We start from the raw sequence: 57,671 nt of genomic DNA, 5'->3' as shown, positions 1-57,671 counted from the left end.
GCCAGACGGCCATATGCGCCACGGGTGCCGGAGTTGTAGGCACCTCCCGTGGACGCGGCGCCGAAGAGGACCCGCCATGCCTGGTCCGGCGGGCAGGCCGCGACCGAGAAGGCGGTCTTCTTCCCCGCACCCTTCAGGCACTCCAGCCCCAGTCCCAGCAACATGCCCGGTACCGACTCGGCCTCCAGCGGAGCTGCCAGATCGAATACTCGTGCCTCGATCCGGCCGTTCGACTCCTCGGCCCAGTTCGCCACAGCAGCACCGATGCCCTTGGCAGCGGCTTCGGTCGTCGTCTCCTCGACCGACGGCACGTGCGCCCCGGCATCGCCCCGAACCTTTCGGCTAGCCGACGGACCGTACGGCATCGAGTGGCTACCGCCGCGAGCGCTGTAGCTCGGCAGATCCGGCTGCCCTTCCACATCGGACAGTGCCAACGGCAGCCATCCCAGCGGATGGTGCCTCCAGTGCGGCGACATCGCCCACCCTGCGATCCCCGGGGTCTTCGTAACGTCGGCCCCCCTGAGCACCAGTTCATGGACCAGGCACGCACGCAGTTCCTCAGTGGCCTTCCCGGTGAACGCCACCGCCATTTCCTCTGCCGGTTGGCTGGAGGCCAGCAGGGAGGCCGTGTAACGGTCCAGCTTCCTGTCAGCAGCCTCCGCCGAGGAGACCATCCGCAGCGCCTGGGCGACGTTCCCGGGACCGGACGTGGTGGTCAGCAGCCGGAGCAGATGGTCGAAGACGCTCCTGTATTGCCAGATCCGCCCGGCGTCGGAGCCGTAAGCCCCGGCGAGCGCGATGCCGAGGTCCGCGAGGAACGCAGCATCCCCCGCGCGAGACTGCGGTCTGCCACCTTCCATACGTCGGTGACGCTCTTCAGGCCCGGCAGCTTCGTCACGATCTTCCGTATGCGGTCAGCCACGGTATGGAGCGTACGCGTTCGACAATCCGAAACCGAACACGTTTTCCCAGGTCACCGCGGCGCTTTCAGTAGTCGCACTGCTTCACCATCATTGCCTTGTCCGCTGTCGTCACCGGCATCTCGTACTTGACGGCGACCTGGGCGAACCGGACGACGTAGGCGCACCGGATCTGCTTGTTGGGTGGCAGCCATGACGCGGGTCCGGAATCGCCCTTGGACGAATTGGCCCGCCCTTCGACCGGGATCAGATTCAGCACGTCGTTGGCGAGTTGCTTGCGCTTGCTCTCCGGCCAGCGCGACGAGCCCATCTGCCAGCTGTAGGACAACGGCACCACGTGATCTATCTGTACCTCCGAGGCCTGCTGCTTGCGCCACTCGATGGTCGTCCCGGTATACGGGTCGTGCAGTGTCATGGCGATGACCACGCAGTCGGAGCCCGCTCGGAAGCGAAGGTCCTGACCGTCACGACGAATGAGATCATTTCGAGTGTCGCACCCATTCCTCGCGAGCGGCACTCCGTCGGCCGTGTCCATCCAGGCATAGCCGAACTTGTCACGGTCGTAGCCCGTCTTCGGCCCACGCCCCTTCGTGGACAACTCCTCGATGATCTTGCGGGCCGCGCCTCTGTCCGCATCCTCCGTCAGGGGCGCAAGCCCTGGCTTCGTCCCGTCTGGATTCTTGAGCGGGCTGACCGCCTGCCCAGCCGGTGCCGCCGGCCCGGATCCCGTGGGGGCGTCGTCTTCGCCGAGCCCCTCGCATCCCGAGACGAGGAACACGGCAGCGGCCACCGCCGTCGCCGCGCGGGAGAAGCGTGCGTTCCCTACTCCCTTGTGACTCACGTGCCTCTCAGTACGCATAGCCCGCCGCCCCCGGTATGAACTGCAGGAATCGGGCAGTCGCATCGCGCACCATAGAGATAACGCGGGTGCCACAGCTGTTCGAGTCCGTGTCGGCCCAGGGGCTGCCGAACTCGCCGCGATCGTAATTGGTCTTGGGTGCCCGCCCCTTGACGGTCAGCGCCTCCACGGCGGCGAACACGGCGGCGCCACCCCCGCCGGGGCTCTCCCGCGGTCCGGCCGAGCCCTCCGTGTTGTCGAATTCGCAGCCGGTCGCGGCGACCAGCACCAGAGCCACGACGGCGACCCCACCCTTCAGACGCACCACGCGACACCCCTTTCCTCTGTTCTGTGCACGCACGCGGTCCTGCGTGGGGTTGTCAACTGCTGCGGAATTCATCAGTGAATCTCATCTTTCATCGTCTCTTTTCTTGCGTGGCGGGTGCTTGGTGCGCCATTCGTCGAGCTTGTCGGCGGGCCATAGGAGGGTGCGGCCGATGTGGCGGGGGCGGGGGAAGTCGGGGGTGTTGCGGTGGTGGTTGTAGAGGGTGCGCCAGGCGATGCCGAGCCGCGCGCATGCCTGATCGCTGGTGATCCAGTTGTCGAGATCGTTCACGTGCTAAAGTTTAGTCACTCACTGACCATTATGGGAGGTGTCGGGAGTGAAGAAGCTCCAGCCGCAGCCCGGGTTCGTGGTGCAGGCGTTCCGGTACGCGCTCGATCCGAACGCCGCCCAGGAGCGGGCGTTGCGTTCGCACTGCGGTGCGGCCCGCGCGGCGTACAACTGGGCTGTCGGCTGGGTGACCGCCTCCTGGTGGCAGCGCAAGGCCGAGGAGACCTACGGCGTTGCGGAGTCGGAGCTGACACAGTGGCGGCGGTGGTCGTTGCCGTCGCTGCGGAAGGCGTTCAACGAGGCCAAGCGCACCGATCCGCGTTTGTCCACCTGGTGGGAGGAGAACTCCAAGGAGGCGTACTCCACCGGGCTGGCGAACGCGTCGGCCGCGTTCGACAACTACGCGAAGTCGAAGAACGGCAAGCGGCGCGGCAAGCGGATGGGCGCGCCCCGGTTCAAGTCGAAGCGGAAGGCGCGTCTGTCCTGCCGGTTCACCACCGGCACGATCCGCGTCGACGCTGACGGGCGGCACGTCACGCTGCCCCGGCTCGGCACACTCCGCGCTCACGAGCCCACCGGCGGCCTCCTCGCCCGCGTCCGGGCCGGGACGGCCCGCATCCTGTCGGCGACCGTCCGGCACGAACGCGGACGCTGGTTCGTCTCGTTCCCGGTCGAGGTGAAGCGGGAGATCGCCCGCGTTGCCCGGCCGGACGCGGCGGTCGGTATCGACCTGGGCGTGAAGACTCTCGCGGTGATGGCCGACAGCACGGGCGAGATCCGCACCGTCGCCAACCCCGGGCACTACGACCGGGCACGCAAGCAACTGCGCCGCGCCTCCCGCGTCGTCTCCCGACGCCAGGGCCCCGACCGGCGCACCGGACAGAAGCCGTCGAAGCGGTGGGAGAAGGCCAACGCCCAGCGGAACAAGGTCCACCACCGCGTGGCGAACCTCCGCGAAGACGCCCTGCACAAGCTCACCACAAGCGTGGCCGCCGAGTACGGCACCGTCGTCGTCGAAGACCTCAACGTCGCCGGGATGCTCCGCAACCGGCGCCTGGCCCGCCGCATCGCGGACGCCGGATTCGGCGAGATCCGCCGCCAGCTCGCCTACAAGACCCGCCGGCGCCACGCCACCCGCACCATCGTGGCCGACCGCTGGTACCCCTCCTCCAAGACCTGTTCCGGGTGCGGCGCGGTGAAAGCCAAACTGCCGCTGCACATCCGGACCTATGCATGCGACACCTGCGGCCTGGTCATCGACCGGGACGACAACGCCGCACTCAACCTCGCCGCCCTCGCGGCAGCCTGCACGACTGGTACCGGAGTGGCCGGAGACCAGGACACCACCCCGGCGGTGTCGAAGCCTCGTGGAGCCGACCAGAAGACCCGCACCACCCGCCCCCGCCGCAAGACGGGTGCGGGGCGGGCAGGTGGCGCAACCCTGCCGCACCAGCGACAGACAGAAACGAGAGACCGTACTCAAATCGAAGCCTTCACGCTCTGGTGACGAGACGGACCTTCCAGGTTGAAATGCCTGGAATGCTGAGAGTCACTGAGGCTCTCTGAGTAACGGTTCCCCGTCCTGCCTGCTCAACAACACCGTAGCCCCCAGGTGCGGGAGAAGGTCGGTCAGCGTACGCGGGAGACCTGACGGCGATCATGATCGCCCGGGACCGGGAGGAATCGCCCGCACGACCACGGAGTTGCCGGTCCCCCGGCGTGACGGCCGACTCGCGGATCGCCGGCCGGCACCCGCTCGCCCCCAGGGGATGCCGGACGCGAGGCCGAAACGCGAAGCCGGGGAGCCGAAACTTCGAACAGAAATCGACTCGACCAAACATCCCGCGAGCCGGACCTCCGTGAGCATTCGACCCGTCGCACAGCCTCAGGTCAACCTACTTGCCGGTTCAGGGCAGGATAATTCAGGACTTTGCGGCGCTCGGATGACATCTGCGCGATTCAACACGTTCACACTCTTGACACGCATCTGTCGCAAGCATTCTCATGCTGCACGTTGGTTTCAGCCAGCTTTTGGTTGTTCTCGTGCTGTCCTGTCGTGAATGGAACCCCCGATGCGTCGTGTCTGGCTCTTCCTGCTTGCCGTGCTGATAGGTCTCCTCCCGCAAACCCTTCTGATGGGCACCGCGCACGCGGCCACCGTCACCATCCCCAACGCCACCCAGTTCACGGACACCACAGGTGCCGTCGTGCACGCGCACGGCGGGGGCGTCATCAAGGTCGGCTCGTACTACTACTGGTTCGGAGAGAACCGCAACGAGGACAACTCATTCCGGTATGTGTCCGCGTACCGCTCGACCGATCTGAAGACCTGGGAGTTCCGACGCCACGTCCTGACCCAGGCCAGTGCCCCGGAGCTCGCCTCGGCCAACATCGAGCGCCCCAAGGTCATGTACAACGCGTCCACCGGCAAGTTCGTCATGTGGATGCACAAGGAGCTGGCAACCGACTACACCCAGGCCCGCGCCGCCGTCGCCGTCTCCGACACCGTCGACGGCGACTACACCTGGCAGGGCAGCTTCCGCCCGCTGGGCCACATGTCCCGCGACATCACCGTCTACACGGACGACGACGGCACCGGCTACATGATCTCGGCCGCGCGCGAGAACCGCGACCTGCACATCTACCGCCTCAGCCCCGACTACCTCACCGTCGAAACCCGTGTGCAGCTGCTCTGGCCCGGCCAACTGCGCGAGGCTCCCGCCCTGTTCAAGCGCAACGGCGTCTACTTCCTGCTCACCTCCGGCGCCACCGGCTGGCGGCCCAACCAGCAGATGTACGCGACCGCCTCCAGCATCACCGGCACCTGGGGCGATCTGCAGAACGTCGGCGACTCCACCGCGTACGGCTCCCAGACCACGTTCGTCCTGCCCGTGCAGGGCAGCTCGGGCACCGAGTACCTCTACATGGGTGACCGTTGGGGCAACTCCTTCAACCAGAACGTCAACGCCTCGAAGTACGTCTGGCTGCCGCTGGAGTTCCCCACCGACACCACGATGACCATGGACTGGTTCGCGCAGATCAACGTCGACACCGCGGCCGGGAAGGTCGACGGCGTCGGCGGACCCTGGGAGACGATCACCGCCCGCCACAGCAACAAGTGCCTCGACGTCCCCAGCCGGTCCCAGGACGACGGCACCCAGATCACCCAGTACACCTGCAACGGCGGCATGAACCAGGCATGGTGGTTCAAGGACATGGGCAGCGGATACGTCCAGGTCGTCGCCCGGCACAGCGGCAAGTGCCTCGATGTGGCCAACAACTCCACCGCCGACGGCAACCCGATCATCCAGTGGACCTGCGGCACCGGCAGCAACCAGCAGTGGCAGCTCCAGGACGCCGGTGACGGCTGGCTCCGCCTCGTCTCACGGCGCAGCGGCAAGTGCCTCGACGTGTTGGACAAGTCCACCGCCGACGGCGCCAAGCTCATCCAGTGGGGCTGTGGCAACGGCACCAACCAGCAGTTCAAGCGCGGCGCCTGATCACGCGCGTGGCCCTGACGTTCGGCCCGCGGCCCCGACCGGACTTCTCCGGCCGGGGCCGCGGTACGGATGCCGGGTCGTTCCGCAAGCGATCGACAGCCATCGACAGCGACGGAGGGCGGTCGACGGCGATGGACGGCCGGCGCCGGCGACCGGCGAACGTCCCCTACGCCCTCACGAGCCCAGAATCGAAGCCAGGAACTCCCCGGTCCACCCCAGCAGATCCCGGCCGACCAGCGGCTTCCCGCCCACCTTCGCCGTCTTCGGGCGGGGCACCAGCACCTGGTGGGCGGCCGGCTTGATGACCGTCCCCGGGTACAGGCGCTTGAGGCGAAGCTCCTGGGACTCCCGCAGCTCCACCGGGGCGAAGCGGATGTTGGTGCCCTGGAGGACGATGTCACCGACGCCGCAGGCCCGGGCGAGCATGCGCAGGCCGGCGACGAGCAGCAGGTTCTCCACCGGCTCGGGCAACTTGCCGTAGCGGTCGACGAGTTCCTCGCGCACCGCGGCGATGTCTGCCTCGGTGTTGATGGAGGCGATCGCCCGGTACGCCTGCAACCGCAGCCGCTCGCCCGGCGCGTAGTCGTGCGGGACGTGCGCGTCGACCGGCAGCTCGATCCTGACGTCGAGCGGCGGCTCCTCCTCGATCTCCCCGGTCTCCAGCTGACGCCGGTAGTCCGCGACGGCCTCGCCGACCATGCGGACGTACAGGTCGAAGCCGACGCCCGCGATGTGACCGGACTGTTCACCGCCCAGCAGATTGCCCGCGCCCCGGATCTCCAGGTCCTTCATCGCCACGTACATGCCCGCGCCCATCTCCGTGTGCTGGGCGATGGTCGCCAGACGCTCGTGGGCGGTCTCCGTCAGGGGCTTCTCGGGCGGGTACAGGAAGTACGAGTAACCCCGTTCCCGGCCTCGGCCGACCCGGCCCCTCAGCTGGTGCAGCTGCGACAGGCCGAAGGTGTCTCCCCGCTCCACGATCAGCGTGTTCGCGTTCGAGATGTCGATGCCCGACTCCACGATCGTCGTGGAGACGAGGACGTCGAACTTGTTCTCCCAGAAGTCGACGACGACCTGTTCCAGGGCCTGCTCCGACATCTGGCCGTGGGCCGTCGCGATCCGCGCCTCGGGGACGATCTCGCGCAGCCGGGAAGCGGCTCGGTCGATGGACTCCACCCGGTTGTGGATGTAGAAGACCTGGCCCTCGCGGAGCAGTTCGCGGCGGATGGCCGCGCCGATCTGCTTCTCCTCGTACGGGCCGACGAAGGTCAGGACCGGGTGGCGCTCCTCCGGGGGCGTCGTGATCGTCGACATCTCGCGGATGCCGGTCACCGCCATCTCCAGCGTCCTCGGGATCGGTGTCGCGGACATCGTCAGCACGTCCACGTTCGCGCGGAGCTTCTTCAGCTGCTCCTTGTGCTCGACGCCGAAGCGCTGCTCCTCGTCGACGATGACGAGGCCGAGGTCCTTGAACTTGGTCTCGGAGGAGAAGAGGCGGTGGGTGCCGATGACGATGTCGACCGCGCCCTCGCGCAGGCCCTCCAGCGTGCCCTTGGCCTCGGTGTCCGTCTGGAAGCGGGACAGGGCCCGGACGTTCACCGGGAACTGCGAGTACCGCTCGCTGAACGTCCCGAAGTGCTGCTGGACCAGGAGGGTGGTCGGGACCAGCACGGCCACCTGCTTGCCGTCCTGGACGGCCTTGAAGGCGGCCCGGACCGCGATCTCCGTCTTGCCGTAGCCGACGTCGCCGCAGATCAGACGGTCCATGGGGACCGTCTTCTCCATGTCCTCCTTGACCTCGGCGATCGTCGTGAGCTGGTCGGGCGTCTCCGCGTAGGGGAAGGCGTCCTCCAGCTCACGCTGCCAGGGCGTGTCCGCGCCGAACGCGTGACCGGGCGCGGCCATCCGCGCGCTGTAGAGCCTGATGAGGTCGGCGGCGATCTCCTTGACCGCCTTCTTCGCGCGCGCCTTCGTCTTCGTCCAGTCGGCGCCGCCCAGGCGGTGCAGGGTCGGGGCCTCGCCACCGACGTACTTCGTGATCTGTTCGAGCTGGTCCGTCGGGATGTAGAGGCGGTCGCCGGGCTGGCCGCGCTTGGCGGGGGCGTACTCCACGACCAGGTACTCACGGGTCGCGCTCTGCACGGTCCGCTGGACCATCTCGATGTAGCGGCCGACGCCGTGCTGCTCGTGGACGATGTAGTCGCCCGGTTCGAGGGTGAGCGGGTCGATGGTCTTGCGGCGGCGGGCCGGCATCCGGGCGCCGTCCTTGCCGGCCGCCTTCTGGCCGGTGAGGTCGGTCTCGGTGAGGACCGCGAGCTTCAGGGTCGGGTCGATGAAGCCGTAGTCGATCGAGCCGCACGCCACGTGCACGACCGACGGGGAGATCTGCCCCAGCTCGGCCTCCAGACGGGCCGCGATGCCCTCGCCGCCGAGTACCTCGACCGTGCGGGCGGCCGGCCCGTGGGCCTCGGTCACGAACACCGTGCGCCAGCCGTCGGCGAGCCAGCCCTTGGTGTCGGCGAGCGCCTTCGCGGTGTCGCCGCGGTAGGTCTCGGGGGCGTGCATGCCGAGCTTGAGGGTGTCCGCGTCGCCGGCCGCGCCGGCGGATGTGAACGTCTCGTCGGCCGCGAACGGCGACACCGACCACCACAACATGTCCAGCTCACGGGCCCGGTCGCGGACGTCCGCGAGGGACCGCAGGGAGGCCGCGCCGACGTCGATGGGCGCCTCGCCGCCACCGGCGGTCGCCGCCCAGGACGCCTCCAGGAACTCCTGCGAGGTGGCCACCAGGTCCGCCGCCCGCGTCCGCACCCGCTCCGGGTCGCACACGATCGCCATGGCGCCCTTCGGCATGACGTCGATCAGCAGTTCCATGTCGTCGACGAGGACCGGAGCGAGGGATTCCATCCCCTCGACGGCGATGCCCTCGGCGATCTTGTTGAGGAGTTCGCCGAGCTCCGGGTGGCGCTCGGCGAGGGCGCGCGCGCGGGCGCGTACGTCGTCGGTGAGGAGCAGTTCGCGGCAGGGCGGCGCCCACAGACCGTGCTCGGCGACCTCCAGGGAGCGCTGGTCGGCGACCTTGAAGTACCGGATCTCCTCGACGTCGTCGCCCCAGAACTCCACCCGGAGGGGGTGCTCCTCGGTCGGCGGGAAGACGTCCAGGATGCCGCCGCGTACGGCGAACTCGCCGCGCCTCTCGACGAGTTCGACACGGGAGTACGCGGCTGCCGCCAGGGCCTCGACCGTACGGTTCAGGTCGGCCGTGCCGCCCGAGCGCAGGGCGACCGGCTCCAGGTCTCCGAGGCCCTTGACCTGCGGCTGGAGGACGGAGCGGACGGGGGCGACGACGACCGAGACCGGGCCGGTCTCCGGGTCGTCCGGGCGCGGGTGGGTGAGGCGGCGCAGTACGGCGAGGCGGCGGCCGACGGTGTCGCTGCGCGGGCTGAGCCGCTCGTGCGGGAGCGTCTCCCAGGCCGGGTACTCCACGACGCCGTCCGGGGGGAGCAGCGAGCGCAGGGCCGCCGCCAGGTCCTCGGCCTCGCGGCCCGTCGCCGTCACGGCGAGTACGGGGCGGCCGGCGTCCCGGGTGAGGGCGGCCACCGCGAAGGGGCGGGCCGCCGGGGGGCCCACCAGGTCGATGTGGGTGCGGTGGCCGTCGGATGCCGCCCTGATCGCTTCCGCGAGGGGGGCGTCCTTGACTACGGCGTCTAGCAGACCGTGGAGGCTCATTCGGGGCGTTTCCCGTCCGGGTGGGCAAGGTGTGGGGCTACTGGCTTGAGCTGGCTGTCGGGCTGCCGGGGCAACACGAACGCCCGGACTCGTGTGACGGGCCGGGGGTGTCCAGGGTACGACGAGCGGTGCGGGGGGGTGTGGACGACTCTTGTCTCGCCCCCACCGCCCCTACCCGTCCCATCACCAGGGGCGCTGCCCCTTCGACCCCGCTCCCCTGTCCGTTTTTGCGTGCGGGAGCGTCGTGGTTGATCGCGCAGTTCCCCGCGCCCCCGAAAAGCAGTTCCCCGCGCCCCTGAAAACAAGGGGCTTCGCCCCTCCCCTCACCCGCCGCCTAATCTCTTAAGGCACCCCTTGCCCCCTGCCCCCAGCCGAACGTGAGCATCCATGGCACCGACCGCCCCGTCCACGAACCCGTCGACGCCGGCGCTCATACCAGGGCCGGTCATGGCCTCTCTCCCGGCCCGTGACCGGCGCTTTCCGCCCGAGCGGGGCGAGCCGTACGTGCTGGCCGTCGTGCTGTTCGTCGCGTATGCCGCGGTGTCGGTCGGGCGGTACCGGCGGATGGGGACCCGTTCGTACGACCTGGGGATCTTCGAGCAGACAGTGCGGGCGTACGCGCACTTCCAGGCACCGATCGTCGAGCTGAAGGGGCCGGGGTACAGCGTTCTCGGGGATCACTTCAGCCCTGTCACCGTGCTGCTCGCGCCGCTCTACCGCATGTTTCCCTCGTCCGTGACCCTGCTGGTCGCGCAGGCGGCGCTGTTCGCGCTGTCGGCGGTGCCGGTGACCCGGGCGGCGACGCGGATGCTGGGGCGGGCGCGGGGACTCACGCTGGGGGTGGCGTACGGGCTGTCGTGGGGGCTGCAGAACGCCGTGGACTTCGACTTCCACGAGATCTGTTTCGCGGTTCCGCTGATCGCGTTCTCCCTGGAGGCGCTGCTCCGGCGGCGGTGGCGTGCGGCGCTGCTCTGGGGACTGCCTCTGGTGCTGGTCAAGGAGGACCAGGGGCTGACGCTGGCGGTCATCGCGGTCGTCGTCGCGCTACGGGCCCGGCGGCACGGCTCGTCCCGGGTGGTGCCGTACGCCCTCGCGGTCGCGGGGTTCGGCGCGCTCGCCACACTGCTCGCCTTCACCGTGATCATCCCGTCCTTCAACACCGTCGGCGCCTCCGACTACCTGTCGAAGGTCGGCGGCTCGGGCCCCCTCGACGGCGTGGACGTCAAGATCCGCACCGTCCTCTGGCTGCTGATCCCGACCAGCGGACTGCTCGCCCTGCGCTCCCCGATCGTCCTCGCCGTCCTGCCCACCCTGGGCTGGCGGTTCGTCTCCTCCGACCACCACTACTGGGGCACGGCCTGGCACTACAGCGCCGTGCTGATGCCGATCCTCACGCTCGCGCTCGTCGACACGCTCCCGGCCGCCCGCCACAGCTCCCGTCCGTGGCTGCGCGCGTACACGTTCCATCTGCCCGCCGCCGTCCTCGCGGCCTCCCTCGCGCTGACGACCGCGCTGCCGCTGGGCACCCTGACCGAGGCCGACGCCTATCGTGTCCCGGCCGGTGTCAGGGCTGTGGAGAAGCTGCTGGACACCATCCCCGACGGGTCCACCGTCGAGTCCAACATCGGGCCCATCACCCGGCTGACCTCCCGCTGCCGCGTCTTCTGGATCGGCCGGACCAAGGGCCTCGCCCCCGACTACATCGCCTTCGACAACTCCTCGCGCTGGGTGAAGGACGTCCCCGCGTTCGCCCGTCAGCTGCATCCGCGCGACACGTACGTGCTGCGGGGCGTCATCCAGGGCTACGTCCTGCTGAAACGAACGTCCCCGAACACATCCCCGAGTACGTCCCCGAGCACATCCCCGAGCGCATCCTCCTGAGACGGGTGGAGCCCGGCGCCCGGAAGCCTCCGCTTCCCGACGCCGGGCTCTCCCCCGGTTTCCCCCGTGTTCCCCCGTGTCCCCGTTCCCCCGTGCTCAGTGGCCTGTGGCCGGCCGGTGGCTACTCGGTGGCGATCGCGTTCAGGACGTTCATGCGGCCCGCCCGGAACGCCGGCACCAGCGCGGCGAACAGACCCACGAAGGCCGAGCCGATGAAGACGCCGATGATCGTCGGCCAGGGGATGTCGAGGACCTTCAGACCCTCCAGGGCCAGGAGCTGCTGGGCGGTGGCGCCCCAGCCCATGCCCAGCCCCAGGCCGAGGAGCGCGCCGAAGAGGGCGATGACGACCGACTCCAGACGGATCATCCGGCGCAGTTGCCTCCGCGACAGGCCGATCGCGCGCATCAGACCGATCTCGCGCGTCCGCTCGACCACCGACAGGGCCAGTGTGTTCACGACTCCCAGGATCGCGACGATGATCGCCAGGGCGAGCAGGCCGTAGATCATGTTGAGGAGCTGGTCGATCTGGCCCTTCAGGGCCTCCTTGTAGTCGGTCTGGTCGCGGACCTCGTACTGCGGGTAGTCGTGCAGCGCGTCCTTGAGGGACTTGTACGCGGCAGCGTCCTGCCCCTCCTTCGCCGAGGCGAAGAGCATCTGGTCGAGGGGCATCCTGTCGGCGGGGACGTACTTGGCCATCGTGTCGATGGAGGTGTACATGGCCCCGGCGTCGATGACGACGTCGCTGCTGGTGATCGCGCGGACGGTCAGGTCGGCCGTGGAGCCGTCCTTGAAGTCGACGGCGATCTTGGAGCCGAGCTTGATGTCGTGGTCCTTGGCGAACTTGTCGTGGACGGACATCGAGTCGGGCTTGTAGGCGTCCGTCAGCTTCCCCGCGACGACCTCGGTGGCGAGGTCGGTGGCGTAGCTCGGATCGGCGGCGGTGATCGCCGTCTCCTTGAGCGTCTTGCCGTCGGGGGTGGTGAAGTCGGCCTGGGTGTACTTGTACTCGGTGAGGCTCTTGATGCCCTCGGCGGAGCGCGCGGCCTCGACGGCCTGCGGGGTGATCAGCTGGCCGGTGTCGGACTGGATGATGAAGTCCGTGCCGACCGTCTTGTCGAGCTGATCCGTGGCCGAGGCGACCATGGAGGAGCCGACGACGGACAGGCAGGCGACCAGGGCGAGGCCGATCATCAGGGCGGCGCCGGTGGCCCCCGTACGGCGGGGGTTGCGCAGCGCGTTGCGCTCGGCCATCCGGCCGACCGGTCCGAAGGCCCGCAGGACGACCGCGCCCAGCACCCGCACCACCGCGCCGGCGAGCAGCGGGCCGATGACGACGAAGCCGATGAGGGACAGGACGACCCCGCTGCCCAGCCACATCGAGCCCTCGCTCGCCTTGTCGGCGGCGGACGCCAGGTACAGGCAGTAGCCGCCCACGCCGGTCAGGAGGAGGCCGATCACGGCCCGTACGATTCCGGCCTTGGCGTCCAGCGGGGCGCCGGCGTCGCGCAGGGCGGCCATCGGGGAGACCTTGCCGGCACGCCGGGCGGGCACGTACGCGGCGAGGACGGTGACCACGATGCCGAGGAGCAGACCGACCGCCGGGGTGGTCCAGGCGATGGTGAGGTCGTCGGTGGACAGGTTCATGCCGGTGGCGCTCATCAGCTTCATCAGGCCGATGGCGAGGCCGACTCCGCCGGCGACGCCGAGGAGCGAGCCGAAGACGCCCAGGAGCAGCGCCTCGACGAGGACCGACCGGTTGACCTGGCCGCGGCTGGAGCCGATGGCCCGCATCAGGCCGATCTCGCGGGTCCGCTGGGCGACCAGCATCGAGAAGGTGTTGATGATCAGGAAGATGCCGACGAGGAAGGCGATTCCGGCGAAGCCGAGCATCGCGTACTTCATCACGCCCATGAACTCGCCGACGTCCTTGGCGTTGGCGTCCGCGATCTCCTTGGCGGTCTGCACCTTGTAGGTGCCGCCCAGTTCGGCGGAGACGTTCTTCTTCACCTGCGCGTCGGTGAACCCGGCGGCGGCGGTGATGTTGACGTTGGTGTACACGTCGGTCTCGCCGACGAGGGCCTTCTGGGCGGTGGCGGTGTCGAGGTAGAAGATCGCGGCGCCCGGGTTGGTGACCTGGAAATCGGCGATGCCGGAGACCTTCGCCTCGTGCGTGCCGACGGCGCTGATCACGCCGATCTCGTCGCCGAGCTTCAGGTCGTGCTTGTCGGCGGTGTCCGCGTCGACCATGATCTGGTCGGGGCCGCGCGGTGCGTTGCCGGACGAGATCTTCATGGTGCGGGAGTCGTTGGCGTTCCAGTTGCCGACGATGGTCGGGGCGCCGCTGGTGGGCGAGAGGCTGTCCTTGTCGGCGTCGACGACCGTGACCGAGGTCGAGAACACGGTCCCCTCGGCCGACTTCACGCCGTCCGCGCCGCCCACCTTGTCGACGACGGACGCGGGCATGACCGGCGGCCTGCCGTTGTCGGACTGCGTCTCACCGCTGTCCGAGGCGCCCTTGGCGCTGACCGTGACGTCGGAGGAGGTGGCCGCGAACAGCTTGTCGAACGTCGTACCCATCGTGTCGGTGAACACCAGGGTCCCCGTCACGAACGCCACCGACAGCATGACCGCGATGGCCGAGAGCGCCATCCGTCCCTTGTGCGCGAAGAAGTTGCGCAGGGAGGTCTTCATGACGCTCATGACGTACGCCCCCGCGCGTCGAAGTCCTTCATCCGGTCCAGCACGGCGTCGGCGGTCGGCTTCAGCATCTCGTCGACGATGCGGCCGTCGGCCAGGTACAGCACCCGGTCCGCGTACGAGGCTGCCACCGGGTCGTGGGTGACCATCACCATGGTCTGACCCAGCTCGTCGACCGACCTGCGCAGGAAGCCCAGGACCTCGGCGCCGGCCCGCGAGTCCAGGTTGCCGGTCGGCTCGTCACCGAAGATGATCTCCGGCCGGGCGGCCAGCGCCCGGGCCACGGCGACGCGCTGCTGCTGGCCGCCGGAGAGCTGGGTGGGCCGGTGCTTGAGCCGGTCGCTCAGGCCGACGGTGTCGACGACCCGCCCCAGCCACTCCTTGTTCGGCTTCCGCCCGGCGATGTCCATGGGCAGGGTGATGTTCTCTATCGCGTTCAGCGTGGGCAGCAGGTTGTACGCCTGGAAGATGAACCCGATCCGGTCCCGGCGCAACCGCGTGAGCTTCTTGTCCTTGAGACCGGTGATCTCGGTGTCGTCGAGGTAGATCTGACCCGACGTCACGTTGTCGAGTCCGGCGAGGCAGTGCATGAGGGTGGACTTGCCGGACCCCGAGGGGCCCATGATCGCGGTGAACTGTCCCCGCGCGATGTCCACATCCACATGGTCGAGGGCGACGACACGGGTCTCACCGGACCCGTACGCCTTCACGACCTGCCGCGCCCGCGCGGCAACGGCCGTAGTCCCTCCAGTACCCCCGTGCCTGGTGATGGTCACAGCCGATGTCACGGTATGTCTCCTATGTTGCGCAGCGGATGGTTCCACTGCTCAGTGGATGAGCCGTACGAAGCGAGATGCCGTACGGACCGAGTGCTGTACGGACCCGAGTGCCGCACGAAGCGAGGTGCCGAGTCGTACGAGCTGGTGTGCTGATGAGTCTGGTCCCCGAAGGGGGTGCGGCGCCCTGGTGCCCAGCGCAGTCTTCTGCTGGGGAAAACCCCACCCCCACTGCTCCGGTGCACCGCCCCCCAGCGGCGTAAAGCCAGGTTAAGGACGGAAGGCGTCCCGTCTCGTCCTCCGCCGGTACGACCCCTCCCCGAGCCGTAGTGCGGACATCCCCCTAGGGGATATCGCTCTCCGGGAGGAGACTGCCTCGGGGTTCCCGTCCTCCTTGCGGTGCGAGCAGGCTGCACCCTGCCGTGGCGTGAGGGTCAATGGCATGGTGGTCGGCGGCAGATAGGTGCAAGGGGAAGGCATTCCGTGGACGACAATCCGGTGGGCGACAATCCGGTGGGCGACATACGGCCCGCCGTACGCGACTCGCCACAGCACACCGGATCAGGCAGACGAGGGGCCGTCACCGCCGCGCTGATGCTGGCCATGGGGCTGGCCGCGCTGGACTCCACGATCGTCTCGACCGCCGTACCGCAGATCGTCGCCGACCTCGGCGGCTTCTCCGTCTTCTCCTGGCTCTTCTCCGGCTATCTGCTCGCCGTCACTGTCACCCTGCCCGTCTACGGCAAGCTCTCCGACACCTTCGGCCGCAAACCGGTCCTCGTCGTGGGCGCGGTGCTGTTCCTGCTGGGTTCCCTGCTCTGCGCGCTGGCCTGGAACATGGGCTCCCTGATCGCCTTCCGTGTCATCCAGGGCCTGGGCGGCGGGGCGCTGCAGGGCACGGTCCAGACCCTCGCCGCCGACCTCTATCCCCTGGAGGAGCGCCCCAAGATCCAGTCCAAGCTGTCCACGGTGTGGGCGGTGTCGGCGGTGGCCGGCCCCGGGGTGGGCGGCGTCCTCGCCACGTACGCGGACTGGCGCTGGATCTTCCTCATCAACCTGCCGCTCGGCGCGGCCGCGTTGTGGCTGCTGGTCCGTCATCTGCACGAGCCCCGGCGGACGATGACGGAGAGACCGCGTGTCGACTGGGCGGGCGCCCTGACCGTCTTCGCCGCCGGCGGGGCCCTGCTGCTGGCGCTGGTGCAGGGCGGGGTGGCCTGGGACTGGCTCTCCCTGCCCTCGATCACCCTGCTGGGCACGGGAGTCGCCCTGATCGCGCTGCTGGTGCTGATCGAACGCCGGGCGGCCGAACCGATCATTCCCGGCTGGGTGTGGCGCCGCCGCACGATCGCGGCGGTCAACCTGGCGCTCGGCGCGCTGGGCCTGCTGATGATCGCGCCGACGGTCTTCCTCGCGACCTACGCCCAGTCGGTGCTGGGCCTGGCGCCGGTGGCCGCCGGTTTCGTGGTCTCCGTCTGGACGCTGAGCTGGCCGGTGTCGGCGGCCCTCAGCCAGCACGTCTACCGCCGCATCGGCTTCCGGAACACGGCGATGGTAGGCATCGCCGCGGCGGCGGCCCTCCTCTTCGCCTTCCCGTTCCTCCCCTACCCGGGCGAGGCCTGGCAGCCGATGCTGCTGATGCTCCTCCTGGGCGCCGCGCTGGGCCTCTTCCAGCTCCCCCTGATCATCGGCGTCCAGTCGTCGGTGACGTGGGAGGAGCGCGGCACCGCCACGGCCTCGATCCTCTTCTGCCGCCAGACCGGCCAGACCCTGGGCGCGGCGGTCTTCGGCGCGGTCGCGAACGGCGTACTGGCCTCCCGCCTCGGCGGCGCGGGCGACCTCGACGCCGTCACCCACTCCCTCGACGCCGGCACGGCCGCTGAACCAATCCGCCGCGCGGTCGCGGACGCGGTCGACGCCGTCTACCTGGGCGCGGCGTGCGCGGCGACGGTGGCGTTCGTGGTGCTGCTGGTGGTGGCGCCTCGGAGGTTTCCGGTGCTGAAGGGCTGAGGGCCCGCGGGGAAACCCGGCGGGCCCTCCACCCTGTCAGACCGAACGCCCCGCTTCGAGGAACTGCCGGTGGACGAGGTCCAGTAGTGCCGCGTACGCGGTTTGCGAACGGGCGACGGCCTGGTCGCCGTCCGAGACATCGTCACCGAGTCGGTCGATGCGCCCCATCACCGCCAGTTCGCTGCGCTCCAGGATCAGGTCCTTGCTCGACCCGATGACCGACGCTTTCCCGCCACCGTTCCCGTGGACTGAGCGGGAGTGGGTCCGTTCAGCCCGCGCCCTCGTCTACGGCCTCTTCTGGCGCCGCTACACCCGCACGGGCCTCATGTGCACCCTCCTCAGCAGAAGAACAACGCAAGCAGTACGAGGCGGTGGAGGGCTGGATCCTGGCGGGCGCGACGAGGAGGGGCGACTGACAGGGAGGGGTGACGGAAGGGGTAAGGGGTGACGGGAAGGGGCGACTGGTGACGGCCGGGGCGGCTCGGATCTTTTGGGGGCGCGGGGAACTGCGCGACAAGCCCCCACTCACCCGCACCCGAAATCGCGCCCCGACCCGCCCCTGACCGCCCCGACCCGCGCACCGCACCGCACCTAATCCGTAAGCGCAGACAGACTGTCCCGGATGCAGTCCATCTGCGCCCGAACCCCGTCCCACCTCTCCCCATGCTCCCGCAGCACCCTCTCGGTCTCCCGGACCACCCACTCCTCCTGCCGCCGAGCCTCCGCGAGCGCCTCGGCGGCCCGCTCCTCCGCCTCGTCCTGCATCCGCGCCGCGTCGGCCTCCGCGTCCGCGAACCCCTGCTCGGCCTCGGCGAGGGCGGTCTCCGCCCGAGCCGCCCGCTCGGCCTGTCCCGCGTCGAACGCGGCCTCCCGTTCGGCCACGTCCCGCTCGATGCCGGCCACCCGCTCGTCGTACTCCTTGCGGAGTTCGGTGAGCATCGCCTCGGTCCGCTCCCGCATCTCCCGCAGCGCGGCCAGCGACTCGCCCCGCCCCTCCTTCACCACGCGCCGGGCCTCGATCCGCAGATCGTCGGCCTCGGCCCTGGCCGCCAGCAACAGCTGCCGGGCCCGCTCGTCGGCCTCGCCGCGCACCTCGTCGGCGTACGCCTGCGCGTCGTCCCTCAGCCGCTGTCCCGCCTCCTCCGCCTCGTCGACCATCCGCCGGGCCTCGTGGCGCCCGCGCTCCCCGACGGCCGCGGCCTCCTCTTCGCCGAGTGCGAACAGCTGCCGGGCGCCCTCGCCGAGTGCCTCGTACTTCTGTGGGGTCAGCCCGGCGACGGTCTCGCGCAGCAGGGCGAGTTCCGCGTCCATGTCCCGGGCCAGCACGGTCAACCGGGCGGCCCGCTCCCACGCGGCGTCCCGGTCCCGCGAGAGGGCCTCCGTGTCGGCGTCGACCTGGTCGATGCGGTAGCCACGCCGTACGACGTCGAACTCGAAGCCATGGGGTGCCGCCGGTGCGCTGCTCATGCTGGGCCCTCTCCGCCGGACGCACACGAAATGATGATTTCGCGCATATCTTGATGTATCGGGCAGAAGTGTTCATAACGCGACACTCCGTGCGAGGGTCACGGGTGAGACTGCGCACACGGTCGGCGGGCACGGTCGGCGGGCACACGGAAGGGCCCGGCCCGGTCGTGGAAGACCGGGCCGGGCCCTTGCGGCATGCGTGTGGCGCGGCGGGCGTCAGCCGCGACGGATCACAGCAACCCGTCCCACATCTGCTCCAGCAGCACCGACCACCAGCTCTCCGGCGAGGCGAGCGCCGCCGGGTCGAGGGCGGCGAGCTGGGCCTGGAAGTCGAGGGTCCAGCGGCCCGCCTGCTCCTGGTTGAGACCGAACCGCAGTCGCCACATACGGCCGAGGAGGGCCAGGCAGCGCGCGAACTCCGGCAGACCGGTGTTCACGAACTGCGGCGGTACGGGCGCCCCGCCCGGCCCCGCCTCCACCGGCACGGCCACGATGTTCGCCGTGCCGTACTGCACACACAGCGCCTTGCCGAAGTCGCTGCCCATCACCAGGTACGAGCCCGCGTCGGCCGCCGGCTGCACACCCCGCTCCTGCGCCAGCTCCGCGAGCGTCGGCACCGGACGGCCCGGCTGGGCCTGTGCCCAGAAGAACGGGCCCATGTCGGCGGGCAGTCCGGCCACGACCAGCGTGTGCGCCACGATGGGCGGAACACCCTGCCGCGACACCGCCTGCTGGTCGAACCGGAACACTCCCGGCCCGAACGCCGCCGCCAGCTCCTGCCCGATCGCCTCCGGCGGGATCGGCGGCGCCGGCTGCACCGGCTGCAACGGCGCCCGCACCGGCGCGAGCCGTGCCGGACCGTCCGCTACCTGGTGCAACTCGCCCTGATGCGCGATGAGTTGAGCCATGCCCTGCTGCCGGCTCGCATGGTCCTTGCCGTACGGGGCGATGGACGTGATGCGCGCGTTCGGCCACTGCTCACGGATCATCCGCGCGCAGTACGCCCCCGGCAGCTCGCACGACTCCAGCTCCGTGTGCAGCTCCAGCACGGCCTCCGGCGGGATGTTCAGGCCGCGCAGCTCGTGGAAGATCTGCCACTCCGGGTGCGGGGTACCCGGCGCCGAACGCCGGATCACCTGCTGCTCGGAGCCGTCCGGCGCCCGGAACCGCAGCACGGCCTGGTAGCCGGGGCCGACGGTCGGCTGCCCGGTGGGCTGCTGCGGATAGCCGTACGCCGGCGGGGCACCCATCGGCGGACCGACCGGCCCCGGCTGTCCGGGCATCCCGTGGGAAACACCCGGCGGCATCCCGGGCGCACCGGGACCGCCGACCGGCGGCCCGGCCAGCATCGTCTCGGCGTGGTGTACGGGACCGCGCGCACCCGGCTGACCGGGAGCACCGGGGAAACCGGGCTGACCGGGAGCACCGGGCACGCCGGGGGCGCCAGGACCGCCCAGCTGACCCGGAGCGCCGGGAGGACCCGGCGGCTGCGGCGCACCCGGGCCGCCCACCGCGGGCCCGGCCAGCATCGTCGCCGCGTGGTGCATGCCACCCGGAGGGGTGCCCCCGGGCGGATTCGGCACGCCGGGAGCGCCGGGAGCACCGGGCCCACCGGGCTGTCCCGGAGCACCGGGGAGACTCTCCGGCCCGTTCGGGCCGAGGGAGGAGACCAGCTGGGTCGGCACGTACCCGCCCGCCGGGGTGCCCGGGGCGCCGGGACCGGACGGCGGCGGAGGCGTGCCGCCCGGACGGGCGCCCGGTGTCCCCGGGGTGCCGGGCGGGGCCGGAGGCGGCGGCGCACCCGGCCCTCCGCCCCGGCGCGGAGGCGGTGCCGCCTTGCTCGTGGCGGCGTCGGCGATGTCCCCGGCGTGGGGCGCCAGCGGACGGCCCGGCGGCGTACCAGGACCACCGGGACCCTGCGGACCTCCAGCACCCTGCGGACCGCCGGGCCCCTGCGGATAGCCGTACGACGACGCACCGGGCGGCGGAGTCCCCGGACCGTGCGGACCGCCGGGTCCCTGCGGATAGCCGTAGGAGGGCGCACCGGGCGGCGGAGTGCCCGGACCCGACGGCGGTTGCTGTTGCGGAGTGCCCGCGCCGGGGCCGCCCATGGCCGGCGACACGGTCGTCCGGGGAAGTCGGCTGCCGCCGGAGATCAGCGCGGTCTTGGCGTCCGGCAGCGCGTTGGGCGCCGGAGCGTCGTCCTCGTCGCTCACCTCGGACAACTGCCGTGCGAACACCGTCTCCGGCAGGGGGACCGAACGGTCGTCCCCGGCATCGGCGTTGGTGTCCGTGCCGGCCCACGGGGTCGCCCCGGCGGGCACCCCCGGCGCCGCGTCCTGCGGCTCGGTGTTCCTCGGCGGCGGCACCGCGTCCCGTACCTCGTCGTCCGCCGAAGCGGCGGCCGGCCAGGGCGTGGCGTCGGCCGGCGTGGCGGGCACCCCTCGGCCGGTTGAGGGCGACTGCCCCACCGGCCCCGGCAGCGTCTCGGACATCGAACCAGCGCCCCCGGACACCCCGTTGGCGCCCACGGAGCCGGAACCGCCCGTACCGGCGGCGGCAGCAGCCGGACGGGACCCGGCGCCGTCGGACGCACCCGCACCAGAGCCCGCACCCGCGCTCGAACCCGCGCGGTGGTCCGGAATCCCCAGCTTGTCCGCCGCGTCCTGCAACCACTCCGGCGGAGTCAGCAGGAACGACGTCTGGTTCAGATCCACCCGGGCCGGAGGCGCCGGCGCGGCGGCCGGAGCCGCGTCCGTACGGCCGTACTCCTCCTCGAACCGGCGGATCACCTCGCCCACCGCCAGCGACGGCCACAGCGTGGCCTCCCCGCTGTCACGGGCGATGACCAGCCGCTGCGCGCCACCGTCGGAACGCGGGCCGTCCGCCCTGTCCTCGGCCCACACCACAAACCCGAGCTCGAACTCCCGCACCCGCACCTCACGGTGCTGGTAGGCCGGCAGATCGCCGTTGATCCACTCCTCGGCGCGCTCCTGCGCCTGAGCGAAGGTCACCATCGAAAACTCACTCCCCCACCGAGGACGCGGCGGCGCCCGCGGCGACCGGCACGGAACGTGCGAAGCCACCGTCCACCATCAGGTTGGCCACCGTCTCCAATTCCGGCGGATTGCCCGCCAGCCGGGCCAGGAACGCGTCGAAGTCCGCACCGGCGGGGAGCAGCAACCGCTCCACCCGCTCGGCCGGCGGCCACGACGGATCGACGTCACGGGCGTCGTCGTACGCGCAGAACCAGACCGACCCGATCCGGTCGCCCTTGACCTTCACCGCGAGAATCCCGCCCTGCGCGAACGCGACCGCCAGGTAGTCCTTGGTGAGATGGTCCCGCAGGCACTTGTTGACGTACACCAGGTCGTTGACGGCCGCCTCGTCCCGCACCGTGAAGAACGGCTGGTCGATCAGCAGCCCCAGCTCCGCGTCCAGCGCCGCCCCGACGGGGGCGCAGCCGCCCGCCGCCTTCAGGAACGACCGGTACGCGCCCGGCAGCCGGTACCCGAGGTCCTCCTCGACCCCCTGCACCTGCATCTCGGTCACCGCCACCGCCGACGACTTCGGCAGCCCGAAGTGCGCGGGCCGGGTCTCCTGCAACGGCCGCGTGCCCCGCTTGTGCTGGTCCACGCGCGCCGTCGCGATGCCACCGTGATGCCGCAGCAGCGCCTTCACCTCGACCGGCACCAGCTCCAGCCGCCGGCCGCCCGGCGCGTGATGCCACGTCCAGCCGTGCGGCGTCGCCACCGGCGGGATCGTGTCCCACAGCTCGTGCCCCGTCGCGGCCAGCGCCGCGTTCGCGGAGACGTAGTCCGTCAACCGCAGCTCGTCCACCCCGAACCCCTCCGGGGGATCGGCGATCTCCGCCGCGGCGCGCGCATAGGGCGAGAAGTCCGGATAGCCGTGTTCGTCAACACGGACACCTCCCGGATGACGCGCGGCCCGGACCGGGTCCGGAAACTGCACGAGCTGCCCGGCGTAGGCCGCGTTCGGCGGCGCGGCTTGCTGCCCGAGCCGACCTGTCGTCATGGCGGTAGCCCCCTGCGGCGTTCTGGTGTGACCTGTTCTGGCTGCGTTGTCGCTGTCCTACCGCTCTCCGACAGCAGAGAAGACCCCGATATGGCCTGTTCTGCCCGTACTCGATCGCGAGACCGAACGGATCGCGGTTGTCGACAGCCTATGCGGTACGGCGACACCGGTCACCGGGCCTCTGGTTCCGTGACCAGCCGTCACGCCACCCTCACGGAACGCCGAAGCCCGGGCGTGTCGTACCGCCCCAGCTTCCGCACGGGCCACGCCGTTTGGCACTCTGTGTCCGCTGGCGGGGGATGCAACGGGAGGGGATCACGACCATGAGCGCGACGCAGGCGGGGCCTTCGGGCGACCCTCGCATCGGCTGGAGCACCGCGGAACAGCGGCATGCCCCGGCCCTCCTCCACCGCCGTGACGGCATCCTGCCGACCGTGGCCGCCGCCCTCTCGGTGCGCGGCGAGACCCTCACCGGCACCGCCGCACGCGGCGACCATGCCCCGCCCCTGCACGCCCTGGTCCAGGAGTTCCTCGACTCCCTCGCCACCGCGCAGCGCGACCGCTTCACCGGCCGCTGCGCCGAGGCCATCCTCATCTCCCGGCACATCACCGGTGCCGACGCGGCCCGCAGCAGGCGCGCCGCCCGCAGACCCATGTCCAACGGCGAGGCCCGCAAGGTCCTCAAGCAGGCCAAGCTCACCACCCGCCACATCCGCGAGGACGGCGACCCCCTCCACGGCGCCTTCGCCACCCCGTGCCGCTCCTGCACGGCGCTCAGCTCCCACTTCGGCGTCCGCATCGTGGACCCGGCACAGGAGAACTGAGCCGGGACCCGGGCGGCCGTCCCGGCCCAGGAACCCGTCTCCCGGAGATCGCGTCAGAGATTCCAGGGCTCCAGGACTCCGGAACGAGGAGTCCGCCCCGGGATCGCAGGGCCACTGACAAGCCGATGTCCCGGCCCCGTCCCCGACCCGAGTTCAAACCGCCGACGAACCCCCGACGAACAAAGGGCAGATGCACACCGACCGCACCTCCTCCACGCGCTTCTCCGTCCCCGTCGACGCCGCCCTGCGCGCCGCCGGCTGGCAGCCGGGCCGCTGGGACATAAAGCGGGCCGAGATCTGGGCCGACGCCCTCCGCGAGCACGTCTCCCCCGCCGGCCACCGCCACGCGGTCTTCCCGGCGGCGGTCGAGGCCTGGGCCGAGTTCGGCGGGCTCCACCTCACCGCCCAGGGCCCCGGCCGCCGGCTCGCCCCCGCCGACCTGCACCTCGACCCGCTGCACGGCCTCCACATGGCCCGCACCCTCGGCGACCTCGGCCGCGCCCTCGACACCGAGGTCTGCCCCCTCGGCCACGAGACCGGCACCCGCTCCCTCATCGCCATCGACGCCGAGGGCCGCGCCTACGCCCTCGACCACACCGGCGACTGGTACCTCGGCCCCAACATCGACACAGCCCTCACGACCCTGCTCACAGGCACCGACCCAACCCGCCTGACAGCCACCTGAACAGACCTACGCCCGGCGAGCCGCCTTCGACACCCTCACGGCCCTCGGTGTCCTCGGTGTCCTCGATGTTCGCGGTGTTCGCGCGGTCGTCGCCGTCCCCGCGGCACTCGGCATCCTCGGAGTTCTCGAAGTTCTCGCCGCCGTCGCCGTCCCCGCGGCACGCGCCGTCCACGAAGTTCTCGCCGCCGTCGCCGCCCTCATGACCCTCGGCGTCCTCGGTGCTCTCGCCGTCGCCGCCGTCCCCGCGGTCCACGCCGTCCCCCGCCACCCCCGGCGTCCACGTCGGCGCCGCCCCAAACCGGCCTCGCTGCGGGCAGTCGTGCCGCTGGGGCGATGGGGGCACCTCCCGCGCGAGCGCAGCCAAGCGTGGGGGAGGGTGGGCGCAACGGCACCCGGCGAGCGCCGGTGAGTGGAACCCGCCCGCGCCCGGCGGAAGTCGCCGGGTGACCGGGCAACAGGTCGCACCCCGCCCCTACGCCGCCGGAATCACCGCGGACACCCGAAACCCCCCGGCATCGGTGGGCCCGGACACGAAGACGCCCCCCAGCTCGGCCACCCGCTCCTTCATCCCGAGTAACCCGTTCCCCCCGCTCGGCAACCGCGCGGCCCCCGCCGCCCCCGGCTCCGGCGGCGCCCCGTTCTCCACCTGCATCGCGATCTCCGCCGCCCGATGCGCCAGCCGCACATGCGTCTTCGCCCCCGCCGCATGCTTGTGCACGTTCGTCAACGCCTCCTGCACCACCCGGTACGCCGTCTGCTCGACCTCGGCCGCATACACCCGCACCTCCCCCTCCACCGACAGCTCGACGACCATCCCCGCCGTCGCCGACTGCCCCACGAGCACCTCCAGCTCAGCCAGACAGGGCCCCTCACCGGCCTCGTCCTCGGCCCGCGAAGCGGCGGCCGCGGCCGCCGCCCCCACCGCCGCCAGAGGCACCGCGACCGGCACCGGCTCCGCCCGCGCCATCGAGGAGAACCCCTCCCCGGACCGCAGCACCCCGAGCATCTCCCGCAACTCGGTCAGCGCCTGCCGTCCCATGTCCCCCACGAGCGCCGCGTTCCGCACGGCCTTCTCCGGATCCTTCCGTGCCACGGCCTGCAGAGCGGCCGCGTGCACGACCATCAACGACACCCGATGCGCGACCACGTCATGCATCTCCCGGGCGATCCGGGTGCGCTCCTCCCCCCGGGCCCACTCCGCCCGCTCCTCCGCCCGCTCCGCGAGCAGCTGCAACTCCCGCTCCAGCGAATCCGCCCGCTCCCGCAGACTCTCCATCAGCCGCCGCCGCGCCCCGACGTACAGCCCCAGCAGTACGGGCGGCGCGGTCAGCCCGATCGCCATCGTCAGCGCGAGGAACGGCGCGAACGCGTCCCCGCCCCCGACCGCCCCGTCCCCCTGCATGTCGCTCTGCGTCGCCTGCACGAACCACACGATGAACACCCCGGTGAACGCCATCCCCGACAGCGCCCCGATGATCCGCCGCGGCGCTTCCGACGCCGCCAGCGTGTACAGCCCGACGAGCCCCATCAGATACCCCATCTGAGCGGGCGCGACAGCGATGAAGACGAGCACGACGGCAACGGGCCACATCCGCCGCACCAGCAGGACGGAACCAGCGAGCGCCCCGAACGCGACCCCCACGGCCTCCGGCAACGCGGCGTTCCGCGCGAACTCGACACCCTCCACCGCGCACTCGACCGCCGACACCGACGCCAGCCCAACGTCGAGCAACGCCCCCCGCCACCGTTCCCACCACCACGGCCCGGCCCTGTCCCCCGTCCCGGCCCCGGTGCGGTCTTCCCCCGTCGTGGTCATGACCCAAGCCTACGTTCGAGTGCCGCCGCTTTTCCGGCGAGTTTCCCGTACCGGCCCGCACCGCCCCGCCCTGTCGAAGAGAAGCGAAACCGCCCGCCGTCCCCCGAACCGTCCCCCGAACTGCCGGGAGGTGCGGTGCTGCTGCCCGGCCGTCCGCGACGTCGAGTGGCCTACCTATACCGTCGCATGGAGGGCGTCCGGTGCGGCATAGTAGGAGGCGCCATTCGACAGCCTGACCAAATGTCCGGTTGGATCGAATTCATTCCCCCGTGGTGTAATTGGCAGCACCGTGGCTTTTGGTGCCATTTGTCCGGGTTCGAGTCCTGGCGGGGGAGCCTCATACGGACGGGTCCTCACCCAAGTGAACGGGTCGGGACCCGACTCACATTTCCCCCTCACAACGCCCCGGTATCCTGCGGATGTCCACACCCCACCCATCCACAGCCGAAGGGCATCCCCGTGAGCGCAACCCGCCCGGCAGCCGTCGTCGTACTCGCAGCGGGTGAGGGCACCCGTATGAAGTCGGCCACACCGAAGGTTCTGCACAGCATCTGTGGCCGTTCGCTGGTCGGCCACGTCCTCGCCGCCGCGCGCGAGTTGGACCCGGAGAACCTGGTCGTCGTCGTCGGGCACGCCCGCGAGAAGGTCACCGCGCACCTCGCCGAGGCCGACCCCGGCGTGCGTACGGCGGTCCAGGCGGAGCAGAACGGCACCGGGCACGCGGTGCGGATGGGGCTCGAAGAACTGGGCGGGGTCGTCGACGGGACGGTCGTGGTCGTCTGCGGCGACACCCCCCTACTCACCGGCGCGACCCTGCGGGCCCTCACCGCCACCCACTCCACCGACGGCAACGCCGTCACCGTGCTGACCGCCGAGGTCCCGGACGCCACCGGCTACGGCCGTATCGTCCGCGACGGCGCCTCCGGTGCGGTGACGGCCATCGTGGAGCACAAGGACGCCACCGAGTCGCAGCGCGCGATCCGTGAGATCAACTCCGGGGTCTTCGCGTTCGACGGCCAGCTCCTCGCGGACGCCCTCGGGAAGGTCAGGACCGACAACAGCCAGGGCGAGGAGTACCTCACCGACGTCCTCGGGATCCTGCGCGAGGCCGGGCACCGGGTCGGGGCCTCCGTCGCCGGCGACCACCGCGAGATCGCCGGGATCAACAACCGCGTGCAGCTCTCCGAGGCCCGGCGCATCCTCAACGACCGGCTGCTCACCGACGCCATGCTCGCCGGGGTGACCGTCATCGACCCCGCCACCACCTGGGTCGACGTCACCGTCACGTTCGAGCAGGACGCGCTCGTCCACCCGGGCACCCAGCTGCTGGGCGCCACACACCTCGCCGAGGGCGCGGAGGTCGGTCCGAACACCCGGCTGAAGGACACGAGGGTCGGGGCCGGCGCGCGCGTCGACAACACGGTGGCGGACGGTGCCGAGATCGGGCCGCAGGCGAGCGTGGGGCCGTACGCGTACCTCCGTCCCGGTACCCGTCTCGGCCTCAAGTCCAAGATCGGCACGTTCGTCGAGACGAAGAACTCGAACATCGGCGAGGGGACGAAGATCCCGCACCTGTCCTACGTCGGTGACGCCACCATCGGCGAGTACTCGAACATCGGCGCGGCGAGCGTGTTCGTGAACTACGACGGGGAGAGCAAGCACCACACCACCGTCGGGTCGCACTGCAAGACGGGTTCGGACAACATGTTTGTGGCGCCTGTCACGGTCGGGGACGGTGCGTACACCGCCGCCGGGTCCGTGATCACCAAGGATGTGCCGCCCGGTTCGCTGGCCGTGGCCCGTGGCCAGCAGCGGAATATCGAGGGTTGGGTGGCTCGTAAGCGTCCGGGGAGCGCGGCGGCCAAAGCCGCCGAGAAGGCTTCCCTGGAGGGCGAAAGCAAAGGCTGACCGGAAACGGGTGCGCCAAGGACGTCGTACCGTGATAACTGCACACCCGCACCCCAGCTGAGCCAGCGGCTTCCGCGTGCCCGGCTGAGAACCTCTGAGGAGACAGTGCTGTGACCGGGATCAAGACGACCGGCGAGAAGAAGATGATGTTCTTCTCCGGCCGCGCCCACCCCGAGCTTGCCGAGGAGATCGCCCAGCAGTTGGGTATCGGGGTCGTCCCGACGAAGGCCTTCGACTTCGCGAACGGCGAGATCTACGTCCGCTACGAGGAGTCGGCACGTGGTGCGGACTGCTTCCTGATCCAGAGCCACACGGCTCCGATCAACAAGTGGGTCATGGAGCAGTTGATCATGATCGACGCGTTGAAGCGTGCGTCGGCCCGCTCGATCACCGTCATCGTGCCGTTCTACGGTTACGCCCGCCAGGACAAGAAGCACCGCGGGCGTGAACCGATCTCGGCGCGTCTGGTCGCGGACCTGATGAAGACGGCGGGTGCGGACCGGATTCTGGCCGTGGACCTGCACACGGACCAGATCCAGGGCTTCTTCGACGGTCCCGTGGATCATCTGTTCGCGCTGCCGCTGCTCGCGGACTACGTGGGCGCGAAGGTGGACCGGAACAAGCTGACGGTCGTCTCGCCGGACGCGGGCCGGGTGCGGGTGGCCGACCGCTGGTGCGACCGTCTCGGCGCGCCGCTGGCGATCGTGCACAAGCGGCGCGACAAGGACGTGGCGAACCAGGTGACCGTCCACGAGGTCGTGGGTGAGGTCAAGGGCCGGGTGTGTGTCCTGGTCGACGACATGATCGACACCGGTGGGACCATCTGCGCCGCGGCCGACGCGCTGTTCGCGCACGGTGCGGAGGACGTCATCGTGACGGCGACGCACGGTGTGCTGTCGGGTCCGGCGGCGGACCGGCTGAAGAACTCGAAGGTGAGCGAGTTCGTGTTCACGGACTCCCTGCCGACCCCGGGCGAGCTGCAGCTGGACAAGATCACGGTGCTGTCGATCGCACCGACGATCGCGAGCGCGGTGCGCGAGGTGTTCGAGGACGGTTCGGTGACGAGCCTTTTCGACGAGCACTGACAGTCGTCTCTAGATCGATTTCTTGTACGGCCTTCCCGTTGCGTAAGCTGTCACAGTTGCTCGGCGAGGGAGGCCGTACACGTGTGTGTACGGCGGTCCGTTATCGACGCGCTCTTCGTAGCAGGCCGATGGTTTGGCCGGGTGACCACCTTTCCCCAGTTCTACGAGGAGTGAACATGGCCGAGGTCAAGCTCGCAGCCGAGACCCGCACCGAGTTCGGCAAGGGCGCCGCCCGCCGTATCCGCCGTGCCAGCAAGGTGCCCGCCGTGGTCTACGGCCACGGTGCCGACCCGGTGCACATCACCCTGCCGGGTCACGAGCTGACGCTCGCCCTGCGCACCCCGAACGTCCTGCTCAGCCTGGACATCGAGGGCAAGACCCAGCTGGCGATCCCGAAGGCCGTGCAGCGCGACGCGATCAAGGGCTTCCTCGACCACGTGGACCTCCTGCTCGTCAAGCGTGGCGAGAAGGTCAACGTCGAGGTCTACGTCCACACCGAGGGCGAGCTGGCTCCGGGTGCCTTCCTGCTCGAGCACGTGCTGAGCACGCTGAACGTCGAGGCCGAGGCCACGCACATCCCCGAGTCGGTCACCGTCTCCATCGCGGGCCTGGAGGCCGGCGCCGCCATCCTGGCCAAGGACATCCCGCTGCCGAAGGGCACCACGCTGGCGACGGACGAGGACGCGGTCGTCCTGCAGGTCCTGTCCGCCCAGGCGGAGGAGCCGTCGGAGGACGCCGAGGGCAACGCGGCCGCCGAGGCCTGATCCTCAAGCTCTGTCATCGGTTCGTCAGCCGCTGTTCCCTTCTGGGGGCAGCGGCTGGCGCGTATCAAGGAGACATGGACGTGACGACCGATCCGAGTGCGCCCTGGCTCATCGCCGGCCTCGGTAACCCCGGGCCCGAGTACGCGGCGAACCGGCACAACGTGGGCTTCATGGTGGCCGATCTGCTGGCCGAGCGGATCGGGGGGAGGTTCAAGCGGGCCGGGAAGGCGCAGGCTCAGGTCATCGAGGGGCGGATCGGGCCTCCGGGGCCTGCGAACCGCCGGGTGATCCTCGCCAAGCCGATGTCGTTCATGAATGTCTCGGGCGGGCCGGTGACTGCTCTGCGGGACTTCTACAAGGTGCCGGTGGCGAACATCGTCGCGGTCCATGACGAGCTGGACATCGACTACGGCACGCTGCGACTGAAGCTCGGCGGCGGTGACAACGGTCACAACGGACTGAAGTCGATGACGAAGGCGATGGGCCCGGACTACCACCGTGTGCGGTTCGGGATCGGTCGCCCTCCGGGCCGGATGCAGGTCGCCGACTTCGTGCTGAAGGACTTCTCCTCCACCGAGCGCAAGGAGTTGGACTACTTCCTGGACCGGGCGGCGGACGCGGTGGAGTGCCTGGTGATCGAGGGGCTGGAGCGGGCACAGGGGACGTACAACTCCTGAGCTGATCCGGACAAGTCACCATTCATCCGATCCCCGCGTCGGCCTGCGGGAGTTGACCGACCGCCGTGCCATGGCCAATGATCCCCGCCATGCCTGCCACCAAAGCCCCCGCGCACCGCTCACGGCGCCGTCCGCGCCCGGCCGGCGGCGCGTCGGTCGCGCTGCGGTACGGAAGGCTGGCGGCCATGGGCGCGATCGCGGTGCTGATCCTGATCGCCGGGGTGTGGGGTTCCTGGGGCTGCGCCCAGCACGTGATGCTGAGCAAGGGGCGCGAGCAAGGGACGCTGACGGTGTCCCGGTGCGCCGACGAGGTCTGCTGGGGACCGTACGAGCCGGTGTCGACGGGCTCGCAGGCCCGGGAGCGGGTCGACATCGAGCGGTCGGTGGCGGTGGAGACGGGTAAGACGTACACCGTCGTCGTGAAGCCGGGCAGCAGCGATGTCGTACGAACGGGCCCGGCGGGCCTGTTGCACGCCTGGGTGCCGTTGGGTGGGGCGCTGTTGTTGGCGGCGGTGGTCGTGGCGGGCGGGTTGCGGATGGTGCGGGCGGCGTGGGTGCTGTGCGGGCTGGGCGTCGCGCTGATCACGGCGGCCTGGGTGGCGCTCTGAGGCAGGTTCGCGGCTGACGGTCCGGTGGCCGGTGGGCTGAAAAGCAAGGGGCGCAGCCCCTGCTTTTCAGGGGCGCGGGGAACTGCGCGAGAAGCCCCACCGGACCGTCAGCCGAGAACGATCGGAACGAACCTCCCGGGTCAGCCCGTGTTGCGCAGGCCCGCAGCCACCCCGTTGACCGTGAGGAGCAACGCACGCGCCAGCAACGGATCGGCCTCCTCCTCCGCAGCGGCAGCGTCTCGCTGGCGCTTGAGCAGGGCGACCTGGAGGTAGGAGATGGGGTCGAGGTAGGCGTCGCGGATGGAGAAGGTCTGCTGGAGGACGGGGTCCGCGTCGAGCAGCTTGTCCTCGCCGGTGATGCGCAGGACCTCGCGGACGGTCAGCTCGTGCTCGGCCCGGATGGTGGCGAAGACGTGCTTGAGCTCGTCCGGGACGAGGGTGTCGACGTAGTGCTGGGCGATCCGCAGGTCCGTCTTGGCCAGCGTCATCTCGACGTTGGAGAGGAAGTTGCGGAAGAAGTGCCACTGCGTGTGCATCTCGTCGAGCACGGTGTCCAGGCCTGCTTCGCGCAGCGCCTTCAGGCCGGAACCGACGCCGAACCAGCCGGGCACGATCTGCCGTGACTGGGTCCAGCCGAACACCCACGGGATGGCCCGCAGACCGTCGAGTCCGGCACCAGAGTCGGGGCGGCGTGAGGGCCGGGACCCCAGGTGCAGGTCGGCGAGCTGGTCCACGGGTGTGGCGGCGAAGAAGTACGCGGGGAGGTCGGGGTCCTCGACGAGCCGGCGGTAGGCCGATTCGGCGGATTCGGACACCAGGTCCATGGCCGCGTCCCAGCGGGCCAGGGCGTCCTCGGACTGGCGGGGGGCGGTGTGCAGGGCGGAGGCCTGGAGGGTGGCGGCGACCGTCAGTTCCAGGTTCTCCCTGGCCAGGGACGGGACGAGGTACTTGTCGGAGATGACCTCACCCTGCTCGGTCACCTTGATCTCGCCCTCCAGCGTGCCCCACGGCTGCGCGAGGATCGCGTCGTGCGAGGGACCTCCGCCACGGCCGACCGTGCCGCCACGGCCGTGGAAGAGCCGCAGCCGTACGCCGTAGCGGTGGGCGACGTCGCGCAGGCGGCGCTGGGCGCGGTGGATCTCCCACTGCGAGGTGGTGATGCCGCCGAACTTGGAGGAGTCGGAGTAGCCGAGCATGACCTCCTGAACGTCACCGCGCAGGGCGACGAGCCGCCGGTAGGAGGGGTCGGCGAGCATCTCCTCCAGGATCGTGTCGGCGGCCTTGAGCTCGTCGGTCGTCTCCAGCAGCGGAACGATGCCGATCTTGGCCCAGCCGGCGTGCAGATCGATGAGCCCCGCCTCGCGCGCCAGGACCGAGGCGGCGAAGACGTCGTCGGCGCCCTGGCACATCGAGATGATGTACGACTCGATGACCTCGGGGCCGAAGACGGCCAGCGCCTTCTTGACGGTCTCGAACACGCCGAGGGTCTTGGCACCGGCGGCGTCCAGCGGCGCGGGCGTCGGGGCCAGCGGGCGCCGGGAGCGCAGTTCGCGGGCGAGCAGCTTGTGGCGGTACTCGCGGGGCATGTCCTCGTAGCGCCAGGACTCCTCGCCCAGGCGGTCGAAGAGCTGGCCGAGGGCGTGGTGGTGGGCGTCGGCGTGCTCGCGGACGTCCATCGTGGCGAGCTGGAGGCCGAAGGCGGAGAGCGTGCGGATCGTGCGGTTCATCCGGCCGTCGGCGAAGAGGCCGCCGCGGTGCTCGCGCAGCGAGGTCTGGATGAGGGTGAGGTCGAGGAGCAGTTCGGCGGTGCCGAGGTAGTCGCGGCCGTCGTGGTGCGGGATGCCCTTGGCCAGGCGCTGCTTGGTGTTCTCCAGCTTCTGCCGGATACAGGTGGCCTTGAGGCGGTAGGGCTCCTCGGCGTTGAGGCGCTTGTAGCGGGGGCTGATCTCGGGCAGGGCCTCGAGGTCGGCCTGGAGCGAGGTGAGCAGTTCCTCCGTGGCGCCGGTGTAGCGGATGGAGTTGGAGAGGAAGCCGCGCAGCTCGTCGATGAGTTCGAGGGCGTCGTTGATGCCGTGCTCGTGCTGGAGGATGAGGACGTCCCAGGTCACCTGGGGGGTGACGTTGGGGTTGCCGTCGCGGTCGCCGCCGATCCAGGTGCCGAAGGTGAGGGGGCGCGTCGCGTCGGGGATCGTCACACCGACCCGCTCCAGCTCGGCCGTCAGGTCCTCCAGGACGTCGCCGACCGCTCCGGCGTGCAGCTCGTCCAGGTAGTAGATGGCGTTGCGGGCCTCGTCGGCGGGCTCGGGGCGCACGACGCGCAGCTCGTCCGTCTGCCAGACGAGGTCGATGTTCTCGGCCAGCCGGGTGTCGTGGCGGCGGCGGTCGGACTCGATGACGGGGGTTTCCAGCAGCGCGGCGATGCGCCGGAGCTTGTTGAGGACCGACCGGCGCGCGGCCTCGGTGGGGTGGGCGGTGAAGACGGGGCGGACGTTGAGGTTCCCGACCGTCTCACGCAGGTGCTCGGGGTCGGCGTCCTTCAGGCGATCGGCCGTACGGGCGAGAAGGCCGCCCTCCGCGGCACGGCGTGCCCTCAGCTCGCGGCCCCGGTGCACCTGTTCGGTGACGTTGGCCAGGTGGAAGTAGGTGGAGAAGGCACGGACGAGCTTGGCGGCGGTCTCCAGCTCGGTGCCGCGCAGCAGGTCGGCGGCGGCTTCGCCGTCCTCGCGGGTCAGGCGGCGGACACGCTCGACCAGTTCCAGGAGTTCGGGGCCCTCCTGCCGTACGAGGGTCTCGCCCAGCAGGTCACCCAGGCGCCGGATGTCGGCGCGCAGCTCGCTGCTGACCGTCGTGGTCTGGTCGTCGGCACTGCTCACAGGTGCGGCTCCTTGCAGTGTTGAAGCTCGTCCGGAGGGGAACCCGGGCGGGGACCCGGCGGCTGGGGCCGCTGTGCGGGCCCTGGCTTCCGGGCAGGTTTCAGAGCGGACCGCGCTGTCCGACCGAGTCCAGGATAGGCGTCCACCTGGGCACCTCCGGCGACGGGTGCCACTTTTGCGGCACTGAGTGCCACCTGTCCACCGGGCCCGCCCGCCACACCTGGACGCGCGGACAGGTCGGCTCTTGCCGCCCGGCACCGCGCTGCCATACTTACGATGCCGTAGGTTACGGAACCGTAGGGAAAGCCGACAGGTGACCCCCGCACGCTCTTGACCACAGGCATTTCCCCCCTCTCTCCACCCTCGACCCCCCAGGGGACGCCCATGAGCACAAGGTCCGATGTGATCGAAGACGCCCCGAACGCAGACGGCTCGCCAGGCTCCGCCGCGACCGACTCCCGCTCGCCGTCGGCCACGCTGGGCGGCGAGCAGAAGCGTTCGATCGAGCAGATCACGCTGCTCCTCTTCATCACCGTCCCGTTCCTCGCGGTCCTCGCCGCGGTGCCGCTGGCCTGGAGCTGGGGAGGCGTGAGCTGGCTGGATCTCGGCCTGCTGGTGTTCTTCTACTATCTGGGCTGCCACGGCATCACGATCGGCTTCCACCGGCATTTCACGCACAGTTCGTTCAAGGCCAAGCGCCCGCTGAAGATCGCGCTGGCGATCGCCGGCTCGATGGCCGTCGAGGGCCCGCTGGTCCGCTGGGTGGCGGACCACCGCAAGCACCACAAGTTCTCCGACGCCGAGGGCGACCCGCACTCACCGTGGCGCTTCGGCGAGACGCTCCCCGCGCTGATGAAGGGCCTGTGGTGGGCCCACATCGGCTGGATGTTCGACGAGGAGCAGACCTCCCAGGAGAAGTACGCCCCCGACCTGATCAAGGACCCGGCACTCCGGGCGATCTCCCGTCAGTTCATCTACTGGACGATCCTCTCCCTCGCCCTGCCGCCGCTGATCGGCGGGCTGGTGACGATGTCCTGGTGGGGCGCGTTCACCGCGTTCTTCTGGGGCTCGCTCGTCCGGGTGGCGCTGCTGCACCACGTGACCTGGTCGATCAACTCGATCTGCCACGCGGTCGGCAAGCGCCCCTTCAAGTCCCGCGACCGCTCGGGCAACGTGTGGTGGCTGGCGGTCCTCTCCTGCGGCGAGTCGTGGCACAACCTCCACCACGCCGATCCCACCTCCGCCCGGCACGGTGTGGAGCGCGGCCAGCTGGACTCCTCCGCGCGGCTCATCCGCTGGTTCGAAGTGTTCGGCTGGGCGTACGACGTCCGCTGGCCGTCACGCTCGCGTATCGATTCCCGGCGTAAGACGGGTGAGGACGGCTCCGGGCAGCGGAAGGCACCCGCCGAGGCGGCATGATTGACGCCGTGGCGACCGACTCCAGCAGCACCCCGAGCAACGAGAAGCCGCGGCGTGCGCGCCGCACCCGGATGACGGGCGCCGAGCGCCGTCAGCAACTGCTGGAAATCGGTCGCACCCTCTTCGCCGAGAAGGGCTTCGAGGGCACGTCGGTGGAGGAGATCGCCGCCAAGGCGGGGGTCTCCAAGCCGGTGGTGTACGAGCACTTCGGCGGCAAGGAGGGCCTGTACGCCGTCGTCGTGGACCGCGAGATGCGCCGCCTCCTGGACATGGTGACCAGCTCCCTCACGGCCGGCCATCCCCGCGAACTCTGCGAGCAGGCCACCTTCGCCCTCCTCGACTACATCGAGGAGTACACGGACGGCTTCCGCATCCTGGTCCGGGACTCCCCCATCCCCCAGTCCACGGGTTCCTTCGCCTCGCTGATCTCCGACATCGCCACCCAGGTGCAGGACATCCTCGGCCGCGAGTTCAAGAACCGCGGCTTCGACCCCAAGCTGGCCCCCCTCTACGCCCAGGCCCTGGTCGGCATGGTCGCCCTCACGGGCCAGTGGTGGCTGGACGTCCGACGCCCGAAGAAGGCCGAGGTGGCTGCGCACCTGGTCAATCTGGCCTGGCACGGCCTGGACGGCCTCAACCAGAAGCCGCGGTTGATCGGCCACCGGAAGAGTTAGAGGGCGGTACGGATTCGTTGCGGGGTGCGGGTGGGTGGGGGCCCTCCCGCCGCGCAGGGCCTGGGCTTTCAGGGGCGCGGAGAACTGCGCGACAAGCCCCCAACGAACCCGCACCCGCCAACCCACCCGAACCCCCGAGCTACCAGGCGCCCTGGTCAACATCCTTCGCACTGAACGCCAGCTCGTTGTTCACGGTGAAGTACGGCCGCACCCGAGTCCGCCCCCGCTCAACGTGGTCGAACACCCGCCCAGGCACCAGATCGGTCTTCCGCCGCTCCACCACATCCCCACCGATCCGCCCCACCGGCACGGTGTCCAGCCGCAGATCCCACAGATCGTGCTCGACACTCCGCCGGGCCATGATCTCGCCGTACGGAACGGTGAACCGGAACCCCCGCTCCCGCACGGCCCGCGCGGCCACGGAGAAGTCGTACGCGGTGTCGGTCCGGGAGACGACCCGAACCACGGCCTCCTCCTCCACCGGAGCGGCGGCCCCGTACAGCGTCGCGGTCACGGTCATCGACCCCTCCCCCACCTCGACGGTGTCGATCTCCGCGTGCGCGGGCCGCAGCCACGTCCGCAGCGCGAGGAACCCGTCGGCGGTCGGGTACGGAATCCACGCCCTCACTCCCCGCCGGTCGACACTCGGCACCCGCCCGACCAGCGCGGCCTGCTCGACCAGTCGGGCGCTCAGCCGCACCCGCTTGTTCGAGCCGCGCGGCGCGACGTAGCAGTCCCAGCGGCCCTCGGCGAAGGTGAGCTCGGCCGGGTGGAGGGCCGCCTGCGCCACGGTGTCCGGCGCGTCGGCGCTCGGCAGGACCGGTACGCGGATCTGCCGCTTGCCGGGGTCGCGGCGCAGCCGGGCGACGAGGTCGAGGGGCCCGGTGGGCAACCCGGCCGGGTCGAGGCGGACGAGGAAGCCGCCGTCGGCGGTGGCGCGGGTGTGCGCGGAGAACGTGGGAGCGCTCCCGCCGACCTCGGCGGCCGGAGCGGCCTTCGCGGGACGCGGCCGGACGACACGGACCGCGAGCCGCCTCAGCCGGGCGGCGCCGTCCCACCTGCGGCGCCGGGACCTGGACAGCTCCTCGAAGAGGTCCTCGTAGCGGCGGGCGATGACGGAGGGCGCGAACGCGTCGGCCTTGGCGAGAGCCTGCTTGCCGAGCCGCTCGCGCAGCGCCTCGTCGGTGACGACGCGTTGCAGCGCGCCGGCGTAGGCGTCGACGTCCCCGTCGAGCGGGACGAGGATGCCGTCCTCGCCGTCGGTGATGATCTCGCGGGGGCCGTGCGGGCAGTCGGTGGCGACGACGGGGACCCCGCAGTGCATGGCCTCGACGATGGTCATGCCGAAGGACTCCATGTCGGAGGAGACGGCGGCGACGGCACCCTTGGCCCACTCGGTCTCGATCGGTGAGACCGCTCCCATGAGGAAGGCCCGGTCGTGCAGCCCGAGCCGGTCGATCTGCTCCCGCAGGTTCTCCTTCTGCGGGCCGCGCCCGTAGATCCGCAGGGTCCAGCCGGGGTGTTCGGCGGCCACCTTGGCGAAGGCGTTCACCAGCCGGTCGTACCGCTTGATGGGGATGAGCCGGCCGGCGGCGACGATGACCTGGGAGTCCAGGGTGGACCGTTCGACGGCGGAGGCCTGGACACCGTTGGGCACGCACACGATGGTGGTGTCGACGTCGGGCAGGGCGGCGCGGTACAGGGCGGCGTCGGCCTCGGAGACGGTGACGTAGGCGTCGAGTCCGGCGATGGCCTCGTTCTGGTTCGCGCGCAGCGGTTCCCGGTACTGGTCGAGGCTCAGGTGCTCCTGGCCGACGCGCAGACAGCGGCGGCGGCCGTCGCGGGCGAGGTAGCCGTTGAGGTCCGGGCGGGTGGCGATGACCACGTCGGCCTCGGTACGGGCGAGGAAGCCGCCGATGCGTTCGTCCTGCAGCGCGGTGTAGGGCACATTCCCGGTGGCCCCGCTGTAGAGGAACATCGTGCCGGGCAGCTTGGTGAGCGGGTGGTCGCCCTCGAAGCCGGGGCCTCCTTCCCGCAGGTCGATCAGCGAGGTCAGGCGGACCCGCGGGTCGAACGCAAGCGCCGGTTCGTCGCGGGAGCGGTGGACGCTGACGACCTCGACGTCGTGCCGGTCGGCGAACGCGGCCGAGAGGTTCGTCGTGGAGCGGATGGTGCCGCCGATGCCGAAGGCATTGTTGATCAAAAAGGCGATCTTCATATGTGTTTCCCCCTGGAAACCGCCCGAGCGCGGGCGTCATCGCACCCGCGCCCCCCTGGCGGTCAGGTCAGGGAATGCGCGCGCACGGCTGTATACGCGATATGTGGTCGACAATCAAAAAATAAGTGAATTGGCGCAGCGGAAAGCGACCGACCGGGAAAGAGCGCAAGGGATACGCACCGAAGCGCATCGCGCGATGAAATCCCGGCCGGACGGCCGAAAGCCTATGTGGCGCGCGTCACAAACCCCGTCAAGCGCGCCGAACGGCTCAGCAGATACTCACTGGCCCAGATCCCCCCTGGTCACAGCCTCGACTCCCGCTCCCCCGGACAACACGCGGGAGACATCAAAAAGTAGACCGAGAATACATCCATCAGAAAGGAAAGCCAAAGAACAATATTGGCCACTCCCGCACCAGGGGGCACTCGGGAGCATCAGCGAGACGGAATACGGAACTCCGCACGGAATATAAAAATCCGTTTTTTGCTACGGCCTTTCGAATGCGGCGGGGCGCAGCGGAGTCGTTTCCAGAACGTCCGCCGCCATCCGTCCGGCCGGGCCCGCCGTCTGTTCGGCGATGCGCCGGAACGTGTCCTGGGCCTGTCGCGCGGGCCACTCGGCGGGCAGATGCCGCACGGGCAGGCGCGGGTCGGTACGGATGATGCGCAGCCACTCGGCGACGAGCCGCAGCCGGGTGGCGATCGGGTCGGCGGCGGCGAGGTCGGCGGTGGTCCACCGTTTGTCGAAGGCGACGTAGCGCGCGGCCAGGGTCTCCAGGTCCCAGCTCTCACGGATCATCAGCCCGATGTCGGTGAACTCGTCGGCCTGCGCGTGGAACACCTTCACATGCGCGTCCAGGCCCAGCTCGGAGACGATCTCCCGCACGTCCACCCGTCCCGGCGCGATCCACAGCCCGCTGTAGAGGGCGCCGAATCCGGACCAGGAGAGCCGGGAGCGCAGGTCGTGGCGCTGGCGCTGCCAGGACTCGGGGAGGGAGAAGCCGAGGAGGGTCCAGGTCCTGTCCCAGTCCTCGTTCACCGCGCCGTCGCGCCAGATGCGCTGTCCGCCGTCGCGCAGGATGTCCCCCGCGTGCGGAGTGAGCCCGAAGAACATCCTCCGGCCCTCCCGCTGGCGCCGCAGCAACCCCCGGTTCACCATGCGTGTCAGCGTCGACCGCACGGCCTGTTCACCCGTGCCGACCCGCCCGAGCACGTCGATGATGCTCCCCGAGTACACCCCGAGGTCGCCTTCCCCCAGGTCCAGCACGTGATTCCCGAAGAAGGAGAGCACCAACGACTGCGGCCGCAACTGCGGCGCGTCGACGACATCGACATCCAGGATCTCGTCCTCCACAGCGGTAAGGGTACGGGGGCCCCAGGGGCCTGGTCAGGGGCCGGGGCCACTTGATTCCGGGCCTGCCCGGGGGCTGGGGGCGCTCGGTTCGGGCTTGCTTGGGGGCTGGGGGCGCTTTGTTCGCGGGCCTGTTCAGAGACCGGGGGCCGCTTTGTTCGCGAGTTTGGTCAGAGGCCGGGATGCCTCTTTCGCGGCCGGATCAAGGGCTGGGGCGGGGGCGGGTGCGGTCCGGGGTGGGTGATCGGGCCGCCGGGTGACGGCCGCGCCCCGAAAGGGGCGCGGGGAACTGCGCGAGAAGCCCCACCGGGCCGCAACCGAACGGTCGCGAGAAGCCCCCCACCACAGGCCACGCCCCGACGCTCGCGAGAAGCCGAGCAGCCCCGCCGGGCCGCGGCCGAGCGACGACTCACAGTCCCCGCCCCACCCCGAGCGTGGCTCACCGAACCGGCCTACGAGGCCACCTCCTCCTCCTTCGCGGCACCCTCCCGGAGGGCCACGTCACCCAGGGACTCCCGGTGCGTCTCCCGTACGAACCACACGGTCACGGCGGTGATCGCCGCACCCCCGCAGATCAGCAGCGAGATCGGCGTACTGGAACCCCCGTTGGCCGCCACGAGGCTCCCGGCGATCATGGGGGAGAATCCGGCGCCGATGAGGGTGGCGCCCTGGTAGCCGAGGGAGGCGCCGGTGTAGCGCACCTTGGTCCCGAACATCTCGGTGAGCAGCGCGCCCAGGGGTCCGTACATCACGGACTGGGCGAATCCGTGGCCCAGGACGACCGCGAGGACGAGCAGTCCGGGTGACCTGGAGTCCACCAGCGCGAGCACGGGGAAGGCGAGCGCGGCGGAGGCGAGGGCTCCGGTGAGGACGACCGGGCGGCGCCCGACACGGTCGGAGAGCGCCGACGCGCACGGCAGGACGACGAGTGCGACGGACGCGGAGACGGTGAGCGCGGTGAGCACCTGCGGGCGGGGGTAGCCGATGCCGGTGGCGTAGGCGATCAGGTAGCTGGTCAGCAGGGACTGCGCGGTGAACGCGCCGATGCCGACGCAGCAGGCCAGCAGCAGGGGGCGCGGGCGCCGCAGGACGTCGACGATCGGCAGCCGGGCCTCGGCCCGGTCCTTCTTGACCTGGGTGAACAAGGGGCTTTCGACCACCTTGAGGCGGACGAAGAGTCCGACGCCGAGCAGGACGACGCTGAGGAGGAACGGCACGCGCCAGCCCCACGCGGCGAACTCCTCACGGGGCATGGCGACGACGAAGGTGACGACGACCGAGGAGAGCAGGGAGCCGAGCGGTGCTCCCATCTGCGTGAAGCTGGACCACAGTCCGCGCCGTTTCTCGCCGGCGTGCTCGACGACCATGAGGGTGGCGCCGCCCCATTCGCCGCCGATGGCGATGCCCTGCAGCACCCGCAGGGTGATCAGCAGGACGGGTGCCCACACGCCGATGGTGTCGTAGGTGGGCAGCAGGCCGATGAGGAAGCTGGCGCCGCCCATCAGGCCCATGGTCAGCAGCAGCATGGACTTGCGGCCCAGACGGTCGCCGAAGTGCCCGAAGACGATGCCGCCCAGCGGGCGGGCGAGGTATCCGGCGGCGAAGGTGCCGAACGCGGCGATCGTGCCGACAGCCGGGTCCGCGCCCGGGAAGAACAGCTCACCGAAGACCAGCGCGGCGACCGTTCCGTACACCAGGAAATCGTAGAACTCGACGGCCGTACCGAGCAGACCCGACAGCGCCACACGACGCAACTGCCGTGTACGCAGGGCTTGTTCGGCCTGTTCGGCCTGTTCGGCGGGGTTGGGGAGTGGGGACGGGGACATGGGGGTCTCCCTGGAGCTAAGGGGGAACGAGGGAGGAACACCGCGAAGGTAGGCGTGCATCTACCTGCCGTCAATATTTTGCACAACATCGACATCGCCCCCGCGCTCCCCGCGACGGACCCGCCACCCCCTCCCCGCACCTCAGCCCGGCTCCAGGAACTCCAACCGGTTCCCCACCGGATCCTCGGAGTAGAACCGCCGATATCCCGGCAGGCCGTCGTCCCGAACGACCGGCACTCCACACTCGGCGAGACGGGCGGCGTACGCGTCGATGCCCCGCACCCGCAACCCGGGGTGGGCCTTCCTCGGCGGCCGGAACCCCGCCTCCACCCCGAGGTGCAGGATCACGTCCCCCGCCGCGAACCAGCACCCTCCCCGCACCGCGAGCGCGGGCGGCTTCGGGATCTCCGTCATTCCGAGGACCCCGACGTAGTACGCCCGCAGCCGGTCCTCCGAGCCCGGCGGGGCGGCGAGGAGGACGTGGTCGACGGCGGTGATCACCGGCCCGTCCCCTTCTTGTGGGCGACGACGAAGATGCGGCGGAACGGGAACGGGGTGCCGTGGGCGGTGGACGGGTAGGCCTCGCGCAGGGCGGTTCGGTACTCGGCGACGAACGGCTCGGCGTCCGCGCCCAGTTCGGTGAGGACCGGCCGCAGTCCGGTCCCCTTCACCCAGTCGAGCACCGCGTCCTCGCCCTGGAGAAGATGGACGTACGTGGTCTCCCACGCGTCGACCTCGCAGCCGAGGTCGGCGAGGGCCGCGAGGTAGTCGGCGGGGGTGTGGACCGCGTCGTCGTGCCGGAGGGTCTCGCCGAGCCGGTCCTTCCAGCGGGCGGAGTGCGCGAGTTCGCGCATGAGGCGGTGGCTGGGCGAGTCGAAGTTGCCGGGGACCTGGAAGGCGAAGGTGCCGCCGGCGGCGAGGGCGTCGACCCAGGCGGGGAAGCGGTCGAGATGGCCCGGCACCCACTGGAACGTGGCGTTGCCGACGATCAGGTCGTACGGCTCCGGGGGCACCCAGGAACGGACGTCCGCCGCGGCGAAGTCGATGCGGCCCCCGCCCGGGGTGGGCCCCTCGTGGTCGACGTGGGCCTTGTCGAGCATCTCGGGTGAGTTGTCGTACCCGGTGATGTGCGCGGTGGGCCAGCGGTCGGCGAGGAGTCGCGTGACGTTGCCGGGGCCGCAGCCGAGGTCGGCGATGCGGGGGTGGTCGGCCGGCGGTTCGGGGACGCGGGCGAGCAGGTCGACGAAGGCGCGGGCGCGGTGGCCGGCGTGCCGCAGGTACTGCTGGGGGTCCCAGGTGGGGCTGGTGGCGGACATGAAAAGGACTACCTCCTCGTGACTCCTCCGGACTCCGGCACCGGAGTGTCGCCGCCCGGCTCCGGACGCCTCCACTCTCCTGCGGCAGATATCTCGAAGTCAAGAGACTTGATCCTAACTCTCTTGATTTCAAGAGACTTCACATCGACACAACCACTACACTGATCGCTATGGAGGACGAGGTCGATCGGCTGGTCGCAGCGTGGCGCCGGGAGCGCCCCGACCTCGACGTGGAGCCGCTGGAAGTACTCAGCCGGGTGAGCAGACTTGCCCGGCACCTGGATCGCGCGCGCCGGCTGGCGTTCGCCGAGCACCAGCTGGAGCCGTGGGAGTTCGACGTACTCACCGCGCTGCGGCGGGCGGGCGACCCGTATCAGCTCTCGCCCGGCCAGTTGCTGACGCAGACGCTGGTGACCTCGGGCACGATGACGAACCGTATCGACCGGCTGACGAAGAAGGGCCTGGTCGAACGGCTGCCCGACCCCAGTGACCGCAGGGGCGTGCTCGTCCGGCTGACGGACGAGGGCCAGGACCGCGCGGACCAGGCCCTTGCCGGACTCCTCGACCAGGAACGGGCGATCCTGGCCGAACTCTCCCGCACCCAGCGGGGCGACCTGGCGGGCCTGCTACGCCAGCTGACCGCCCCGTTCGACAACATCCCCGGCTAGGTCGGCCGGTCCGACGCCCGCCCGGCGCGCGAGCGCGACGGCGGCGAGGGTGGAGTGGACGCCCAGCTTCCCGAGGACGTTCTGCATGTGCGTGCGGACGGTGTGCGGGGAGAGGAACAGACGCTCGGCGACGGCCTTGCGCCCCAGCCCCGCCACCATGCACCGCAGCACTTCCCGCTCACGCGGAGTGAGGGACTCGACGAGCCGCTCACTCTCCGTGCGGTGCTTGCGCGCGGCGGTCAACTCCCGCAGGACGCCCGTGAGAAGCGCGGGCGGCAGATGTGTCTCGTCGCGCAGCACCCCCCGGATGACGGTGAGCAGCCGGGACAGCGAGCAGTCCTTGGCGACCCACCCGGACGCGCCCGCCTGGAGGGCCAGCGCGGCCCGGCGCGGATCGTCCTTCTCGGCGAGGACGACGATCCGTACGCTCGGCTGGCCCGAACGCACGCCCACCACGAGCGATATGCCGTCCACGAGCCCGTCCTCGCCGCCGTCCGAGACGGCCATGGGCACGGCTGCCGGACGCGCGCCGGGGACATGCGCATGGCCCCCCAGATCGGCGTCGACCAGAAGCACGTCGAACTTGCGCCCCTCCGCCGCCGCGCGGTCCAGACAGCGCAGCGCGGCCGGACCACTGCCGGCCGCGGACACGTCGACGTCCGGCTCGGCGGCCAGGGCCGCGGCGAGCGACTCGGCGAAGATACGGTGGTCGTCGACGACCAGGACTCGGATGCGAACCACTGAAACCCCCACTGGTCGGGGGACGCCCGGCGCGAATACGGCGCCCGGAGCGTGCCCCGGTTTACACCTGGGACGGGGCGTCGCAGCCGCACGGCCGCCGCCGCGCTGAACCGCTACCCCCACTCCGGGCGTCGTACCCGACTGTCTCGCCCCCTGAACAGCACCGGCCCCCACCGGTGCTGTTCATCAGGGTAAGGCCGGGGGGCAGGAGCGGAAGGTAATTTGCAGAACTGGTTGTCCAGCACGTTTATGGTGTGCCACATGTTTCGTATCGAGACAGAAGTCGACAAGGAACGAAGCCAATTACTACTTTCCCGACTGCGCGCCAGTAACACCGCCGCCTCGCCGATCCTCCGCGACCTGCGCGGCACTCCCGGTGAACGTCAGTCCCCGCTCCAGGTGTGGGCCCTCGACGAGGCGGGCGACCTCGCCGGCGGCCTGGCCGGCCACACCTGGGCCACCTGGCTGCACGTCACGTATCTCTGGGTGGACGAACGCCACCGGGGCGCGGGCCTCGGCTCGCGGCTCCTCTCGCAGGCCGAGCACATGGCCGCCCACGAACGCGGCTGCCGATCGTGCCGTCTGGAGACCTGGGACTTCCAGGCCCCGGAGTTCTACAGACGTCTCGGCTACGAGGTGGTGTGCGTGATCCCCGACTATCCGCCGGGGATCACGGAGTACACGCTGACGAAGAGGATCGGGTGAGCCGTGCCCGGCGGGCGCCGCCGGGCACGGCGGACATGGGTGATGGAGTTCGCGGCGCGTGGTGCTTCTGACAAGCGTGTCCACAGCCTCGTACACGGCGGCAAGAGCGGGGTCGTCCGCAAGGAATCACACGGTTACGCTCGTGGCCGCGGGCTTCCGGACGATGCGACAGATCACGGACGCAGCCCCAGCATCCGCCTGACCTCCTCGTGCGGGATGCCCTCTTCGAGGGCCCCCGCGGCCTTTCGCCGCTCGTAGTCGGCGACCGCCAAGGCGTCTTCCAGATCCTCTATCACCTGCGGGGAGACAAGAAGCGCGACCACGTGCCCGTGGTCCGCGAGGGCGATGCTCTCGTGTTCCTGGGCGACCCGCCGGACGAGGTCACCGAGTTGGAGTTGGGCCGCACTGATCTCGATCTCGGTCATGGGTCGATGATGCCCGCAAGGTAAACCTTGCGGGGCACGGTCTCCGCCAGATCCTGTACCGCAGCAACCTCATCGACGGATGTCTCGCCGAAGCCGGCCTCACCTTGACGACATCACGGCAACAACGTCAGCAACGGGCGCCCCATGGGCGGGTGATGATATGAGAGCCAGGTGATCAGGTCGGTGGCCGCGTGAGTACGGTGGAGTGGCCTGCCCGGATGAGCTTGGGAGAGATCGTGACGTTCGAGCAAGAATGGGCCGAATTGCGCGCGGCGGCGGCCGAGCGGACTGCCATGCGGCTCAACAGCACTCCGGCTGCGGGCGGTGGAGGTGGTGGTGGCGGCGGCGGCGGAAAAGACCTGGTGGTCAATCGGGACGATCTCGGCGCGATCGGCAATGACGCGTATGACCTGCTGGGCCGGCTGGCGAAGGAGGGCGACATCGCCCGTCCCGCCACGTTCGACGCGGCGATAGCGCTGACCAACGGGAACTTCGTGAGCGGTTCGGCCGTGCTGAAGGTGCACGACTTCTGGCAGACCCACCTGCGGACGCTGCTGGACGCCTGCGCGCAGATCTCCAATCACCTCGACTACAGCAAGGCCCAGCACGCCAAGGACGAGGCGAAGATCGAGGGGGATCTCATGCGGACGTCCGTGCTATCGGACTACATGAAATAGGGCTCGGGGGAGCACGCACCATGCTGAAGTACGAGGACATCATCGACGCGCCGGTGGCGAAGCTGAAGGCCGCCGTCGACGACTGGTCGGAGATGGCGAAGAAGCTGGACACTCTCGCCACAGACGCCACCGACGGGATGAAGGCAAAGGCGAACAAGGCCTCCTGGGAGGGCGTCAACGCAGGGGTCACCAGGGCGTTCATCGGCAAGACGGCCAAGGAGTTCGCGGATGCCGCGGCCGAAGCCAAGGGCGTGAAACTGATCCTGGAAGAGGGTCACGCGGCCATCAAGAAGGCCAAGGACGACCTGATCGCCATCCGGGACCACGAGGGGCCCGCGGCCGGCATCCGCGTGGACGGCAAAGGCAAGGTCACGGCGAAAAACCCGTTGTCCCAGATCCCCGCGGCGCGGCACGACCCCGACTACAGCGATCTTCTGCGGGAAGAGCAGCGGAACATCGAGTCGTGGCAGAAGAGGATCGACCTCCTCGTCGACAACTGCAACGACACCGACGTCGCCCTCAAGAACACCCTTGAAGCCAACGTCACCGACCGCAAGGACTTCAGCGCTCCGACGTACACGAAGCTGGACCAGGAGGAAGCCGCCCGCGCCGCCGCTTTGGCGGGCAAGGGCCGGGACCTCACACACTCCGAACTTCAGCAGCTCAACGAACTGCTGAAGGACAACAGCAAGTCGGTGGAGTTCTCCAAGTACTTCTACGAGAAGCTCGGCCCCGAGAAGTCCCTCGCGTTCTTCGGCCAGCTCTCCATGGACACGTACGAGTACGACAAGGTCGACCCCCAACGCCTCAAGGATGTCCAGCAGCTCCAGGAGAACCTCGGCCTCAACCTGGCCACCGCCTCACACGACAAGGAATTCGCCGACAAGTGGGGCCCGGAGCTCCGCAAGTTGGGTACGGAGCGCATTCCGCTGTCCAAGTACGACCACGGCGGGACGTTCGGATACCAGCTGCTCGGCGGGATCATGCGGTACGGGAACTACGACGCGAAGTTCCTCAACCCGATCGCCGAACACGTGGCGCAACTGCACGCGAAGGACCCGGACATGTTCGCCGAGAACAAGACGGTCAACAGTCTGTTCAAGAACCCGTACAACCCCTCCGGCGTGAACGGGGCCGGCTACGACCCGGCCACCGCCATGCTGGAAGCGCTCGGCAACAGCCCGGAAGCGGCGAAGAAGTTCTTCACCGACCCGCCGACCGCCTACAACGAGGACGGCACGGTCAACCACGGCGCCACGGCCGCGCTCGGGAAGAACAAGGACGGCGAGCCGTTCGACAACTACTTGGACTTCTTCAGCGACGAGAAGTGGGAGTCCTTCCCCGACGTCAACTCGGTCAACGAGCACGAGGCGTCACTCGACCAGATGCCCGACGCCCTCGGCCACGCCCTGGAGGCGGCGACCCTCGGCTACCCGGCCGGGCACCCGGACGCCGACGTGGTGCGGGACGCGGACAACGCCGCGGTCATGCAGAAGGTCATGGAGAAGTACGCCGCGGACCCGGCTCTGCTCAAGGAGCACCACGAGGCGATGTCCGACAGCCTGGGCGTCATGGGCGGCGGCTACATCGACGACATCAACTGGGCGCTGGAAAAGAACCATCCGGAGAGCGTGTTCGCACCGGGCAAGAACCCGGAGGGGCACGTCGACTTCGCGGACACCGGGGACGGGCACGGGCGGAGTATCGTCCGGGGCTTCCTCAGCACCCTGGGTCAGCATCCGGACGCCTACGCGACGCTCTCGGCCGCGGAGCAGGTGTACACCCGCAGCGCGCTGGAAGGGACAGTGGGCCCGGACGGGATCAAAGAGGGCGCTGCCAGGGCGACCGTGCTCGTGGGCGCCGAGGTGCAGGGCATGCTCGACCAGTCCCGGGCAGACCAGGTGGAAGCGACGAACCTCAAGACCCACGAGGACTACGAGAAGGCGGTCGAAAAGCGGGCGGGCTGGGTCGAGTTCGGGGCCGCGGCGGGCATCGCGGCGGGCGTCGCCTTCCTGCCCGCGACCGCGGCCGTGGGCACTGCCGCGGTGCTCATCCCGCTGGCGACCGACACCGCCGGCGGTGCTGCCGAACAGGTCATCGGCATGATGGTCGGCGATATGTCCGACAAGTCTGTGGATGAGCACAAGGAGAAGACGGAGGAGCTCACCGACGAGGAGAAGAAGAAAATCTTCTCTGCCGGTGAGAGCATGATCGAGGCCCCGATGGATGATTTCCTGCGACACAACGGCCTGGACCCCAACAGCGAGTTCGGACGGGACCTATTCGAATCGAGGGTGCTCGGCTACGGGGTCGGCAACGACCGGGAGAACCAGCAGGGCAATGCCCCGGAGACCGGCTGAGGCCGGTGGACGGCGGAGGACACGTAAGGATGCGGACAGTGATCAGTCATAGGTCAGTACGCGGGGGACTCCTCTCCGCAGCCATGGCAGGGTCGTTGCTTCTCGTGGCCACGGGTTGTGGAGAGGACGGGGACGATGACGGACTCCCGAAGGACTACAAGATCGTTGCGGGGACACAACTCTGCGGTGGCGATGCCATGTCCACTGACGCGTCCAAGGCGCTGAAGGTGATCACGGGGTCGTCGCGGTTCGAGGCGTCGGCAGAGGAGTACACCATCGCGCAGGCCGCGACGACCATTGTCGAGACGTTCGGGGACCCCAACGTGTATCGCGGGGACGCCTGCCGCGTTTACACGCCCCGCGACACTCCGGATTTTGAGCTCAGAATCACCTGGAGGCGGGTCGACACCGCCGCGACGGGCACCCCCGCCTCGGAGTTCACCGTGCTGAAGATGGGGGAACGGGCCCTGGCGGCGGCGGACATGGCATACGTCGAGTTCGCATGCAAGAGCGACAAGTTGGGCAACTCGGCGGAAGCGGCCCACATCGAGATCGGCGTGGAGCACCGGGATCCATTTCATGAACCCGAGGGCGACATCAAGGCCTTGAAGGACGCCTACGCAACCGTAGCCCACTCCGTCTCGCTGGCCATGGCCAAGGAACTGCGCTGCGAGAAGAACGGCGGGCTCCCCGCGAAGCCCGTCCTGGATCCCGCGTAGCCGCCGGGGTGAGTTCACGGTGTGCAATGACCGTGTGGGGGCCAGGGAGAGCGGAGCACATGAGTGTTTGCGCTCAGACGTGGGGCGCGATTTGGCCAAATTCTTCCCCTGTCGGGGGAGTTGAGCGGGCGTTCTCGGGTGGAACGCGCGAATCGTTCCTCCGGCAACGGCAACAGCACCTTCGGTTTCGGCAACAGTAAGGCCGCGGGACCAGGGCTTCCCGGTCCCACCGCCCGCCGCTCGGAGAGTGCGTTGCGCACGCGGAACGGCAGCCCTGCCTCGTTGAGCACGAGCAAAGCTGACCGGACCTCCGCTACTGGCAGCGGCGCGACACCGCCGCTTTGAACGCTTGGGGCCGGTCAGCTCGTCGTCGTCGAAGAATCCCGCCGCGCCGACGCACTCGGCGGGACCGCTCCCGGAATCGGGTCGGCCCACGCGGACTCGACGGCGATGTCGGCCCAGACCGTCAGGCTGTCCCGCGTCCCCCACCGCCCCCAGCGACTGGCCAGGGCCTCGGTGATCAGCAGTCCACGCCCCCGCTCCTGTTCAACCCCCGGCAACACCCGTGCCGTCGGCAGCGACGCCGCGATCCCCCGACTCGGGCCCGCGTCGGTGACAGCGATGGTGACCGTTGCCGTGGCGAGCGCGAGGGTGACCGTGATGAGGTCACTGCCGCCGTGCTCCAGGGCGTTGGCCGCCAACTCGCCGACGACGCTCTCCAGATCGGCCACGGCATCCGACGGGAGCCTCCACGACCGAGCCATGTCGCACGCGTAACGGCGAGCGGCACCTGCGGAGGCGAGATCCGTGCCGGGCAACGAGAGCAGCCCGAACGCCCGGAACCCGACGCCCTGGGGAGCCACGAACCCTGAGGCGCCGGGGCGAGCGTCATCGAACGCGCCCACGAGCAACGCACCCAACAGCACGTCCACCAACTGGACGTCCACAAAGGCGAGTTCACCCCCACGCCGCTCGGCCTCCTCCCCAGCAAGCACGCCTCGCGCACGGCTCAACAGCCCGTCCACGAGCCCCGGCCCCCCGCTCTCGACCCGGTCGGCGATCCGGGAAACGGGCCCGTCGCCATCCGTGACAAGAACGCAAGGCCCACCATGCTCTCCGCTCCAGGGCAGAAGCCGCACCTGGGTCCGCTCCCTGTCGCTCACACCGCCCCCAACCACGCGTGGATGTCCCGGCTGTCCAGGTCCACCCCGTACGTCGCACACCACAGGGTGTCGCGGCGCAGCCGCTGAATCCGGGCCTTCTCCTCACGCTCGTGGGCGGTGAGGTAGGGGCGGATGAGGAGTGTGGAGGCGCCGTCGATGGGCTCGTACCAGGCCTGGACAGTGAGGGCGATGAGAGGTCGGTGGGCAGGTTGCGGTGGCATCGACATCGGCGAGAGGGGCGACGGCAGTCGTCCCACGCGGTGACGACCGGTCGGTGCGGTGAACAGCCTTGCCCAGTCGACAAGCCGTCTGGTCCAACGATTCATGTCTGCCCCTTCGGCGTGGTGGTGCAGCGGCCCGTAACGAACAGGCGCGAGCGCTCGGTGCATTCATCGAGAACCGTTTCATTGAATTTCAATAGTCGATAGCTGCATCACTGTCATCTCCCTCGATCCGGTGAACCACGCAGGGATGTAGACGCAACGCTGCGTACGCTCTCCCCTGTTGACCGCAAGGGCAGCCGAGCCCATACCGACAGCGGCCGAGCAGGAGAAGACACGGTGACCGCACGAGGATCAGCAGGCCCCGCCGGCCGCATGCGGATCGCCCGCGCACTCAAGGCACTTCGCGCAAGGGTGAACCTCACACAGTCCGAAGTCGCCAAGCGCGCGGGCGTATCCGTCGGAACCGTGAACCGGTACGAGACATGGCAGGACCGCGCCAAGCTGCGAGTACCCACCGCGCGAGCCCTCGCTGACTCCTGCGACGCCACGCCTGAGGAGCGGGACATACTGGCCGAACTCGTGCGGAACCTGGACGACGGTTGGTGGATGGCCCACCCCGCCGTGCCAGAGATCCTGGACCCACTGATGTCCTTCGAGGACGTCGCCACCTACGAGCATGTCTTCGCGAACACGCTGGTACCCGGGCTCCTCCAGACCCCGCGCTACGCACTCGCGCTGCACGAGGCACAAGACATCCGCACCGAGGCAGACGTGATCGCCAACAAGGTGGACGCCCGCATCAAGCGCCAAGCCATCCTGGAACGCTCACCCGCGTTGCACCTCTGGGTGGTCCTCGACGACGCGGTACTGCGGAGGAACGTCGGCGGCGCGGAGGTAATGGTCGAGCAGATCGCTCATCTGCACACCATGGCTCAACGCCCCAATGTGGACATCCAGATGCTCCTCTTCACAACGGGCGCCCACGCGGCCGGCTCCGGCGGCCACTTCCTCGTCCTGGGACGGGACAGCGAGGACGATCCGCTCAACAGCATGAACGTCGTCTACCTCGAACTCCACAAACGAGGCCTCTACCTCGACTCCCCCACCGAGGTTCAGAGCTACAAACTCATGTTTGACTACTTGCGCTCACAAGCGGCCGACACCTCGGCCAGCCTTGAGCTACTGGCCACCGCGCGAGAGGAGTTCACGAGATGAGCGAAGCACCGACGGTCGCCCGGCTTGCGGCGGCAAAGTGGTTCAGGAGCAGCTACAGCGCAGTGAACAATGAGTGCGTCGAGATGGCATATATAGAACCGCTGATCGGAATACGCGACTCTAAGGACCCGGCCCGAGGTGTGCTTACCATAGAGAGCAATGCCTTCTCCCTCTTCCTCAGCAGCATAAAGTAATAAGCCACCCGATCCGAATCCCAATAAATCGCGGCCCTCAACAGCCCTCATGGGGTCTGTGTAGTGAACGGTGGAACTCGGTCGGTTCTCTTCAGCGTGGGCCGGGGCCGGGGTGCTGGCCGGGAGTGATGTTGCCGTTTGGAGCGCTGGGCGGGGCGGCGTAGGGAGAAGGCGGGTGTTGGGGGGCCGGGTACTGGGGTTGTCCTGGCGAGGGTGCGTATGGGGCTGTCGGGTGCGGTGGGGTGAGGTGTGCGGGGCGGCGGTTGCGGACGACGAGGACCGCCACGCCGATGCCGAGTAGTGCCACGACCGCAGCCGCGGCCAAGACGGTGGACAGCATGTTGTTGCCCTTGGAGGAATCCGAGGTTGCCGCCTCCTCGGTGTTCTTGTCCTCCGCCGGGGCGTTGTCGGCATCGGTGGCCGAGGGCTGGGGGGACGGCGATGCGGAAGCCGCGGCCGCGAGGTCCGGGAGCGGGTATTCGTCGGCCGGGCCCGGGTCGCCGGGGTTCTGCAGGGCGATGCGGGGGCGGACGATGCCGTAGCCGATGGAGTCGTTGCGCTTGGAGCCGTCGGTGGGGGCGCCGATGGTGTTCAGCATGACTCTCAGGACCTGGTTGTTGGTCCAGGTGGGGTGCTTGGACCAGATCAGGGCGGCGCTGGCGGAGGCGAGGGCGGTTGCGTCACTGGTGCCGTGGCTCTTGCACAGGCCGGTCTCGGTACCGCAGGCGTGCACCATTTCCTCACCTGGTGCTGCCATATCCACTTGAGGACCATGCTGGGACTCTTCGGTCCTATGGAGGTCTCTACCGACAGCTGCCATCGCTACTACGCCCGGCGTGGCTGCTGGATACATGACTTCGTTGGCTTTGTCTCCGTCGTTACCCGCGCCGGCGAAGACCAATGAGCCTTTGTCCAAGGCGTACTTCACCGCTGCCGTAAGCTGCGGCGAGCCCTCCGTGGTCGCGAGGGAGATATTGATGACTTGGGCGCCCTCGTCCGCTGCGTAACGGATCGCTTTCGGGGCAACCTCGTTGAACCGTCTGTTCCCTTCGGCCTTGTTGGCCGCTGTCCCGTCCTTTGGCATCCGGATGGGGAGAATCTTGGCACCGGGGGCCAACCCGAAAGCGCCCTGCCCACCGTTCCATGCGCCGGTTCCTGCGATCAGCCCCGCCATTCCCGTACCGTGGTCCTCGTAGTCGGTGCGCTCGTCTCCCGGCTGATCGGGGGCGAAGTCCTTGCCCGGCAGGACGCGGCCCTTCAGATCGGGGTTGGCCGCGTCCACCCCCGAATCGATCACGGCGACCGTGATTCCCTCACCAGTGCTGGTCTGCCACATCTGCTCGGCCTTCATGGCGTCGAGGAACCACTGCTGCTCACGGATCGACTCGGCATGGGCCGGTGCTCCCGCAGAGCCCACCAGCAGCAGGCCGAGTATCGCCGATGCCATGGCACGGTGGCGCCCGTGTCGGCTGATGGTGTGCATGCGCTTCGCTCTCTCCGTTCCGGGATACGCGTCAGTCGGCGGCCGGTGGCGCGGTGCGCCTGTTGCCCTGCCGTCGGGTCTCCTCGTCGCTGGCAGGGCGGCGTGACCGGACGTTCCTGTTGTCCGTGCGCGTTGAGGAGTTCGGCCCGGATACGCGAGGGGTGCCTGTTCCTCTGTTCTCGCCAGGGCGAACCCCGCTGGGTGCACCGCCTACGATGCCGCCACGCGTCGTACCACCACCGGAGGTCGTACCGGCTCCCGCCGTCCCACCCGAGCCACCGGAGCTGCGCACCGCACGGCCCGTCTGTTGCGGAGCGCCTCCGATGACGCCGCCGTTCGGCGAGGGGAGACGGCGACCGGGCGTTGGTCCCTGCTGACCGGCCGCTCGTCCTGTGGGAGCCGCCGTACCGGTGGTGGGGCCCATCGGGGGACGCCCTGTCGAGCCGGGTGGTGCCCCCACCACTGTTCCACGATGAGCCGTTCCCGCCTGCCCGCCCAAAGGCGGGGTGACCGGACGACCGCCGATGATGCCGTTACTACCACCCGGCACACGCGCGGCATTCGGAGATTGGACAGCCTGACCAGCAGGGAACTGAGGCATACGGCCAGTCACGGCCGACCGCCCCTGCGCCGGCGGGCCACCAGCAGGCAAACCCTGCCTACCCGTCACCGAGGGAACCCAATTCGAGTGCGGAGGACTTCCAGGCCCCTCCAATCGTCCGGCACCGGGTGGACCGCTTGGCGGACCCGTCGCTGTCCGCTTGTCCTGCGGCAGCGTCTCCACGGAATCGATACCCATCCGGGTCGGAGGCTCGTCCACCGACGGCGCGGAGCGTTCAGGCAACGTCCTGCCATGAGTTGAGGGCTCCGACCCATCGGTGTCACCCACCGCACCGGCCCTCTGGGGCACCGAAGCCGAGCCGTTCCCTGCAGAGACATCTTCCTGACCTGCAGCGCCCGATCGAGCCAGTGACTCCCGGTCATAGACTTGAATCGGGTCGTCCGGCAGAACCGCCGTCGGCGGCGGCGCGAACTTAGGCCGCTCCAGCGCATTCAGCTGCGTAGCCGAGAACGCGTAAGCCTGCCCCAGCTTCACCATCTCCGCGGCAGCCTCCTGCCGCAGCTTCTCCTTGCCGGCCGCCAGCGCCGCGAGTTCGGCTGCGGACTTGGCGGAGATGGTGTCCGCGTCCGGGTCGTTGTGCGCCACCGTCGCCGCGTCCAGGTTCGCCTGGGCACCCTCCGCCGTACGCGGGATCGCCGCCTGGGCGCGGGCGATGGCGTCCGAGGCCTGGGCCAGCCATTTCGCGGAGCTCTCGCTGAAGTCGCCCAAGCGCAAGGTGGAGTTGGCGAGGTCGGCGGTCCAGGCGCGGAAGGCGTCGGCGCCCTCGCCCTTCCACTCGACCCATTGGGGTCGGATCCTGAGCTCGTCAGCGATCTTACGGATCTCCTCGGCCGCTGTTGCCAGCCGGTCGGCTGCGGACTGGACCGTTCCGCTGTTGGCCTGGTCGAGCCACTGGAGCATGCGCTCGTGGCTCATGCCGTCGAAAGTGCCGCCGCCTGCCATCAGATCGTGCCTCCCGAGTCGCCGCCGTCCGCGGGTGCCTGTGCCTGATCCGGCGGTGTCGCGTCCCGGCTGGTACCACTTCGCTGTGGCAGACCCGGGTCGCACGCCCCGCCGTAGTGCTCCGTCGTCTCCGCGCTGATCGCCGCCATACGGTCACGGATGTCGAGGTCGATGTTCTGGTAACCCTTGTGGGCGGCGAGGACGGCGATGCCCATGCCCTCCATCGAGTCGGAGAGGAGCTTCGAGAGATTCTCCAGTTCCGTGATCACCGTCTCGTATGCCGTGAACAGGCCCGCGGCCTCCGCCCACTCGCCGTCGCCGCCGCCGAACTGGGTGCGTACGAGCTGTTCCCGGCCGACCTTGCCGGAGCCGGCGTCGGAGTCCTTGAGGTCGCTGATCAGCTGGTCGACGCGCTTCTGAAAGGCCGTGATCGACGACAGTTCGGTGACCAGATCGGTGACCGCGTCCTGTGCGGTGTCGAACAGGCCGGACACCCACGAGTCACCCGTGGAACCTGCTGCTCCACCGCCGTTCGACATCGTTGCCCTCCCCGTAGCGCCACTACCTCACCGACAACTCTAACTACCTGCTGTGACAGAGTCGTTGGCGAGTTCCGCGAAGCACATGAGTGCTCGTACTCGGATACGGCGCTGGAATCGGGGAGCCGACGGTGTTGATGACTGTGGGGCGGGGCCTTCCGGCCTCGCCCCACCTCACACCTCACACCTCGGGCCCCCGGCCCTCAGGTCACGAGACCCGCCGCGCCCCCGCCGAAGGCACCGCCACGAAGACCCGGGGGGCGGTGAAGTCGGCTGCGGCGAAGGCTTCCTCGACCGCCTTCGCGACAGCGTCCGCGTCGGTCTCGTCGACGAGGACGATCGCTGAGCCGCCGAAGCCGCCGCCGGTCATACGGGCGCCGAGGGCGCCGGCGGAGAGGGCCGTGTTGACGACGAGGTCCAGTTCGGGGCAGGAGATGCGGAAGTCGTCGCGCAGGGAGGCGTGGCCCTCGACGAGGAGGGGGCCGATCGCCCGGGTCTCGCCCGACTCCAGAAGGGCGACCACGTGTTCGACGCGCTGGTCCTCCGTCACCACGTGGCGGACCAGGCGGCGGACCTCCTCCTCGTCGCCGAGGCGGTCGAGGGCCGCGTCCAGCTCGTCGTACGCGATGTCCCGCAGCGCGTCGACGCCGAGGAGGGCGGCGCCCTTCTCGCAGCCGGCGCGGCGCTTGCCGTACTCGCCCTCGCTGTGGGAGTGCTTGACCTGGGTGTCGACGACGAGGAGCTGCATGCCCTCGGCGGCCAGGTCGAAGGGGATCTGGCGCTGGGAGAGGTCGCGGGTGTCGAGGAACAGGGCGTGGCCGGTCTCGCAGCACGCGGAGGCCGTCTGGTCCATGATCCCGGTCGGGGCGCCGACGTAGACGTTCTCGGCGCGCTGGCACAGGCGGGCCAGCTGCCAGCCCTTGAGGCCGAGAGCGAAGAGGTCGTTGAGGGCGAGGGCCACGACCACTTCCAGGGCCGCCGAGGAGGACAGGCCCGCGCCGGTCGGGACCGTCGACGTGAGATGGATGTCGGCACCGGTCACCGCCGTGTGGCCGGCCTCGCGCAGGGCCCAGACGACGCCGGACGGGTACGCAGTCCAGGCGCGGTCGGCCTCTGGGGTCAGCTCTTCGAGGACCAGCTCGACCACGCCGCCCTCGACGTCGTCGGAGTGCAGGCGCAGGACACCGTCCGTGCGCCGGGACACCGCCGCGATCGTGGTGTGCGGGAGGGCGAAGGGCATGACGAAGCCGTCGTTGTAGTCGGTGTGCTCGCCGATGAGGTTCACCCGGCCCGGCGCGGCCCACACTCCCTCCGGCTCCGACCCGTACAGCTCCTCGAACCGCTCGGCGACGACGACAGCCTCGCTCATCCCCTGACCCTGACCTTTCCGTACTCAACCGAACGAACTGGCTCAGCCGCGTGAACTGGCTGAGCCGGCACACTACTTGGCGCCCGCGCGGGCGAACCCGCCCTACTCGGCGTGCGCCTGCGCGAAGCTACTGCGTCCGCGCCTGTGCGAACTGCCACGCGTCCGCGACGATCTCCGCGAGGTCCGCGCGGGACGGGTTCCAGCCGAGGCGTTCGCGGGCCGTGGCGGCGGAGGCGACCAGGGTCGCCGGGTCGCCGGCGCGGCGCGGGGCGACGACCTCGGGGATCGGGTGGCCGGTGACCTGGCGGACGGTCTCGATCACTTCCCGCACGGAGAAGCCGTTGCCGTTGCCGAGGTTGCAGATGAGGTGTTCGCCGGGCCGCGCGGCGTCCAGCGCCAGCAGGTGGGCGGCGGCGAGGTCGGCGACGTGGATGTAGTCGCGGACGCAGGTGCCGTCGGCGGTCGGGTAGTCGTCGCCGAAGACGGAGATCGCGTCCCTCCTGCCCTGCGCGACCTGGAGGACCAGCGGGATGAGGTGCGACTCGGGGTCGTGGCGCTCGCCGCAGGAGCCGTACGCGCCGGCCACGTTGAAGTAGCGCAGCGAGACGGCGCCCAGGCCGTGGGCGGCGGCCTCCCCGGTGATCATGTGGTCGACGGCGAGCTTGGAGGCGCCGTACGGGTTCGTCGGCTTCGTCGGCGCGGACTCGACGATCGGGGTCGTCTCCGGCTCGCCGTACGTGGCGGCCGTGGAGGAGAAGACCAGCTTGCGGACGCCTGCCTCGCGCATCGCGCCGAGCAGGGCCATGGTGCCGCCGACGTTGTTGTCCCAGTACTTCTCCGGCTTCACGACGGACTCGCCGACCTGGGAGAACGCGGCGAAGTGGAGGACGGCGTCGAAGGAGGAGTCCAGCCATTTGGCGGCGTCGCGGATGTCGCCCTCGATGAAGGACGCGCCCGTGGGCACGCCCTCGCGGAAGCCCGTGGAGAGGTTGTCGAGGACGACGACCTCGTGGCCCGCCTCCAGCAGATGCTGGGCGACCACGCTGCCGACATAGCCCGCGCCACCGGTGACCAGGTACTTACCGCTCATGAACTCGCTACCTCTCGCAGTCGCTCGG

Annotated in this window: 48 protein-coding genes and 1 tRNA gene (2 of these 49 running past the window's edge); 21 read left to right on the top strand and 28 right to left on the bottom strand. The window is 69.8% G+C overall.

Annotation, left to right across the window (positions count from 1 at the left end; all coding sequences use genetic code 11):
- The 4 genes from OG622_RS29820 to OG622_RS29805 form a co-directional block, all read right to left on the bottom strand.
- Positions 1-860 carry the 5' portion of a DUF6183 family protein gene (locus tag OG622_RS29820; RefSeq protein ID WP_371579708.1) on the bottom strand. The gene continues 205 nt to the left of window position 1, outside the view, so the window shows 860 of its 1,065 coding nt (coding positions 1-860); its start codon is at positions 858-860; its stop codon lies off the left edge, out of view.
- Positions 861-987: 127 nt separating this feature from the next.
- Positions 988-1,779, bottom strand: a complete 792-nt coding sequence (locus OG622_RS29815) for an HNH endonuclease family protein (protein WP_371584260.1) — start codon at positions 1,777-1,779, stop codon at positions 988-990.
- Entirely contained in the window at positions 1,769-2,086 is a 318-nt protein-coding gene (locus tag OG622_RS29810; RefSeq protein WP_371579707.1) for a hypothetical protein, read from the bottom strand. Before OG622_RS29810 ends, OG622_RS29815 begins: the two co-directional genes overlap by 11 nt.
- Before the next feature lie 81 nt (positions 2,087-2,167).
- A complete protein-coding gene (locus OG622_RS29805; RefSeq protein WP_371579706.1) occupies positions 2,168-2,374 on the bottom strand; it encodes a helix-turn-helix transcriptional regulator in 207 nt (68 codons plus the stop codon).
- 46 nt (positions 2,375-2,420) lie between these two features.
- Here OG622_RS29805 and tnpB point away from each other — a divergent pair, with 46 nt between their 5' ends.
- Positions 2,421-3,878 (top strand): IS607 family element RNA-guided endonuclease TnpB, encoded by a 1,458-nt coding sequence (tnpB, locus tag OG622_RS29800; RefSeq protein WP_371579705.1) that lies wholly within the window; start codon positions 2,421-2,423, stop codon positions 3,876-3,878.
- Between the two features lie 565 nt (positions 3,879-4,443).
- The gene (locus OG622_RS29795) at positions 4,444-5,871 is read left to right on the top strand and encodes an RICIN domain-containing protein (RefSeq protein WP_371579704.1); all 1,428 of its coding nucleotides are present in this window, start codon (positions 4,444-4,446) and stop codon (positions 5,869-5,871) included.
- A 174-nt stretch (positions 5,872-6,045) separates the two neighbouring features.
- Here OG622_RS29795 and mfd read toward each other — a convergent pair whose 3' ends face one another.
- The gene (gene mfd / locus OG622_RS29790) at positions 6,046-9,600 is read right to left on the bottom strand and encodes a transcription-repair coupling factor (RefSeq protein WP_371579703.1); all 3,555 of its coding nucleotides are present in this window, start codon (positions 9,598-9,600) and stop codon (positions 6,046-6,048) included.
- A gap of 447 nt (positions 9,601-10,047) precedes the next feature.
- Between mfd and OG622_RS29785 the strand changes: the two genes are divergently transcribed.
- Complete coding sequence (locus OG622_RS29785; RefSeq protein ID WP_371579702.1) at positions 10,048-11,481, top strand: DUF2079 domain-containing protein; 1,434 nt, start codon at positions 10,048-10,050, stop codon at positions 11,479-11,481.
- 121 nt (positions 11,482-11,602) lie between these two features.
- Here OG622_RS29785 and OG622_RS29780 read toward each other — a convergent pair whose 3' ends face one another.
- Together OG622_RS29780 and OG622_RS29775 are read right to left on the bottom strand one after the other, a co-directional pair.
- A complete protein-coding gene (locus OG622_RS29780) occupies positions 11,603-14,182 on the bottom strand; it encodes an ABC transporter permease (protein ID WP_371579701.1) in 2,580 nt (859 codons plus the stop codon).
- Positions 14,179-14,967: an ABC transporter ATP-binding protein gene (locus OG622_RS29775; protein WP_371579700.1), complete on the bottom strand. Its 789-nt coding sequence runs from the start codon at positions 14,965-14,967 to the stop codon at positions 14,179-14,181. The genes OG622_RS29780 and OG622_RS29775 overlap by 4 nt, the downstream gene beginning before the upstream one ends.
- Before the next feature lie 501 nt (positions 14,968-15,468).
- On the opposite strand from OG622_RS29775, the gene OG622_RS29770 reads away from it, so the two are divergent.
- The gene (locus OG622_RS29770) at positions 15,469-16,962 is read left to right on the top strand and encodes an MFS transporter (RefSeq protein ID WP_371584259.1); all 1,494 of its coding nucleotides are present in this window, start codon (positions 15,469-15,471) and stop codon (positions 16,960-16,962) included.
- A 36-nt stretch (positions 16,963-16,998) separates the two neighbouring features.
- Here OG622_RS29770 and OG622_RS29765 read toward each other — a convergent pair whose 3' ends face one another.
- The 4 genes from OG622_RS29765 to OG622_RS29750 form a co-directional block, all read right to left on the bottom strand.
- Positions 16,999-17,130 (bottom strand): hypothetical protein, encoded by a 132-nt coding sequence (locus OG622_RS29765; RefSeq protein WP_371579699.1) that lies wholly within the window; start codon positions 17,128-17,130, stop codon positions 16,999-17,001.
- Positions 17,131-17,553: 423 nt separating this feature from the next.
- Positions 17,554-18,429, bottom strand: a complete 876-nt coding sequence (locus OG622_RS29760) for a cellulose-binding protein (RefSeq protein ID WP_371579698.1) — start codon at positions 18,427-18,429, stop codon at positions 17,554-17,556.
- A gap of 230 nt (positions 18,430-18,659) precedes the next feature.
- Positions 18,660-21,446, bottom strand: coding sequence for an SUKH-4 family immunity protein (locus OG622_RS29755; protein ID WP_371579697.1), 2,787 nt, complete (start codon positions 21,444-21,446; stop codon positions 18,660-18,662).
- A 7-nt stretch (positions 21,447-21,453) separates the two neighbouring features.
- Positions 21,454-22,464 carry an SMI1/KNR4 family protein gene (locus OG622_RS29750; RefSeq protein WP_371579696.1) on the bottom strand — a complete coding sequence of 337 codons (1,011 nt, stop codon included), beginning with the start codon at positions 22,462-22,464 and terminating at the stop codon, positions 21,454-21,456.
- Between the two features lie 323 nt (positions 22,465-22,787).
- On the opposite strand from OG622_RS29750, the gene OG622_RS29745 reads away from it, so the two are divergent.
- The gene (locus OG622_RS29745) at positions 22,788-23,288 is read left to right on the top strand and encodes a YwqJ-related putative deaminase (protein ID WP_371579695.1); all 501 of its coding nucleotides are present in this window, start codon (positions 22,788-22,790) and stop codon (positions 23,286-23,288) included.
- A 190-nt stretch (positions 23,289-23,478) separates the two neighbouring features.
- The gene (locus OG622_RS29740) at positions 23,479-23,973 is read left to right on the top strand and encodes an SUKH-3 domain-containing protein (protein WP_371579694.1); all 495 of its coding nucleotides are present in this window, start codon (positions 23,479-23,481) and stop codon (positions 23,971-23,973) included.
- On the opposite strand, the gene OG622_RS29735 is transcribed toward OG622_RS29740, so the two are convergent.
- Together OG622_RS29735 and OG622_RS29730 are read right to left on the bottom strand one after the other, a co-directional pair.
- Positions 23,936-24,226, bottom strand: a complete 291-nt coding sequence (locus OG622_RS29735; RefSeq protein WP_371579693.1) for a hypothetical protein — start codon at positions 24,224-24,226, stop codon at positions 23,936-23,938. The two genes, OG622_RS29740 and OG622_RS29735, sit on opposite strands and share 38 nt — an antisense overlap.
- Before the next feature lie 219 nt (positions 24,227-24,445).
- Entirely contained in the window at positions 24,446-25,789 is a 1,344-nt protein-coding gene (locus OG622_RS29730; protein ID WP_371579692.1) for a sensor histidine kinase, read from the bottom strand.
- A 263-nt stretch (positions 25,790-26,052) separates the two neighbouring features.
- Between OG622_RS29730 and OG622_RS29725 the strand changes: the two genes are divergently transcribed.
- The 6 genes from OG622_RS29725 to OG622_RS29700 all read left to right on the top strand — a co-directional run bounded on the left by OG622_RS29725 (position 26,053) and on the right by OG622_RS29700 (position 30,831).
- Positions 26,053-26,124: transfer RNA gene (locus OG622_RS29725), tRNA-Gln, on the top strand.
- A 124-nt stretch (positions 26,125-26,248) separates the two neighbouring features.
- Positions 26,249-27,697 carry a bifunctional UDP-N-acetylglucosamine diphosphorylase/glucosamine-1-phosphate N-acetyltransferase GlmU gene (gene glmU / locus OG622_RS29720; RefSeq protein WP_371579691.1) on the top strand — a complete coding sequence of 483 codons (1,449 nt, stop codon included), beginning with the start codon at positions 26,249-26,251 and terminating at the stop codon, positions 27,695-27,697.
- 110 nt (positions 27,698-27,807) lie between these two features.
- A complete protein-coding gene (locus OG622_RS29715) occupies positions 27,808-28,782 on the top strand; it encodes a ribose-phosphate diphosphokinase (protein WP_371579690.1) in 975 nt (324 codons plus the stop codon).
- 176 nt (positions 28,783-28,958) lie between these two features.
- Complete coding sequence (locus OG622_RS29710) at positions 28,959-29,546, top strand: 50S ribosomal protein L25/general stress protein Ctc (protein ID WP_371579689.1); 588 nt, start codon at positions 28,959-28,961, stop codon at positions 29,544-29,546.
- A 74-nt stretch (positions 29,547-29,620) separates the two neighbouring features.
- Entirely contained in the window at positions 29,621-30,223 is a 603-nt protein-coding gene (gene pth / locus OG622_RS29705) for an aminoacyl-tRNA hydrolase (protein WP_371579688.1), read from the top strand.
- Between the two features lie 77 nt (positions 30,224-30,300).
- Positions 30,301-30,831, top strand: a complete 531-nt coding sequence (locus OG622_RS29700; protein WP_371584258.1) for a hypothetical protein — start codon at positions 30,301-30,303, stop codon at positions 30,829-30,831.
- 140 nt (positions 30,832-30,971) lie between these two features.
- Here OG622_RS29700 and ppc read toward each other — a convergent pair whose 3' ends face one another.
- Positions 30,972-33,704: a phosphoenolpyruvate carboxylase gene (gene ppc / locus OG622_RS29695; RefSeq protein ID WP_371579687.1), complete on the bottom strand. Its 2,733-nt coding sequence runs from the start codon at positions 33,702-33,704 to the stop codon at positions 30,972-30,974.
- Between the two features lie 384 nt (positions 33,705-34,088).
- Here ppc and OG622_RS29690 point away from each other — a divergent pair, with 384 nt between their 5' ends.
- A complete protein-coding gene (locus OG622_RS29690) occupies positions 34,089-35,123 on the top strand; it encodes an acyl-CoA desaturase (protein WP_371579686.1) in 1,035 nt (344 codons plus the stop codon).
- Complete coding sequence (locus OG622_RS29685; RefSeq protein ID WP_371579685.1) at positions 35,120-35,797, top strand: TetR family transcriptional regulator; 678 nt, start codon at positions 35,120-35,122, stop codon at positions 35,795-35,797. Before OG622_RS29690 ends, OG622_RS29685 begins: the two co-directional genes overlap by 4 nt.
- A gap of 139 nt (positions 35,798-35,936) precedes the next feature.
- On the opposite strand, the gene OG622_RS29680 is transcribed toward OG622_RS29685, so the two are convergent.
- From OG622_RS29680 to OG622_RS29660, 5 genes are all read right to left on the bottom strand, one after another.
- Positions 35,937-38,015, bottom strand: coding sequence for a glycosyltransferase family 4 protein (locus OG622_RS29680; RefSeq protein WP_371579684.1), 2,079 nt, complete (start codon positions 38,013-38,015; stop codon positions 35,937-35,939).
- Positions 38,016-38,501: 486 nt separating this feature from the next.
- On the bottom strand, positions 38,502-39,368 hold the full coding sequence (locus tag OG622_RS29675) for a PaaX family transcriptional regulator C-terminal domain-containing protein (protein ID WP_371579683.1): 867 nt from the start codon (positions 39,366-39,368) through the stop codon (positions 38,502-38,504).
- A gap of 449 nt (positions 39,369-39,817) precedes the next feature.
- On the bottom strand, positions 39,818-41,191 hold the full coding sequence (locus OG622_RS29670) for an MFS transporter (protein ID WP_371579682.1): 1,374 nt from the start codon (positions 41,189-41,191) through the stop codon (positions 39,818-39,820).
- 141 nt (positions 41,192-41,332) lie between these two features.
- Positions 41,333-41,692 carry a glyoxalase gene (locus tag OG622_RS29665; RefSeq protein WP_371579681.1) on the bottom strand — a complete coding sequence of 120 codons (360 nt, stop codon included), beginning with the start codon at positions 41,690-41,692 and terminating at the stop codon, positions 41,333-41,335.
- Positions 41,689-42,507 carry a trans-aconitate 2-methyltransferase gene (locus OG622_RS29660; protein WP_371579680.1) on the bottom strand — a complete coding sequence of 273 codons (819 nt, stop codon included), beginning with the start codon at positions 42,505-42,507 and terminating at the stop codon, positions 41,689-41,691. The genes OG622_RS29665 and OG622_RS29660 overlap by 4 nt, the downstream gene beginning before the upstream one ends.
- Before the next feature lie 170 nt (positions 42,508-42,677).
- Here OG622_RS29660 and OG622_RS29655 point away from each other — a divergent pair, with 170 nt between their 5' ends.
- The gene (locus OG622_RS29655) at positions 42,678-43,175 is read left to right on the top strand and encodes a MarR family winged helix-turn-helix transcriptional regulator (RefSeq protein ID WP_371579679.1); all 498 of its coding nucleotides are present in this window, start codon (positions 42,678-42,680) and stop codon (positions 43,173-43,175) included.
- Here OG622_RS29655 and OG622_RS29650 read toward each other — a convergent pair.
- Entirely contained in the window at positions 43,134-43,916 is a 783-nt protein-coding gene (locus tag OG622_RS29650; protein ID WP_371579678.1) for a LuxR C-terminal-related transcriptional regulator, read from the bottom strand. The genes OG622_RS29655 and OG622_RS29650 overlap by 42 nt on opposite strands.
- A gap of 261 nt (positions 43,917-44,177) precedes the next feature.
- Here OG622_RS29650 and OG622_RS29645 point away from each other — a divergent pair, with 261 nt between their 5' ends.
- Positions 44,178-44,621, top strand: a complete 444-nt coding sequence (locus OG622_RS29645) for a GNAT family N-acetyltransferase (RefSeq protein ID WP_371579677.1) — start codon at positions 44,178-44,180, stop codon at positions 44,619-44,621.
- Between the two features lie 173 nt (positions 44,622-44,794).
- Here OG622_RS29645 and OG622_RS29640 read toward each other — a convergent pair whose 3' ends face one another.
- Complete coding sequence (locus OG622_RS29640) at positions 44,795-45,046, bottom strand: type II toxin-antitoxin system Phd/YefM family antitoxin (RefSeq protein ID WP_371579676.1); 252 nt, start codon at positions 45,044-45,046, stop codon at positions 44,795-44,797.
- Between the two features lie 236 nt (positions 45,047-45,282).
- Here OG622_RS29640 and OG622_RS29635 point away from each other — a divergent pair, with 236 nt between their 5' ends.
- The 3 genes from OG622_RS29635 to OG622_RS29625 all read left to right on the top strand — a co-directional run bounded on the left by OG622_RS29635 (position 45,283) and on the right by OG622_RS29625 (position 48,802).
- A complete protein-coding gene (locus OG622_RS29635; protein ID WP_371584257.1) occupies positions 45,283-45,723 on the top strand; it encodes a hypothetical protein in 441 nt (146 codons plus the stop codon).
- Between the two features lie 20 nt (positions 45,724-45,743).
- Positions 45,744-48,083 (top strand): hypothetical protein, encoded by a 2,340-nt coding sequence (locus OG622_RS29630; RefSeq protein WP_371579675.1) that lies wholly within the window; start codon positions 45,744-45,746, stop codon positions 48,081-48,083.
- An 83-nt stretch (positions 48,084-48,166) separates the two neighbouring features.
- On the top strand, positions 48,167-48,802 hold the full coding sequence (locus tag OG622_RS29625) for a hypothetical protein (RefSeq protein WP_371579674.1): 636 nt from the start codon (positions 48,167-48,169) through the stop codon (positions 48,800-48,802).
- Between the two features lie 359 nt (positions 48,803-49,161).
- Here the strand turns inward: OG622_RS29625 and OG622_RS29620 are convergent, their stop codons facing one another.
- Positions 49,162-49,815 (bottom strand): ATP-binding protein, encoded by a 654-nt coding sequence (locus tag OG622_RS29620; protein WP_371579673.1) that lies wholly within the window; start codon positions 49,813-49,815, stop codon positions 49,162-49,164.
- Between the two features lie 146 nt (positions 49,816-49,961).
- Positions 49,962-50,186, bottom strand: a complete 225-nt coding sequence (locus OG622_RS29615; protein ID WP_371579672.1) for a hypothetical protein — start codon at positions 50,184-50,186, stop codon at positions 49,962-49,964.
- A 339-nt stretch (positions 50,187-50,525) separates the two neighbouring features.
- Between OG622_RS29615 and OG622_RS29610 the strand changes: the two genes are divergently transcribed.
- Both OG622_RS29610 and OG622_RS29605 read left to right on the top strand, forming a co-directional pair.
- Positions 50,526-51,404, top strand: a complete 879-nt coding sequence (locus tag OG622_RS29610; protein ID WP_371579671.1) for a Scr1 family TA system antitoxin-like transcriptional regulator — start codon at positions 50,526-50,528, stop codon at positions 51,402-51,404.
- On the top strand, positions 51,401-51,598 hold the full coding sequence (locus OG622_RS29605) for a DUF397 domain-containing protein (RefSeq protein WP_371579670.1): 198 nt from the start codon (positions 51,401-51,403) through the stop codon (positions 51,596-51,598). Before OG622_RS29610 ends, OG622_RS29605 begins: the two co-directional genes overlap by 4 nt.
- Positions 51,599-51,689: 91 nt before the next feature.
- Here the strand turns inward: OG622_RS29605 and mycP are convergent, their stop codons facing one another.
- From mycP to galT, 5 genes are all read right to left on the bottom strand, one after another.
- Entirely contained in the window at positions 51,690-53,045 is a 1,356-nt protein-coding gene (mycP, locus tag OG622_RS29600; RefSeq protein ID WP_371579669.1) for a type VII secretion-associated serine protease mycosin, read from the bottom strand.
- A 1,599-nt stretch (positions 53,046-54,644) separates the two neighbouring features.
- On the bottom strand, positions 54,645-55,184 hold the full coding sequence (locus OG622_RS29595) for a hypothetical protein (RefSeq protein WP_371579668.1): 540 nt from the start codon (positions 55,182-55,184) through the stop codon (positions 54,645-54,647).
- 208 nt (positions 55,185-55,392) lie between these two features.
- Positions 55,393-56,553, bottom strand: coding sequence for a galactokinase (gene galK, locus OG622_RS29590; RefSeq protein WP_371579667.1), 1,161 nt, complete (start codon positions 56,551-56,553; stop codon positions 55,393-55,395).
- A 127-nt stretch (positions 56,554-56,680) separates the two neighbouring features.
- The gene (gene galE, locus OG622_RS29585; protein WP_371579666.1) at positions 56,681-57,643 is read right to left on the bottom strand and encodes a UDP-glucose 4-epimerase GalE; all 963 of its coding nucleotides are present in this window, start codon (positions 57,641-57,643) and stop codon (positions 56,681-56,683) included.
- Positions 57,640-57,671, bottom strand: the 3' portion of a protein-coding gene (gene galT, locus OG622_RS29580; RefSeq protein ID WP_371579665.1) for a galactose-1-phosphate uridylyltransferase. The gene runs 1,030 nt beyond the window's last position; only the last 32 of its 1,062 coding nucleotides appear in the window; its start codon lies off the right edge, out of view — the gene reads right to left on this strand; its stop codon occupies positions 57,640-57,642. The genes galE and galT overlap by 4 nt, the downstream gene beginning before the upstream one ends.

It is taken from the genome of Streptomyces sp. NBC_01314 (assembly GCF_041435215.1).
Lineage (GTDB): Bacteria > Actinomycetota > Actinomycetes > Streptomycetales > Streptomycetaceae > Streptomyces.
This window is presented reverse-complemented; position numbering and strand designations above follow the sequence as displayed.

Bases quoted from the DNA above. Each gene is read 5' to 3' on its own strand.
- OG622_RS29680 (WP_371579684.1), bottom strand. From the start codon at position 38,015: ATGAAGATCGCCTTTTTGATCAACAATGCCTTCGGCATCGGCGGCACC.
- OG622_RS29740 (WP_371579694.1), top strand. From the start codon at position 23,479: ATGCACACCGACCGCACCTCCTCCACGCGCTTCTCCGTCCCCGTCGAC.
- OG622_RS29630 (WP_371579675.1), top strand. From the start codon at position 45,744: ATGCTGAAGTACGAGGACATCATCGACGCGCCGGTGGCGAAGCTGAAG.
- OG622_RS29670 (WP_371579682.1), bottom strand. From the start codon at position 41,191: ATGTCCCCGTCCCCACTCCCCAACCCCGCCGAACAGGCCGAACAGGCC.
- OG622_RS29690 (WP_371579686.1), top strand. From the start codon at position 34,089: ATGAGCACAAGGTCCGATGTGATCGAAGACGCCCCGAACGCAGACGGC.
- pth (WP_371579688.1), top strand. From the start codon at position 29,621: ATGGACGTGACGACCGATCCGAGTGCGCCCTGGCTCATCGCCGGCCTC.
- OG622_RS29615 (WP_371579672.1), bottom strand. From the start codon at position 50,186: ATGCCACCGCAACCTGCCCACCGACCTCTCATCGCCCTCACTGTCCAG.
- galE (WP_371579666.1), bottom strand. From the start codon at position 57,643: ATGAGCGGTAAGTACCTGGTCACCGGTGGCGCGGGCTATGTCGGCAGC.
- OG622_RS29605 (WP_371579670.1), top strand. From the start codon at position 51,401: ATGAGCGAAGCACCGACGGTCGCCCGGCTTGCGGCGGCAAAGTGGTTC.
- mycP (WP_371579669.1), bottom strand. From the start codon at position 53,045: ATGGCATCGGCGATACTCGGCCTGCTGCTGGTGGGCTCTGCGGGAGCA.
- galK (WP_371579667.1), bottom strand. From the start codon at position 56,553: ATGAGCGAGGCTGTCGTCGTCGCCGAGCGGTTCGAGGAGCTGTACGGG.
- OG622_RS29660 (WP_371579680.1), bottom strand. From the start codon at position 42,507: ATGTCCGCCACCAGCCCCACCTGGGACCCCCAGCAGTACCTGCGGCAC.
- OG622_RS29640 (WP_371579676.1), bottom strand. From the start codon at position 45,046: ATGACCGAGATCGAGATCAGTGCGGCCCAACTCCAACTCGGTGACCTC.
- OG622_RS29745 (WP_371579695.1), top strand. From the start codon at position 22,788: ATGAGCGCGACGCAGGCGGGGCCTTCGGGCGACCCTCGCATCGGCTGG.
- OG622_RS29755 (WP_371579697.1), bottom strand. From the start codon at position 21,446: ATGGTGACCTTCGCTCAGGCGCAGGAGCGCGCCGAGGAGTGGATCAAC.
- OG622_RS29625 (WP_371579674.1), top strand. From the start codon at position 48,167: ATGGCAGGGTCGTTGCTTCTCGTGGCCACGGGTTGTGGAGAGGACGGG.
- OG622_RS29750 (WP_371579696.1), bottom strand. From the start codon at position 22,464: ATGACGACAGGTCGGCTCGGGCAGCAAGCCGCGCCGCCGAACGCGGCC.
- OG622_RS29780 (WP_371579701.1), bottom strand. From the start codon at position 14,182: ATGAGCGTCATGAAGACCTCCCTGCGCAACTTCTTCGCGCACAAGGGA.
- OG622_RS29795 (WP_371579704.1), top strand. From the start codon at position 4,444: ATGCGTCGTGTCTGGCTCTTCCTGCTTGCCGTGCTGATAGGTCTCCTC.
- OG622_RS29765 (WP_371579699.1), bottom strand. From the start codon at position 17,130: ATGGGGCGCATCGACCGACTCGGTGACGATGTCTCGGACGGCGACCAG.
- OG622_RS29700 (WP_371584258.1), top strand. From the start codon at position 30,301: ATGATCCCCGCCATGCCTGCCACCAAAGCCCCCGCGCACCGCTCACGG.
- OG622_RS29815 (WP_371584260.1), bottom strand. From the start codon at position 1,779: ATGCGTACTGAGAGGCACGTGAGTCACAAGGGAGTAGGGAACGCACGC.
- OG622_RS29730 (WP_371579692.1), bottom strand. From the start codon at position 25,789: ATGACCACGACGGGGGAAGACCGCACCGGGGCCGGGACGGGGGACAGG.
- mfd (WP_371579703.1), bottom strand. From the start codon at position 9,600: ATGAGCCTCCACGGTCTGCTAGACGCCGTAGTCAAGGACGCCCCCCTC.
- OG622_RS29785 (WP_371579702.1), top strand. From the start codon at position 10,048: ATGGCCTCTCTCCCGGCCCGTGACCGGCGCTTTCCGCCCGAGCGGGGC.
- OG622_RS29710 (WP_371579689.1), top strand. From the start codon at position 28,959: ATGGCCGAGGTCAAGCTCGCAGCCGAGACCCGCACCGAGTTCGGCAAG.
- OG622_RS29595 (WP_371579668.1), bottom strand. From the start codon at position 55,184: ATGTCGAACGGCGGTGGAGCAGCAGGTTCCACGGGTGACTCGTGGGTG.
- OG622_RS29685 (WP_371579685.1), top strand. From the start codon at position 35,120: ATGATTGACGCCGTGGCGACCGACTCCAGCAGCACCCCGAGCAACGAG.
- OG622_RS29645 (WP_371579677.1), top strand. From the start codon at position 44,178: ATGTTTCGTATCGAGACAGAAGTCGACAAGGAACGAAGCCAATTACTA.
- OG622_RS29760 (WP_371579698.1), bottom strand. From the start codon at position 18,429: ATGAGCAGCGCACCGGCGGCACCCCATGGCTTCGAGTTCGACGTCGTA.
- OG622_RS29655 (WP_371579679.1), top strand. From the start codon at position 42,678: ATGGAGGACGAGGTCGATCGGCTGGTCGCAGCGTGGCGCCGGGAGCGC.